Origin of the sequence: Roseomonas marmotae (assembly GCF_017654485.1) — a bacterium.
GTDB lineage: Bacteria > Pseudomonadota > Alphaproteobacteria > Acetobacterales > Acetobacteraceae > Pseudoroseomonas > Pseudoroseomonas marmotae.
The window spans coordinates 2,052,501-2,108,369 of the sequence record NZ_CP061091.1 but is presented as its reverse complement, the minus strand read 5'-3'; the positions used below and the strand labels follow the sequence as shown (position 1 = coordinate 2,108,369).

Annotated in this window: 52 protein-coding genes, 1 tRNA gene and 2 rRNA genes (2 of these 55 running past the window's edge); 22 read left to right on the top strand and 33 right to left on the bottom strand. The window is 68.0% G+C overall.

What is annotated here, in order from left to right; translation table 11 throughout:
• Nucleotides 1–922: the 3' portion of a YeiH family protein gene (locus IAI58_RS09970; protein ID WP_207445893.1), read on the top strand. 125 nt of this gene lie to the left of the window's left edge; only the last 922 of its 1,047 coding nucleotides appear in the window; its start codon lies off the left edge, out of view; it ends in the stop codon at nt 920–922.
• Between the two features lie 55 nt (nt 923–977).
• Here IAI58_RS09970 and IAI58_RS09965 read toward each other — a convergent pair whose 3' ends face one another.
• Entirely contained in the window at nt 978–2,132 is a 1,155-nt protein-coding gene (locus IAI58_RS09965; RefSeq protein ID WP_207445892.1) for an amidohydrolase, read from the bottom strand.
• A gap of 25 nt (nt 2,133–2,157) precedes the next feature.
• On the opposite strand from IAI58_RS09965, the gene IAI58_RS09960 reads away from it, so the two are divergent.
• The 4 genes from IAI58_RS09960 (at nt 2,158) to IAI58_RS09945 (ending at nt 8,645) form a co-directional block, all read left to right on the top strand.
• On the top strand, nt 2,158–4,032 hold the full coding sequence (locus IAI58_RS09960) for an autotransporter assembly complex protein TamA (protein ID WP_207445891.1): 1,875 nt from the start codon (nt 2,158–2,160) through the stop codon (nt 4,030–4,032).
• Complete coding sequence (locus IAI58_RS09955) at nt 4,032–7,817, top strand: translocation/assembly module TamB domain-containing protein (RefSeq protein ID WP_207445890.1); 3,786 nt, start codon at nt 4,032–4,034, stop codon at nt 7,815–7,817. Before IAI58_RS09960 ends, IAI58_RS09955 begins: the two co-directional genes overlap by 1 nt.
• A gap of 191 nt (nt 7,818–8,008) precedes the next feature.
• Nucleotides 8,009–8,197: a hypothetical protein gene (locus tag IAI58_RS09950; protein WP_207445889.1), complete on the top strand. Its 189-nt coding sequence runs from the start codon at nt 8,009–8,011 to the stop codon at nt 8,195–8,197.
• A 118-nt stretch (nt 8,198–8,315) separates the two neighbouring features.
• On the top strand, nt 8,316–8,645 hold the full coding sequence (locus tag IAI58_RS09945; protein ID WP_207445888.1) for a hypothetical protein: 330 nt from the start codon (nt 8,316–8,318) through the stop codon (nt 8,643–8,645).
• Nucleotides 8,646–8,648: 3 nt separating this feature from the next.
• Here the strand turns inward: IAI58_RS09945 and minE are convergent, their stop codons facing one another.
• The 3 genes from minE to minC are packed head-to-tail and all read right to left on the bottom strand — an operon-like array spanning nt 8,649 to nt 10,552.
• Entirely contained in the window at nt 8,649–8,936 is a 288-nt protein-coding gene (gene minE / locus IAI58_RS09940; RefSeq protein ID WP_207445887.1) for a cell division topological specificity factor MinE, read from the bottom strand.
• Nucleotides 8,933–9,751: a septum site-determining protein MinD gene (gene minD / locus IAI58_RS09935; protein ID WP_207445886.1), complete on the bottom strand. Its 819-nt coding sequence runs from the start codon at nt 9,749–9,751 to the stop codon at nt 8,933–8,935. The genes minE and minD overlap by 4 nt, the downstream gene beginning before the upstream one ends.
• Nucleotides 9,752–9,787: 36 nt before the next feature.
• The gene (gene minC, locus IAI58_RS09930) at nt 9,788–10,552 is read right to left on the bottom strand and encodes a septum site-determining protein MinC (RefSeq protein WP_207445885.1); all 765 of its coding nucleotides are present in this window, start codon (nt 10,550–10,552) and stop codon (nt 9,788–9,790) included.
• A 223-nt stretch (nt 10,553–10,775) separates the two neighbouring features.
• Between minC and IAI58_RS09925 the strand changes: the two genes are divergently transcribed.
• On the top strand, nt 10,776–11,222 hold the full coding sequence (locus IAI58_RS09925; protein ID WP_207445884.1) for an acyl-CoA thioesterase: 447 nt from the start codon (nt 10,776–10,778) through the stop codon (nt 11,220–11,222).
• Between the two features lie 60 nt (nt 11,223–11,282).
• On the opposite strand, the gene gloA is transcribed toward IAI58_RS09925, so the two are convergent.
• The 22 genes from gloA to IAI58_RS09820 all read right to left on the bottom strand — a co-directional run bounded on the left by gloA (nt 11,283) and on the right by IAI58_RS09820 (nt 33,906).
• Entirely contained in the window at nt 11,283–11,678 is a 396-nt protein-coding gene (gene gloA, locus IAI58_RS09920; protein WP_207445883.1) for a lactoylglutathione lyase, read from the bottom strand.
• Nucleotides 11,675–12,589 carry an LpxI family protein gene (locus tag IAI58_RS09915; RefSeq protein WP_207445882.1) on the bottom strand — a complete coding sequence of 305 codons (915 nt, stop codon included), beginning with the start codon at nt 12,587–12,589 and terminating at the stop codon, nt 11,675–11,677. The genes gloA and IAI58_RS09915 overlap by 4 nt, the downstream gene beginning before the upstream one ends.
• A gap of 4 nt (nt 12,590–12,593) precedes the next feature.
• Nucleotides 12,594–13,460, bottom strand: a complete 867-nt coding sequence (gene lpxA, locus IAI58_RS09910; RefSeq protein ID WP_207445881.1) for an acyl-ACP--UDP-N-acetylglucosamine O-acyltransferase — start codon at nt 13,458–13,460, stop codon at nt 12,594–12,596.
• A gap of 3 nt (nt 13,461–13,463) precedes the next feature.
• Nucleotides 13,464–13,952, bottom strand: coding sequence for a 3-hydroxyacyl-ACP dehydratase FabZ (gene fabZ / locus IAI58_RS09905; protein ID WP_207445880.1), 489 nt, complete (start codon nt 13,950–13,952; stop codon nt 13,464–13,466).
• 5 nt (nt 13,953–13,957) lie between these two features.
• Complete coding sequence (gene lpxD / locus IAI58_RS09900) at nt 13,958–15,025, bottom strand: UDP-3-O-(3-hydroxymyristoyl)glucosamine N-acyltransferase (RefSeq protein WP_207445879.1); 1,068 nt, start codon at nt 15,023–15,025, stop codon at nt 13,958–13,960.
• Between the two features lie 8 nt (nt 15,026–15,033).
• Nucleotides 15,034–15,807: an OmpH/Skp family outer membrane protein gene (locus IAI58_RS09895; protein WP_207445878.1), complete on the bottom strand. Its 774-nt coding sequence runs from the start codon at nt 15,805–15,807 to the stop codon at nt 15,034–15,036.
• 125 nt (nt 15,808–15,932) lie between these two features.
• Nucleotides 15,933–18,275 (bottom strand): outer membrane protein assembly factor BamA, encoded by a 2,343-nt coding sequence (bamA, locus tag IAI58_RS09890; RefSeq protein ID WP_207445877.1) that lies wholly within the window; start codon nt 18,273–18,275, stop codon nt 15,933–15,935.
• A 153-nt stretch (nt 18,276–18,428) separates the two neighbouring features.
• Nucleotides 18,429–19,535: an RIP metalloprotease RseP gene (gene rseP / locus IAI58_RS09885; protein ID WP_207445876.1), complete on the bottom strand. Its 1,107-nt coding sequence runs from the start codon at nt 19,533–19,535 to the stop codon at nt 18,429–18,431.
• Between the two features lie 34 nt (nt 19,536–19,569).
• Entirely contained in the window at nt 19,570–20,733 is a 1,164-nt protein-coding gene (dxr, locus tag IAI58_RS09880) for a 1-deoxy-D-xylulose-5-phosphate reductoisomerase (RefSeq protein ID WP_207445875.1), read from the bottom strand.
• Nucleotides 20,733–21,593, bottom strand: coding sequence for a phosphatidate cytidylyltransferase (locus tag IAI58_RS09875; RefSeq protein ID WP_207445874.1), 861 nt, complete (start codon nt 21,591–21,593; stop codon nt 20,733–20,735). The genes dxr and IAI58_RS09875 overlap by 1 nt, the downstream gene beginning before the upstream one ends.
• A 5-nt stretch (nt 21,594–21,598) precedes the next feature.
• Nucleotides 21,599–22,345, bottom strand: coding sequence for a polyprenyl diphosphate synthase (gene uppS / locus IAI58_RS09870; protein ID WP_207445873.1), 747 nt, complete (start codon nt 22,343–22,345; stop codon nt 21,599–21,601).
• A gap of 46 nt (nt 22,346–22,391) precedes the next feature.
• On the bottom strand, nt 22,392–22,964 hold the full coding sequence (frr, locus tag IAI58_RS09865; protein WP_207445872.1) for a ribosome recycling factor: 573 nt from the start codon (nt 22,962–22,964) through the stop codon (nt 22,392–22,394).
• A 27-nt stretch (nt 22,965–22,991) separates the two neighbouring features.
• Nucleotides 22,992–23,711: a UMP kinase gene (pyrH, locus tag IAI58_RS09860; RefSeq protein WP_207445871.1), complete on the bottom strand. Its 720-nt coding sequence runs from the start codon at nt 23,709–23,711 to the stop codon at nt 22,992–22,994.
• 177 nt (nt 23,712–23,888) lie between these two features.
• Nucleotides 23,889–24,800: a translation elongation factor Ts gene (tsf, locus tag IAI58_RS09855; RefSeq protein WP_207445870.1), complete on the bottom strand. Its 912-nt coding sequence runs from the start codon at nt 24,798–24,800 to the stop codon at nt 23,889–23,891.
• A gap of 27 nt (nt 24,801–24,827) precedes the next feature.
• Complete coding sequence (gene rpsB / locus IAI58_RS09850) at nt 24,828–25,679, bottom strand: 30S ribosomal protein S2 (RefSeq protein WP_207445869.1); 852 nt, start codon at nt 25,677–25,679, stop codon at nt 24,828–24,830.
• A gap of 197 nt (nt 25,680–25,876) precedes the next feature.
• Nucleotides 25,877–26,005, bottom strand: coding sequence for a hypothetical protein (locus tag IAI58_RS23280; protein ID WP_272874802.1), 129 nt, complete (start codon nt 26,003–26,005; stop codon nt 25,877–25,879).
• An 18-nt stretch (nt 26,006–26,023) separates the two neighbouring features.
• Nucleotides 26,024–26,533: a DsbA family protein gene (locus IAI58_RS09845; RefSeq protein ID WP_207445868.1), complete on the bottom strand. Its 510-nt coding sequence runs from the start codon at nt 26,531–26,533 to the stop codon at nt 26,024–26,026.
• 1 nt (nt 26,534) lies between these two features.
• A complete protein-coding gene (gene dnaE / locus IAI58_RS09840; protein WP_207445867.1) occupies nt 26,535–29,960 on the bottom strand; it encodes a DNA polymerase III subunit alpha in 3,426 nt (1,141 codons plus the stop codon).
• A 39-nt stretch (nt 29,961–29,999) separates the two neighbouring features.
• Nucleotides 30,000–30,683 (bottom strand): ABC transporter ATP-binding protein, encoded by a 684-nt coding sequence (locus IAI58_RS09835; RefSeq protein WP_207445866.1) that lies wholly within the window; start codon nt 30,681–30,683, stop codon nt 30,000–30,002.
• Nucleotides 30,676–31,929, bottom strand: a complete 1,254-nt coding sequence (locus IAI58_RS09830) for a lipoprotein-releasing ABC transporter permease subunit (protein WP_207445865.1) — start codon at nt 31,927–31,929, stop codon at nt 30,676–30,678. Before IAI58_RS09830 ends, IAI58_RS09835 begins: the two co-directional genes overlap by 8 nt.
• Nucleotides 31,930–31,937: 8 nt before the next feature.
• Complete coding sequence (gene proS, locus IAI58_RS09825) at nt 31,938–33,254, bottom strand: proline--tRNA ligase (RefSeq protein WP_207445864.1); 1,317 nt, start codon at nt 33,252–33,254, stop codon at nt 31,938–31,940.
• 388 nt (nt 33,255–33,642) lie between these two features.
• On the bottom strand, nt 33,643–33,906 hold the full coding sequence (locus IAI58_RS09820) for a DUF1467 family protein (RefSeq protein WP_207445863.1): 264 nt from the start codon (nt 33,904–33,906) through the stop codon (nt 33,643–33,645).
• Between the two features lie 119 nt (nt 33,907–34,025).
• Between IAI58_RS09820 and IAI58_RS09815 the strand changes: the two genes are divergently transcribed.
• The 6 genes from IAI58_RS09815 to IAI58_RS09790 all read left to right on the top strand — a co-directional run bounded on the left by IAI58_RS09815 (nt 34,026) and on the right by IAI58_RS09790 (nt 40,595).
• Complete coding sequence (locus IAI58_RS09815; protein ID WP_207445862.1) at nt 34,026–34,277, top strand: hypothetical protein; 252 nt, start codon at nt 34,026–34,028, stop codon at nt 34,275–34,277.
• A gap of 288 nt (nt 34,278–34,565) precedes the next feature.
• Complete coding sequence (locus tag IAI58_RS09810) at nt 34,566–37,013, top strand: ligase-associated DNA damage response DEXH box helicase (protein WP_237182292.1); 2,448 nt, start codon at nt 34,566–34,568, stop codon at nt 37,011–37,013.
• A 45-nt stretch (nt 37,014–37,058) separates the two neighbouring features.
• On the top strand, nt 37,059–37,613 hold the full coding sequence (locus tag IAI58_RS09805) for a DUF1003 domain-containing protein (RefSeq protein WP_207445860.1): 555 nt from the start codon (nt 37,059–37,061) through the stop codon (nt 37,611–37,613).
• Nucleotides 37,614–37,687: 74 nt separating this feature from the next.
• On the top strand, nt 37,688–38,410 hold the full coding sequence (gene pdeM / locus IAI58_RS09800; protein WP_207445859.1) for a ligase-associated DNA damage response endonuclease PdeM: 723 nt from the start codon (nt 37,688–37,690) through the stop codon (nt 38,408–38,410).
• Nucleotides 38,407–39,849 carry a cryptochrome/photolyase family protein gene (locus tag IAI58_RS09795; RefSeq protein WP_207445858.1) on the top strand — a complete coding sequence of 481 codons (1,443 nt, stop codon included), beginning with the start codon at nt 38,407–38,409 and terminating at the stop codon, nt 39,847–39,849. Before pdeM ends, IAI58_RS09795 begins: the two co-directional genes overlap by 4 nt.
• Nucleotides 39,846–40,595, top strand: coding sequence for a metallophosphoesterase (locus tag IAI58_RS09790; protein WP_207445857.1), 750 nt, complete (start codon nt 39,846–39,848; stop codon nt 40,593–40,595). Before IAI58_RS09795 ends, IAI58_RS09790 begins: the two co-directional genes overlap by 4 nt.
• A gap of 7 nt (nt 40,596–40,602) precedes the next feature.
• On the opposite strand, the gene IAI58_RS09785 is transcribed toward IAI58_RS09790, so the two are convergent.
• Nucleotides 40,603–41,373 (bottom strand): FadR/GntR family transcriptional regulator, encoded by a 771-nt coding sequence (locus tag IAI58_RS09785; protein ID WP_207445856.1) that lies wholly within the window; start codon nt 41,371–41,373, stop codon nt 40,603–40,605.
• A gap of 82 nt (nt 41,374–41,455) precedes the next feature.
• Here IAI58_RS09785 and IAI58_RS09780 point away from each other — a divergent pair, with 82 nt between their 5' ends.
• The 7 genes from IAI58_RS09780 to IAI58_RS09750 all read left to right on the top strand — a co-directional run bounded on the left by IAI58_RS09780 (nt 41,456) and on the right by IAI58_RS09750 (nt 48,194).
• On the top strand, nt 41,456–42,652 hold the full coding sequence (locus IAI58_RS09780) for an alpha-hydroxy acid oxidase (protein WP_207445855.1): 1,197 nt from the start codon (nt 41,456–41,458) through the stop codon (nt 42,650–42,652).
• Nucleotides 42,653–42,737: 85 nt separating this feature from the next.
• A complete protein-coding gene (locus IAI58_RS09775; RefSeq protein ID WP_207445854.1) occupies nt 42,738–43,274 on the top strand; it encodes a SixA phosphatase family protein in 537 nt (178 codons plus the stop codon).
• Between the two features lie 10 nt (nt 43,275–43,284).
• The gene (locus IAI58_RS09770; protein ID WP_207445853.1) at nt 43,285–44,820 is read left to right on the top strand and encodes a CYTH and CHAD domain-containing protein; all 1,536 of its coding nucleotides are present in this window, start codon (nt 43,285–43,287) and stop codon (nt 44,818–44,820) included.
• Nucleotides 44,821–44,940: 120 nt separating this feature from the next.
• Entirely contained in the window at nt 44,941–45,441 is a 501-nt protein-coding gene (locus IAI58_RS09765; protein WP_207445852.1) for a thermonuclease family protein, read from the top strand.
• A gap of 154 nt (nt 45,442–45,595) precedes the next feature.
• Entirely contained in the window at nt 45,596–46,894 is a 1,299-nt protein-coding gene (gltA, locus tag IAI58_RS09760) for a citrate synthase (protein ID WP_207445851.1), read from the top strand.
• 285 nt (nt 46,895–47,179) lie between these two features.
• Complete coding sequence (locus tag IAI58_RS09755; RefSeq protein WP_207445850.1) at nt 47,180–47,851, top strand: hypothetical protein; 672 nt, start codon at nt 47,180–47,182, stop codon at nt 47,849–47,851.
• Nucleotides 47,852–47,957: 106 nt separating this feature from the next.
• Nucleotides 47,958–48,194 (top strand): hypothetical protein, encoded by a 237-nt coding sequence (locus tag IAI58_RS09750; RefSeq protein WP_207445849.1) that lies wholly within the window; start codon nt 47,958–47,960, stop codon nt 48,192–48,194.
• 135 nt (nt 48,195–48,329) lie between these two features.
• On the opposite strand, the gene IAI58_RS09745 is transcribed toward IAI58_RS09750, so the two are convergent.
• Nucleotides 48,330–49,274, bottom strand: coding sequence for a ring-cleaving dioxygenase (locus IAI58_RS09745; RefSeq protein WP_208775924.1), 945 nt, complete (start codon nt 49,272–49,274; stop codon nt 48,330–48,332).
• Between the two features lie 39 nt (nt 49,275–49,313).
• Nucleotides 49,314–49,928, bottom strand: coding sequence for an NAD(P)H:quinone oxidoreductase (wrbA, locus tag IAI58_RS09740; RefSeq protein WP_207445847.1), 615 nt, complete (start codon nt 49,926–49,928; stop codon nt 49,314–49,316).
• A 100-nt stretch (nt 49,929–50,028) separates the two neighbouring features.
• Between wrbA and IAI58_RS09735 the strand changes: the two genes are divergently transcribed.
• From IAI58_RS09735 to IAI58_RS09725, 3 genes are all read left to right on the top strand, one after another.
• A complete protein-coding gene (locus IAI58_RS09735; protein WP_207445846.1) occupies nt 50,029–50,985 on the top strand; it encodes a LysR family transcriptional regulator in 957 nt (318 codons plus the stop codon).
• A gap of 33 nt (nt 50,986–51,018) precedes the next feature.
• Complete coding sequence (locus tag IAI58_RS09730) at nt 51,019–51,612, top strand: hypothetical protein (protein WP_208775923.1); 594 nt, start codon at nt 51,019–51,021, stop codon at nt 51,610–51,612.
• 66 nt (nt 51,613–51,678) lie between these two features.
• Nucleotides 51,679–52,383 carry an EI24 domain-containing protein gene (locus IAI58_RS09725; RefSeq protein WP_207445844.1) on the top strand — a complete coding sequence of 235 codons (705 nt, stop codon included), beginning with the start codon at nt 51,679–51,681 and terminating at the stop codon, nt 52,381–52,383.
• On the opposite strand, the gene IAI58_RS09720 is transcribed toward IAI58_RS09725, so the two are convergent.
• The 4 genes from IAI58_RS09720 to IAI58_RS09705 form a co-directional block, all read right to left on the bottom strand.
• Nucleotides 52,380–53,270: an alpha/beta fold hydrolase gene (locus IAI58_RS09720; protein ID WP_207445843.1), complete on the bottom strand. Its 891-nt coding sequence runs from the start codon at nt 53,268–53,270 to the stop codon at nt 52,380–52,382. The genes IAI58_RS09725 and IAI58_RS09720 overlap by 4 nt on opposite strands.
• A 310-nt stretch (nt 53,271–53,580) precedes the next feature.
• Nucleotides 53,581–53,657, bottom strand: a tRNA-Met gene (locus tag IAI58_RS09715).
• 49 nt (nt 53,658–53,706) lie between these two features.
• Nucleotides 53,707–53,821: ribosomal RNA gene (gene rrf, locus IAI58_RS09710) — 5S ribosomal RNA — on the bottom strand.
• A 138-nt stretch (nt 53,822–53,959) separates the two neighbouring features.
• Nucleotides 53,960–55,869 (bottom strand): 23S ribosomal RNA (locus IAI58_RS09705) (it continues 829 nt past the right edge of the window).

Below are 55,869 nucleotides of genomic sequence, written 5' to 3'. Positions count from 1 at the left end.
CGAGGTCGCGCTTTTCGGCCGGGCCTGGCTGGAGAGCCTGGTGCTGGCCATCCTGATCGGCACGCTGGTGCGGAGCGTCTGGACACCGCCCAGATACTTCAACGACGGGATCGCCTTCAGCGCCAAGATGCTGCTGGAAGTGGCGGTGATGCTGCTGGGCGCCTCGCTCAGCCTGCAGGCCATTCTGGCGGCGGGCCCGGTGCTGCTGGTCGGGATCGCGGTGGTGGTCGCGCTGTCCCTCGCCTTCGGCTACGGCATCGGGCGCGCGCTGGGCCTGCCGCCGAAGATGTCGGTGCTGGTGGCTTGCGGTAATTCGATCTGCGGCAATTCCGCCATCGCCGCCGCCGCGCCCGTGATTGGCGCCGGCGCCAAGGATGTCGCCTCCTCCATCGCCTTCACCGCCGTGCTGGGCGTGGCCGTGGTGCTGCTGCTGCCGCTGCTGATACCGCTGCTGGGGCTGACCGACTTGCAGTATGGCGTGCTGGCCGGGCTGACGGTCTATGCCGTGCCACAGGTCCTGGCCGCCACCGCCCCTGTCGCGGCGCTCAGCGTCCAGGTGGGCACCCTGGTGAAGCTGGTGCGGGTGTTGATGCTGGGGCCGATCGTGCTGGGCCTGTCCCTGGTCGCGGGGCGCGTGGGGGGCAAGAAGCCGCCGCTCTCCCGCCTCGTGCCCTGGTTCATCCTGGGCTTCCTGGCGCTGGCCGTCCTGCGCGCCATGGGCGCGGTGCCGGAATTCGCGCTGGGTCCGATCTCCACCGTCGCAGGGATCCTGACGGTGGTGGCCATGGCGGCCCTGGGCCTGGGCGTCGATGTGCGGATGGTGGCCAGTGCCGGCGCCCGCGTGACAGCGACGGTGGTGCTCTCCCTGCTGGCGCTCGGACTGGCGGCCCTCGGGCTGATCCAGCTGCTGCCGGAGACCTGAAAGGGTTGCCGCCCGCCGGGTATGCGGGGCCTGCGCCGGCCCCGCACAGGCGCCCTCAGTCCTCCTTCGCCAGGGCCCGCCGCGCGACCTCGGCCAGGAAGCCGCTGGCCGCCGGCAGCACGGCGTCGTTGAAGTCGTAATGGGGATTGTGCAGCTCACGCCCGCCATCGGCCGGGCCATTGCCGATCCAGACGAAGGCGCCGGGCACGTGATGCAGGAAGTGGGAGAAATCCTCGCCCGTCATGGCCGGCGGGATGTCGCGCCGCACCGCCGTCACCGCGCCCGCCGCTTCCGCCGCCATGTCGGCCTCCGCCTTGTGGTTCACGGTCACGGGCACGCCGCCCTGGAGGATGGCTTGCGCCTTCACGCCAAAGGTGGCGGTGACGCCTTCCGCGATGCGCTGCAGCCCCTGGAAGATCTGGTCGCCCACTTCCTTCCGCAGATAGCGCATGCTGCCCTTGATCTCGACGCGGGCGGCGATCTGGTTCTGTGCCTCGCCGCCATGCACCGTGGTCAGGCTGACCACGCCGGTATCCAGCGGGTCCAGCGTACGGGCGACGATGGACTGGCAGGCGACGATGACATGCCCGGCCGCCACGATCGGGTCGCGCGCCAGATGCGGCAGAGCGGCGTGGCCGGCATGCCCCTCGATATCGATCTTGAAGCGGTTGCCGGCGGCCATCACCGGGCCGTCATGCACCGCGACCGTGCCGGCCGCGAGGCCGGGCCAGTTGTGCCAGCCGAAGATGCGGTCCATCGGGAAGCGCTGGAACAGCCCGTCCCGGATCATGGCCTCGGCGCCACCGCCGCCCTCCTCGGCGGGCTGGAATACCAGCCGCACGGTGCCGGTCCAGTCAGGGTCGCGCATCAGCACGGCGGCGGCGCCCAGCAGCGCCGTGGTATGGCCGTCATGGCCGCAGGCATGCATCACGCCCGGGACAGTGCTGCGCCATGGCAGGTCGGCGGCGGCTTCCTCGATCGGCAGCGCGTCCATGTCGCCGCGCAGGCCGACGCTGCGGTTGCTGCCCGGACGCTGGAGCGTGGCCACGACGCCGTGGCCGCCGACGCCCTCCGTGATATCGGTAACACCGAGTTCCCGAAGTTTTTCAACGACGAAGGCTGCGGTCGCGCCCTCGTTCAAGGTCAGACCTGGGTTGGCGTGGAGATGCCTGCGCCAACGCGTCAGTGTTTCGGCAAGTATAGGTTCCATGTGCTAGGGCATAACCCGTAAGCACATGCGCCTCAAATACACCCTCCTCCTCCTTGGCCTCACGGCACCGGTTTTCACCAGTTTCTCCGGCCCCGCGCCGGGGCAGGAGACGCCGGCCGCCACGCCTGCCGCATCGACCGAGGAGGCGGTACGCAGCTACGAGGTCAGTATCCCCGACACCGGCTCCGAGGCGCTGGACGAGGCGCTGCGCCGCGCCTCCGCCCTGGAGAACCTGCGGGAGAGCGTGCCCGTCGATGCCGATGGCCTGATCGCCCGCGCCATCGGCGATGCCGGGAACCTGCGGGACGCCCTGCGGTCCGAGGGCTATTACAGCGGCACCAGCAGCGTCACCCTGGCCGGCGAGGCACCGGACACCCCGGGCCTGGCGCAGCGGCTGGCTGCCATGCCAGGGCCGGTGCCCGTGGTCATCCGGGTGGACAAGGGGCCGCTGTACCACCTGGCCCCCGTGATCGTGCGGGCGGAGCCCCCAGGTGCCTCGCTGGAAGATGCTGGCACCGTGGAGCTGAAGGCGGGCGAGCCCGCCCGCGCGCAGCCCATCATCGATGCCCAGGACGCCCTGGTCGACCGGCTCCGCGATACCGGACATCCCTTCGCCGCCGCCACCCGGCGAGTGGTGGTGGATCATGACACGCGGCTGATGGAGGTGACCTTCCGCGTCACCCCCGGTCCGGTCGCCCGCTTCGGCATGCCGGTGGTCACGGGGCAGGAAGGGGTGAATGACGAATTGCTGGCCAATGTCGTCCGCCCGCTGCGCGGCGAGATCTATAGCCAGGAGGAGATGGACAGGACGCGGCGGAATCTGGCCGCCCTGGGCGTCTTCGGCACCGTGCGCGCCCGCGCTGGGGACCGGCTGGACGAAGCCGGCACCCTGCCCGTTACCTTCACCGTCAGCGGTCGGCCCCGCCACGCCATCGGTTTCAGTGCCGCTTACGAGACGCGCTACGGCCCGACCTTCAGCACCTATTGGGAGCACCGCAACCTCTTCGGCGCCGCCGAGAGGCTGCGGGTCGAGGCGGAGATCAACCGCCTGGGCACCGGCAGCGGCACGAACAATGCCGGCGGCAGGCTGGGGGTGAACCTGAGGCAGCCCTGGTTCCTGGGCGTGAACCAGACCATGACCTATGATGTGGCGGCGCTGCGGGAAAGGCTGAAGGCCTATGACCGCGATGCAGTCACCGCCAGCATCCTGCTGGAACGGCCGATCTCCGACCGCCTGAGCATCGGTGCCGGCCCCCTGGCCGAGATCAGCCGCGTGACCCAGGATGACGTGACCACCAACTATCAGCTGCTCGGCGTACTCGGGCAGGTGCGGTGGGAGGATGTGGACAGCGTGCTGAACCCGAGCCGCGGGCTGCGCGTCGCGGCGCTGGCCAGCCCCATCTACAATTTCACGGATAGCGATCTGTTCACCCGCACCCGCCTGCAGGCCAGCACCTATCTCGACCTGTCCGGCAACAAGCACACCGTCCTGGCGCTGCGCGGCGTGGTGGGCAGCATCCTGGGTGCCGGCACCGGGGATGTCCCGCCGGACAAGCGCTTCTATGCCGGCGGCGGCGGCTCCGTACGCGGCTATGGCTATCAGTCCATCGGCCCCCGCACGCGGAGCGGCGAGCCGCGTGGCGGCCGCTCCTTGGTCGAGGCCAGCGTTGAACTGCGGCAGCATATCACCGGCGCATGGGGCATGGCGGCCTTCGTGGACGCCGGCTCCGTGGGCACCGATTCCAAGCCGAATGTCAGCAACCTCAAATACGGCGCCGGCCTCGGTGTCCGCTACCTGACGGCCATCGGGCCCCTGCGCGCCGATATCGCCGTCCCCCTGAACAAGGAGCCGGGGGATAGCGGCTTCGGCCTCTATGTCGGCATCGGGCAGGCTTTCTGATGCGGCGGGCTTTGAAGTGGGTGGGCGGCATCCTGGCCGTCCTGATCCTGTTGCCGTTGCTGCTGGTGGGCGGTCTCCTGCTCGGCGCCAATACCGGGCCGGGGCAGCGGGCCATCGAGCGCCTGGCCACGCGTCTCGTGCCGGGCCTGACCATCGAGGGGCTGCGCGGCCCCATTCCCGGCTCTCCGGGATTCTCCCGCCTCACCATGGCCGATTCCAAAGGCCCGTGGCTGCTGGTGGAACATGGCCGGATCGACCTGGGCCTTGGCGCGCTGCTGAACCGCGAGCTGCTGATCGAGCGTGTCGCCGCCGATCGCGTCGCGCTGCTGCGCCTGCCGGAATCTTCGCCGGACGAGCCGGAGCCGCAGCCCGAAGAGCAGGGCCCGCTGATCCCCACCCTGCCTGAGTTGCCGGTCGCCATCCGCCTGCGGCAGCTCGACATCGCGCGGATCGAGATCCCCCGTGAACTGGTGGCCGCAACGCAGGAGGAGGCCGCTCCTGGCGGCGACTTCGCGCTTTCCGCCCAGGGCGATGCCAGCTTCGTCGCGGCGGCGCTGGAGGCGCAGTTGCAGTTGCACCGCCTGGGCCAGCCGGGCGAGCTGACGCTGGAGGCCGGGCTGGACCCTAAATCCGCCCTGAAGCTGAACCTTCGGGTGCAGGAGCCGGCGGGCGGCGTGCTTGCCACCGCTATCGGCGCGCCGGACAACCCCGCCGACCTCTCGTTGAGCCTGGACGGCCCGGCCAGCGGCGCCGCGCTGCGCGCCCAGGGCAGCATCGGTGAGGCCGCGCGCTTCGCCGCGCAAGGCACCGTGGCGATGAACCCCGATCGTTCCGCGCGGATCGCCCTGGAAGGGGATGCCGCAGTACCCACCCTGCTGCCGCCACCGGCCGCGAGGCTGGAATTCGCGATCGACGCCAGCCAGGGCACGGCCGGGGATCTGCGGCTGGCGCGGCTCTGGCTGCGCGCGCCGGGCGGCGAGATCTCGGCCGAGGGCAGCATGGAGCTGCTGACGGTCCAGGGACGCGTCGCCGCTTCCACCGCCCTGGCTCCGCTGGTGCCGGAGGTGGTGGGCTGGGAGTCCATCGCGCTGGATGGCAGCATCGCCAATGGCCAGGACTTCCGGCTGCGGCTGACCCCTGACGGGCTGCGCCTCCCCGCTCCCGCCGACGCGGCGCTGGGCCCCGCGCCCGTGGTGGAATATGCCGGCACCATCTCCCGCATCGACAGCCTGACCGTCGATGGCGCCGCCACGCGGCTGGAAGGCTCCGGCACCTTCGGCGAGCAGCTGGACCTCACGCTGCATCTCTCGGCGCCCGAGGTTTCCCGCATCTCGCCACAGGTGGCCGGGCCGCTGGACCTGCGCGCCACGGTGCGCGGCCCCGCCGCCAATCCGGCGGTGACGGCGCATCTCTCCAGCCCCGGCCTCACCGTCTCCGGCCGCCGGCTGGAGGCGCCGGAACTGGAAGTGGAGACGCCCGCCGTCATGGGGCTGGCCGGCAACGCGCGGTTGACCGCCCAGGCGGAGGGCCTGCCGGTCAGCCTGTCCCTGCGCGCCGCCGCCGAAGGCGATCTGGTGCGGCTGGCCGAGGCGCAGGGCCAGTTCGGCCCCATCGACGTCACCGCCGATGGCAGCTTCAACACCACCACCAGCCTTTTCGACGGACATGCCCGCCTGAAATCCGAGAACCTGGCGCCGTTGAGCGCGCTGGCCGGGCAGCCCGTGGCGGGGCGGCTGGAGCTGAACGCCACCCTTACGCCGCAGGAGGAGCGCCAGGGCATCGATGCCCGCCTGCAGGTGCAGCAGTTGCAGGCCGCGGGCCAGACCATCGGCGCCGAACTGACCCTGCGCGGCACCGATGCGGCGCTGGATTTCGCCGCCAATGCGAAGCTGCCCATGGCCAGCGCCAACGGCCGCGGCCGCTTCTCGCGCGGCAACAACGGCATGCGCTTCGACCTCGCGGCGCTGGATGTCACGCAGGGGCAGTACGGCATCAGGCTGGCGGCGCCGGGCAGCATCCTGCTGCCGCCCAGCGGCGCCGTGGAGATCCCGGGCCTGCGGCTGACCGCACGGCCAGCCGGCAACATCACCCTCAGCGGCCGCTGGGGGCCGGAGCGCGCCGATCTGCGCCTTGCGCTGGCCGCCCTGCCCCTCTCCGTCGCCAATCTTTTCGTGCCTCAGCCGCAATTCGGCGGCACGGTGGTAGGCGAGGCGCGCATCACGGGCCCGACCTCGGCGCCGGAAGTGAAAGCGGTGATCAACGGCACCGGCCTCACCGTCACGGCCCCGTGGTCGCGTGGCTGGCCTGCCGCGACCCTGCGGATGGAAGCCACCCGCAACGGCGCCGGCGCCATCCGTGCCGATGCCAGCCTGCGCGCGGGCAATCTGGCCAACCTCACCGCCCAGGCCAGCCTGCCCCAGGGCCCCGCCACCGAGGCTCCACTCTCCGCCAGCGTGAAGGGCACGGTCGACCTCGCGCCGGCACTGGCGCCCACGCTGGGCGGTGGCGCCAATCAGGTGAATGGCCGCATCGTGCTGGATGCCAGCGCCGGCGGCACGCTTGGCGCACCCCAGCTGGGCGGCACGGTGGACCTGGCCAACGGCACCGTCCGCAACCCGCTCTATGGGCTGAGGCTGACCAATATCACGGGCAGGCTGCGCGCCCAGGGCCAGCAGATCCTGCTGGAACGGCTGAATGCCCGCGCAGGCCAGGGCAGCATCAACGCGCAAGGCTCCCTGGAGCCATTTGCCGCCGGCATTCCGATCGACATCACCGTCACCGCCCGCAACGCGCAGCCCCTGCAGAGCGAGCTGGTGACGCTGCTGACCGATGCCGACCTTCGCTTCACCGGCCCGTTGCAGGTGACGCCGGCACTGGGCGGCACCATTCTCCTGCGCCGCGCGGTCATCAACATTCCGCAGCAACTGCCCGGCGGCGGCGTGGTGACGCTGGGCGACGTGCAGGAACGCGGCGGCCCCAATACCCGCAGCACCCGCCCCACGCCCCGCCGCAACGCCGCGCCCCCGGCTCCCGCGCTGGAGGCCACGCCCGCGGCCCCGGTCGCACTGGACCTGCGGGTGGAGGCGCCACAATCCATCCTGGTGCGTGGCCGCGGCCTGGATGCCGAGATGGGCGGCAGCGTCCATATCGGCGGCACGGCGGCTAACCCGTCGCCGGACGGCACCTTCAAGCTCCGGCGCGGCACCTTCCAGCTCCTGGAACGCCGGCTGACCTTCAGCTATGGCGCCCTGGTCTTCGATGGCGCCGGCTTGCTGCCGAGCCTGGATTTCGCCGCCACCAGCACGGTCCAGGGGGTCATGATCACCGTCACCATCACCGGCCAGCCCAGTGCGCCGGTGATCAAGTTCACCTCCGACCCTGAACTGCCGCAGGACGAGGTGCTGGCACGGCTGCTCTTCGGCCGGTCGGTCGACAAGCTCTCGCCCTTCGAGATCGCGCAGCTCGCCGCAAGCGTCGCTGGCACGGCGGGCGTGCTGCCGGGTAGCGGCGGCGGCGGCTTCTTCAGCCGGCTGGCGGAGCGGCTGGGGCTGGACCGGCTGGGTATCGGCAGTACCGATGACAATGGCACCGGCAGTGCCTCAAACTCGACGCTGGAGGCCGGCGGCTATATCGGCCAGGGCGTCTATGTCGGGGTCGAGCAGGGCCTGGAAGGCGGGCCCCGCGTGGAGGTGGATGTGGAACTGACGCCCCGGCTGAAGCTGGAAAGCAGCACCGGTGGCGAGGCTGGGCAGAAGGTCGGCCTCTCCTACGAAGTCGAGTACTGAACTGGCCTCGACTTCCGCCGGCATCTGGCCGATACCGGTTGAGGCGGGCCTGAGCCATGCTTCCAGGCCGCTGCCGGCCTGACGCTGGCCGGCCCGCCGCCTTGCTCCCCCGGCCCATTGCCTTGCCCGCCGCCCCGCGCGCGCGGCGGCGATGCTGCGGCCGGGTTTGAACCTTTAAGGATCCCAGTGTCATGCGTGCCTTCGACGGCCAGATGTCCGGCAACCGCCCAATCCAACGCTCCCTGGAGGAGAAGAAGAAGCAGCTCCGTGACTTAAAGGAAGCGCTGGCGGCCCTGAAGCCGCACGCGGCCGCCAGTCTGCGCGAGTCCCTGACGGCCAAGATCAAGGCCCTGGAAACCGAACTGACTTCGCGTCGCTGACGCAAGGCTCCGGCTGCGCTGCCCGCCGCCCCTCTCCTCGCCGCCTGTTCGTCGCGCGGCACGGTATCCTGGGGTGGCGGTGTGCGGCGGGCCGGAGCGGATACCTGACTGCTTGGCCATGTGGAGCAGCATGGCGCCGCCGGGAATGGCCGGCACATGGGCCCGGATGTTTCCGGGCCTTCTTCTTCTGTCCAGGTTCTGGCGCGCCGGGCGCTTCGCTCTGGGAATCCGCTGCGGTGAAGCTCTCGCGCTGTGCCGCCGGCATGGTCGCCTTCATGCCGCCACCGCGGGCGCTGGCCAGCGTATCGCCTATGGCGCGGCCGCGTCGGTTTCCGGCGGCCGTTCGGGTCTCGGGCAGAACCGTAACCGGGCGCTGATGCCGGTTTCCGGCCGTCAGGGCTCTGGCCCAGGCAAGGTCATCCGGGCCGACAGGATTGCCGGCCGGTGACCTTCAGGATGCCGCCTGCCGGCGGGGCTCCACCTTGGGGCCCGGCAGTTCCACTTCTATCGCGAGCGTGGACATGTCGCCCCCGCGGTCGAGGGAGACATTCACAGCCTTGGCATCGATCGCCACATACTTGGAGATCACCTCCAGCAGGTCCTTCTGCAGCTTGGGCAGAAAGTCCTCTCCCGTCCGGCTGATGCGCTCATGCGCCAGGACAATCTGCAGGCGCTCCTTGGCGGCGCCGGCGGAGGCTGGTGGCTTGCGATTGCCTCTGAAGATGTCGATCCAACTCATGCCGCCCTCCCCCCAAACAGCCGGGAGAGGAAGCTCTTCTTCTCCGGCTCGATGAAGCGGTGGGGACGATCCTCACCGAGGAAGCGTGCCACCGCATCCGAATATGCACTGCCGGCGTTCGAACCCTCGTCCAGGATGACGGGGTTGCCGGTATTGGAAGCCTTGAGCACGCTCTCGCTCTCCGGAATCACGCCCAGCAGGGGGATGGCCAGGATCTCGCGGATATCCTCCAGCTTCAGCATCTCTCCCCTCTCGACGCGGGCGGCGTCGTAGCGGGTGACCAGCAGATGCTCCTTCACCGGCTCCTTCTTTTCCTCGGCGCGCCTCGACTTGGACTGCAGCACGCCCAGGATACGGTCGGAGTCGCGGACCGAGGAAACCTCGGGATTCGTCACGATCACGGCCTGATCCGCGAAGTAGAGCGACAGCAGCGCGCCCTTCTCGATGCCGGCGGGACTGTCGCACAGGATGTAGTCGAAATCCTGGGACAGTTCATCGATGATGGTCTTGACGCCTTCCTTGGTCAGGGCGTCCTTGTCCCGCGTCTGGCTGGCGGGAAGGATGGAGAGGGTGTCCACCCGCTTGTCACGGATCAGCGCCTGGTTCAGCCGCGCCTCGCCGTTGATCACATTGACGATGTCGAACACCACGCGGCGTTCCACACCCATGATCAGGTCCAGGTTGCGCAGGCCCACGTCGAAGTCGATGACGACAGTCTTCTTGCCGCTCTGGGCAAGACCGGTGGCGAAGGCGGCCGAGGTGGTCGTCTTGCCCACGCCCCCCTTGCCCGATGTCACCACGATCACTTGCGCCATAGGGTCACTCTCCTCTCTGCCGGACAGTTCGCCCGGTCAGCCCAGCTTGTCGAAACGCATACTCTCGCCGATCAGCCGCACCTGGACAGGCTTGCCGATCGGCGCTTCGGTCAACCCTTCCCGCACCGCGTAGTAGCCCGCGATGGAGACGAGTTCGGGATCGAAATGCAGCGCGAAGACGCGTGCTTCCATGTTGTCCGCTCCCCCCGCGATAGCCCGGCCACGCAGCGCGCCATAGACGTGAAGATTGCCATCAGCGATCACCTCGGCGCCAGCATTGACCGTGCCGGTCACGATCAGGTCGGCGCCCTGGGCCCAGATGCGCTGGCCGGCGCGCACGGCGGTATCCACCACCATGGTCGGGCGCGTCATGCCAGGCGGCGGCGGCGGCTCGGGCGGCGGCTCGGCCGGGGCAGGAGGCGGCGGGGCGGCCTGGGCCTGCTGCGACACGTCTTCCTGGGCGGCGCCGCCGGCGGCGCGCAGGGGCGGCAGGCCGGCCGACTGGGCCAGGGCCTTCATCTCCGGCGTGCCGCCGGTGGTGCCGATCGGCATGATCTGGATGGCGCGCAACTCCGCCACCAGCCGGGCGAAATCGACCTCATGCTGGGGCGAGGTCAGGTCGTCCAGCCCGATCACGATGGGGGCGAAGCGCAGGAAGCCGGGCGCGCGGCGGAACTGGTCCCCCAGCGCCGGGACGATCACCTCGGGCCGCGCATCCAGCAGCCGCAGCACCAGCAGGTTGAAATTAGCGCCCCGCAGCCGGAAGGGCTCGAAGCGGGGCTGGGCGGCGGGTGCTGACATCGGCTGCGGGGCGTATCCTGGCTGAAGGTGCACATGGCCAGCGCCGTGTGCTCCGGCCGGATGCCGAACACGCCGTTGCCACCATGTCTTCACCTATACAGGGACGCGCGTCCATGGCGAAGCCCGGCTGAAGGAATGCCTGCGATTTCCCTGGTTTTTCCCGATGCTGTGGCCGAATCGGCCCCGGCCCCCTACCCTGCCGCCCCCAGTGCAGGATGCCGCCATGCCGAAGCAGATCCCCCGCCGCGAGGATTACCGCCATTTCATCAGCGTCCCGACACGCTGGGCCGACCAGGACGCCCTGCAGCACGTCAACAACGCTGTCTACTACATGTATTTCGATACGGCGGTGGCCAGCTTCCTGTACGGCACGGGCATCCTGGACGACCATGACTCGCCCGTGACGGCGGTGGTAGTGGAGACCTGCTGCCGCCATCATTCCCCCGCCTTCTTCCCGGAAGTGCTGAGCGTCGGGCTGCGGGTGGCGCATATCGGCACCTCCTCCGTCCGCTACGAGATCGGCATCTTCCGGCCGGAGCAGGAGACTGCTTGCGCCGAGGGACACTTCATCCATGTCCATGTCGACCGGCGGGAGATGAGCCAGACCAGGCCGGTACCCGAGGCGCTCCGGGTCGCGCTGGCACCGCTGATGGTCTCGCCGGCGGGCTGACCGCCGGCCCGGTGGCAGCCTGCCCGGTACCCCGGGACAGGCTGCGCCGGATGCGGTGCGTCAGCCCGGCTTCCGCTCGATCAACTCGATCTTGTAGCCGTCCGGATCCTCGACGAAGGCGATGACGGTGGTGCCGAACTTCACGGGGCCCGGCTCGCGCGTGATCTTCACGCCTTCGGCGCGGAGCTTGTCACAGGTGGCGTAGATGTCCGGGACACCGATGGCGAGGTGGCCGAAGGCGGTGCCCATCTCGTATTTCTCGACACCGTAGTTGTAAGTCAGCTCAATCACGCCGGCGCCAGTGCTCTCCGGCGCGAAGCCGACGAAGGCAAGGGTATACTTGCCGTCGGGCACGTCGTTGCGGCGCAATTCCTTCATGCCCAGCAGGCGCGTGTAGAAATCCACGCTGCGGTCCAGATTGCCGACGCGAATCATGGTGTGCAGGAAGCTGCTCATACCGGACTCTCCTCTTGCTGTATGGGCGCCCATTCCGGGGCGAACGGGTCCAGCGCCAACAGGAACATCCCGGCCGCCTCGGCGGCGGCGACGGTCGCGGCACGGTCGATGACGATGGTGCCATCCGCCTGGATGGCGATGCCGCGCAGCCCGGCCGCGGCGGCGGCGGCCACGGTATCCGGGCCGATGGTCGGGAGGTCCGCCCGGCGATCCTGCCCGGGCTTCATCACCTTGACGAAGACGCCGCCGGGGCCCTCCCGCCGCAGCGTCCCGGCGCGGGCGAGCATGGCGTCGGTGCCCTCGATGGCCTCCACCGCCAGCACCAGCCCCTGCTGCACCACGCAGCCCTGCCCGATATCGGCGGCGCCAATCACGCGCAACACATGCAGACCGCGCCGGATGTCCAGCGCAGCCTGCTCATCCGGCCGCGCCACGGTCAGCACGCCTGGCCTGTCGACCATCACCTCGGCGAGCACCTGGCGGGCCTCCAGCGGGTTGAAGCCCTCTTCCCGCAATACCTGCACCACGGCGGTCAGCAGCGAATCGTCGCCGCCGAAGGCCTTCATGCCGACGCGCGGCAGCAGCCGCGCCGCGCCGGCATCGGGCCGCAGGGAGAGGAAGCTGGGGCGCCGTACCGCGCCGGCCAGGATGAGGTCTTTCACCCCCGCCGCGCGCAGCCAGTCCAGCATGCGCCCTGCGGCGCCCATACGGCAGACGATATGGGGATAGGCGGCGTAATCGGCCGGGTTGGCGAAGCCTTCCAGCACCACGACATGCACTGGCCGGCCGGCAGCCGCGGCCGAAGCCGCAGCGCGCTGCGGCAGCAGCCCGCTGCCCGCCACGATACCCAGAGGTCCGCCGACCGGCTCCCGCCCTCCCAGCCTGGCCAGGATCTGAGCCGAGCTGGCCATGGCCTCAGCTGGCCTCCGCCGTGTCCTCGTCTTCCACGACTTCCCGCCCGGCCCTGCAGAGGCCACGGTGGCTGTCGGCACGGACGAAGGCCAGGATCTCCTGCACCACCGGGTCGGCGCCATGTTGCGCCTCGACGCCGGCCACGCGGTCATCGAAGACGCCGGGGGAGCGGAACAGGGCGCGGTAGGCGGCGCGCAGCGTATTGATCTGGCTGCGCGGGAAGCCGCGGCGCTTCAGGCCGATCAGGTTCAGGCCGGTCAGTCGCGCGCGGTTGCCCATGACGGCACCGAAGGGAATGACATCCCCCTCCACGCCGCTCATGCCACCCACCACCACCTGGCGGCCGATACGCACGAACTGGTGGATCGCCGCGCCGCCGCCGACGAAGACGGTATCGCCGATCTGCACATGCCCGCCCAGCATGACGTTGTTGGCCAGGATCACATGGTGGTCGAGCACGCAGTCATGCCCGATATGGGCGACGCACATGATCAGGCAATCGGCGCCGACGCGCGTCACCCCATGGCCACCCACGCTGCCGCGATGGATGGTGGCATGCTCGCGGATGATGGTGCGGGGGCCGATCTCGACCCGCGTCGGCTCGCCCCGGTATTTCAGGTCCTGCGGCGGCAGGCCGATGCTGGCGAAGGACATGACCTGCACGCCGGCACCGAGATGCACCTGCCCGTCGATCACGACATGGGAGGTCAGGGTGACGCCTTCCTCCAGCACCGCATCGGAGCTGATGACGCACCAGGGGCCGATGCGGCAGCCCGGGCCGATGCGCGCGCCCTCGGCCACGACGGCGGTCGGATGAATGACGGCGCTGGGATCAATACCCTGCGAGAAGCTGGTCACCTGATCAGGCACCGTTCAGCGGTCCATGATCATGGCGGTAATGGTGGCCTCGGCCACTGCTACACCATCCACCCTGGCGACGCTGTTGAACTTCCAGACATTGCCCCGCTGCCGCTCTTTATTGACGTGGATGCGCAGCTGATCGCCCGGCACGACCGGCCGGCGGAACTTCGCGTTCTCGATACTCATGAAATAAACCAGCTTGCCGCGGGCCGAGGGGCCCAGCGTCTCCACCACCAGCACGCCGGAGGTCTGCGCCATGGCCTCCACGATCAGCACGCCCGGCATGACCGGGTGGGACGGGAAGTGGCCCTGGAAGAAATTCTCGTTGATGGTGACGTTCTTGATGCCGATGGCGCTCTCGCCCAGCACGACATCGACCATGCGGTCGACCAGCAGCAGCGGGTAGCGATGCGGGATCGCCGCCATGATACGGGCGATGTCGATCGCCTCGATCCGTGTTTCGCCCGCGCCTTCGGCGGCTGTCTGTTCTTGCTGGTCCATGCTCGTCAGTCCGTGTCTTCGGGCCGGTTGCGGCCGCTTTGCGCCGTCGCAGGCTTCCCCCCGCGGGCGCCGATCTTGCGTAGGTGAACAGAGGCGCGGAGGGAGTCGCGCAAGGGCATGGCGGGCGTGCCCATCATATCCATGCCGTCAGGCACATCGGACAGCACCCCCGCCTGGGCACCAATCCGTGCCCGGGAGCCGACCCTGATGTGACCGGCCAGACCGGCCTGCCCTGCCAGGGTGACATAGTCGCCCAGGGTGGTGGAGCCGGAGATGCCGACCTGCGACACGATCACACAGCCTCGTCCAGTCACCACGTTGTGGCCGATCTGCACAAGATTGTCGAGCCGCGTGCCCGGACCGATCACTGTATCGTCCATGGTACCACGGTCAATGCAGCTATTGGCGCCCACCTCCACATCATCACCCAGCAGCACCCGGCCAAGCTGGGGGATGGTGACGTAACGCCCCTCCGGCGTAGGCGTGAAACCGAAGCCCTCCTGCCCGACGCGCGAGCCCTGATGCAGCGTGACGCGGTTCCCGGCGAGGCAATGACTGACGCTGGCATGCGGAAACAGGCGGCAGTCGTCACCGAAGACGCAGCCAGGGCCGATCACGGCATGCGTGCCCACCCGGCATCGGGCGCCCAGCCGCACACCGGCACCGATGATGGCGTAAGGCCCGATCTCGCAGCCCTCGCCGATCTCGGCATCCCCCGCCACCACGGCGGTCGGGTGGATGCCCGGCACCAGGTCCGGGGCAGGATGGAACAGTGCCGCGATGCGGGCGAAAGCCAGATGCGGCATGGGCGTGACCAGGGCCGCGGCGCCCTCGGGAAGCGACGGCAGAAAAGCCTCGCTCAGCACAACGGCGCCGGCGCGGCTGGCCCGCAGGGCGGGCAGGTTGCGGCGTCCATCGAGGAAGGAAACCGCTTCCGGCTCCGCCGCGGCCAGCGGCGCAATGCCATGCAGCTGCCGCGACTCGTCACCCACCGCCCGGGCACCCGAGGCCTCGGCCAGGCGCGCCAGGCTGAAAGGCCCGGCGGCGGGATGAAAGCGCGGATCCACCAGCATGGGCGGCCTCAGTTCCGCCGGGGCTGCTGGTCCTGGGCCGGGGTGCGCTGGCCAGTGTTGCCGGCAGGCGCCGCGGCAGGCGGCGCATCCTCGGCGGCAATGGTCACACTCTTCAGCACCTTGTTGAGCTGAGCCGAAACCTCGGGCGTCAGATCGAAAGGTGGCTCGTTGTAGATGACCAGCGGGCGCGGCAGCACCAGGTTCACCTTACGGCTGGCGGCCACCTGACGGATCACCACCGCCAGCGCCTGCTCGATCTCCACCAGGCTGCCCTGCGCCGCCTGCTCGATGCTGCGGGAGCGGTCGCGGAAGATCCGCTGCGAGTCCTGCACGCGGTCCTGCAGGTCACGTTCCCTGGTCCGCAAATCCTCGGGCGAGAGGCTGGCACGCTGGGCGGCCAGAGCCTGCTGCTCGTCACGCCAGCGGGCCTGCTCCTTCTGCAGGTCGTCATTCAGCTTGGCCCGGCGCTTCTCGATCTCTTCCCGCACATGGTTGAAGGCGGAAGACTGGCGCTGAACCTCGGGCACATCGACAATACCGATGACAGCGGCCGGCGGCTGCTCGCCGGGCGGCAGGGGCGCCGGGTTGGGCTGCACGACACGCTGCTGCGGCCTCTGCTGCGCGGGGCGCGGAGGCTGCTGGGCCGGGCGCTGCTGCTGCGCGCCACCCTGCCCCTGGCCGGGCACGAACCAGTCCTGCTGCTGCTGAGCCATGGCGGCGCCGCCAGCCCAGGTGGTGGAAAGAAGAATCGCCGCCAGGGCGACCGTTGCGCGTCGCGCCATCGTCGGAACACTCCGTGCCGGCCGGGGATGGGGAGCATGGCTGGCGCCATGCGGCCCAGCCCCGGCATGGTGGGCGGGAGGCAGAGTCGTGCCTCCCGTTGGTGAAACAGGCAGCCGGGAAACGATCAGAACCGGGTGCCGAAGCCGAAGCGGAAGACCTGCGTCTCGTCGTAGGACTTCTTCACCACGGCCTGGGCCAGGTCGATGTTGATCAGGCCGAAGGGGCTGCGCCAGGAGATGCCGACACCCACGCCCACGCGGGGGCTGGAGTCATCCCGGACGCCAGGCCCGCCGTCGACGCCGCTCAGCGAGCCGACATCGACGAAGGCACGGCCGAGCAGGCCGATCTCGGAAGGCAGCGGCAGCGGGAAGCGCATCTCCGTGCTCTGCGTCCAGATCTTGGTGCCGCCTAGCGAATCGTTGGTGCCAAGGCTGAGGTCGCGCGGGCCGGCGCCGGCAACGGCGAAGCCGCGCAGGTTGTCGCCGCCCAGGAAGAAGCGGTCGACGATACGCTCCGGCTTATCGGCATAGCTCTTGATGATGCCCGCGCCGGCGGAGATGGACAGCACGTAATCCGGATCGCCCAGCCAACGCTCGAAGGGAATGAAGTAGTTGCCGTCCAGCCGGGCGCGCACGAAGGCCACATCGCCACCCAGGCCGGCCAGGTCGGTGCCGAGCCGGATGACATAGCCGCTGCGCGGATCGAGCCGCGAGTCGCGGGTATCGTAGGTCAACGTCTGGCCGACCTGCGACAGCCAGGTGACGCCAGCCTGCTCCCGGATGAAACGGCTGACGAGCGGATCGATGTTGAAGACGTTGCGGCGGGAAAGCGTATAGGCCCAGGACTGCCGCAGGCGCTCATTGAACTCATAACCGGCGCGGATCGCGCCACCGACGCGGCGCTCCTCGTAGCCCGAGTATTCGCGCTGGTCACGCACGACATAGAACAGGTCCGCGCCGACCGCGAGATTGCGGTCGAGGAAGGACGGATCGGTGACCGAGAGATCCACCTGGCTGCGGCGCTGCGCGATGGTGCTGTTGATGCGCGCGTCGATGCCGGTGCCGAGCAGGTTGCGCTCACGCAGGCCCACATCGGCCAGCGCGCCGGCATCGGTCGAATAGCCGCCGCCCAGCGTCAGCTCGCCGGTCGCCCGCTCCGTCACCGCGGTGTTCAGAACCACCTGGTCCGGCTGTGAGCCAGGGGTGCTGGTGATCTGCACATCCGGGCTGAAGTAGCCGAGGTCGCGGATGCGCTGGCGGGAGCGCTCCACCTGCGCCGCATTGAAGGCATCGCCTTCGGCCAGCCGCAGCTCGCGGCGGATCACGCGGTCCTGGGTACGGGTATTGCCGGTGATGTCGATGCGCTCGACATAGCTGCGCGGGCCTTCCTCCACATCGAAGACGATATCGACGGTGCCGGCCTCGGCGTTGCGCGTCACGCGCTCCGTCACCTGGACGAAGGGGGCGCCCTGCAGGTTCGCGCTGTCGGAGAGCGCCTGCACGGTGCGCTCAACCGCGTCGCCGTTATACCAGTCGCCGGAGTTCGGCTCGACCTGGTCGCGCAGCTGGGCGGCGGTGACGTTGCGGAGCGTAGAGTTCACCTCCACCGAGTCGACGCGGTACCGCGGGCCTTCCTTGATGGTGTAGGTGACGAAGAAGCCACTGCGGTCCGGCGCCAGTTCGGCCGTCGCGTTGGTCACCTCGATATCGGCGAATCCGTTGCGCTGATAGTAGCGGCGGATCAGCTCGCGGTCGAAGTTCAGCCGCTCCGGCTCATAGGTGTCGGAGGAGGAGAAGGGGCGGTACCAGGCCTGCTCGCGGGAGGTGACGACCTCCTTCAGGCGACTGTCGGAGAAGGTGTCGTTGCCGACGAAATTGATGCGGGAGATCAAGGCGGTATCGCCCTCGGTGATCTCGAAGACCACATCCACGCGGTCATTGCCGCGGTCGATCACCTTGGGCTCGATGCGCGTGGCGAAGCGGCCACGCCGGGCATAAAGCTCCAGCAGCCGGGTGCGGTCCGCCTGCGCCGCCGCATCGGTATAGACCGAGCGGGCGCGAAGCTGCGTCTCCGCGCGCAGGTTGTCGTCGGAAATCTTGCGATTTCCTTCATAGACAACCTGATTGACGATCGGGTTCTCCTGCACCGTCACCACGACGCTGTCGCCCTCGCGGCCGATCTGCACGTCGCGGAACAGCCCGGTGGCGAAAAGGGTCCGCAGGCTGCGGTCCTGGCGGTCGCCGTCGAAGCGGTCGCCGGGCTGCAGCAGCATGTAGGAGCGGATGGTCGAGGTCTCGATGCGCTGATTCCCGCGCACCTGGACGTCGCGGATCACCTCGCCCGCAGGCTGGGCCGCTGGCGCGGCACGCCTTGGCTGGTTGCGCTGCGGTTGTGCTTCCGCCGATAGCGGCAGCACGACCGGAACGAGGCAGGTGGCAGCGAGGAGAAGGGCGCGTGTGGCGTGCAAAGGCTTCGGTCCCAGGACCTGGAGAAAGAATCGAGGCCACTGCGGGCCGGGAGCGCGCCGGAGACTAGCGGGGAAGGACATCCCCCGCCAGCCCTCCGGAGCCGCTGCCGTTTACGCAGCCTTCACCTTCTATTGCAACCAGTTGCTGAGCGGTTACCCGAACAGGCGGGCGACCCAGCCGAAGATGGCCAGCCGGGTGATGTCGTTCCAGGTCGTGAAGACGAAGAGCGCCACCAGCACGGCGATGCCGGCACGGAAGCCGTATTCCATGGCCCGGGCCGGAAGCGGGCGCCCCCGCACGGCCTCAGCCGCGTAGAACAAGAGGTGGCCGCCATCCAGGACGGGGATGGGGAAGAGGTTGATCAGGCCCAGATTTACCGAGAGCACCGCGATGAAGGTGATCAGGCTGGGAATCCCCAGCTGCGCCACCTGGCCGGAAAGCTGGGCGATACGCAGCGGCCCGCCCAGATCCTCGGTCCCCCGGGAGCCGGTGATCATTTCCCAGATGCCGGCGATGGTCTGGGCGCCGATGTCCCAGGTCTGGACAACGCCCGCCGCCAGCGCGCTGAAGGGGTCGAGGCGCCGGAACTCCGGCGCGCCGCCGGTCACGCCAAGGATACCCACGGCACGCCCGTCCGATTCGCGGGCGGTGGGGGTGGCGGTCAGCCGCTGCTCGTCCCCGGCGCGATTGATGCGGAGCTCGACCGGCTGGCCGGGGCGCGCCTGGATATGGCGCTGCACATCCTCGAAGCGCGCCACCTCCTGGCCGTCCAGCGCCAGGATGCGGTCGCCGGGCTGCAGCCCGGCCTGGGCGGCTGCGCTGCCCTCCACCACCGCGCCCACGGTGGCGCTGGGCAGCGGCTGGCCCATGGTCATGTAGAGCCCGGCGAAGAGCAGCGCCGCCAGCAGGAAGTTGGCGATGGGCCCGGCCGCGACGACGATGGCGCGGTCCCGCACTGGCTTGTCGTGGAAGGTGCGGCCATGCAGCCAGCGCGCCTTCTGCTCGGGCGTGGCATCCAGCCCCTCCTGCCCGTGCAGCTTCACGAAGCCGCCCAGCGGCAGCCAGGAAAGGCGCCATTCCGTGCCGACCCGGTCCGTCCAGCTACGGATCACCTTGCCGAAGCCGATCGAGAAGACCTCGACATGCACGCCGCGCCAGCGCGCGGCGAGGTAGTGGCCCATCTCGTGCACGAAGACGAGCACGCCCAGCACCACGATGAAGGAGATGACCGTACGCAGGCCGTCTGAAAGGAAGTCCAAAGTCGTCTCTCCGCCCCCCGGCGGGGCAATGGGGTCAGGCCTTCAGGCTCGCTGCCCGGGCAGCGGCATCCTGCCGCGCCGCAGCGTCCAAAGCCAGCACGGCCGCGAGATCAGGCACCTCGGGCGAACCGAGGGCCGCCAGGCTTTCCTCGACCACCGCGGCAATCCCGAGGAAGCCAAGGCGCCGTTCCAGGAACAGCCCGACCGCAATCTCGTTAGCGGCATTCAGGATGGTGGTGGCGCCCGGCCCTGCCTGCAAGGCCTGCCGCGCCAACCGCAACGCAGGGAAGCTCTGCGTATCCGGGGCGTAAAACTCCAGCTTGGCCAGGGCCGCCAGGTCCAGGCGCGGCACGTCCACCGTCATCCGGCGAGGCCAGGCCAGGGCATGCGCGATGGGGGTCCGCATATCCGGCGTGCCCAGCTGCGCCAGAAGCGAGCCATCCGCATACTGCACGAGGCCATGCACCGCCGATTGCGGATGCACCAGCACCTCGATCCGCTCCTCCGGCACCGGGAAGATGCGGGCGGCCTCGATCAGCTCCAGCCCCTTGTTCATCATGGTGGCGGAGTCGACGCTGATCTTCGCGCCCATGGACCAGACGGGATGGCGTACCGCCTCCTCCGGCGTCACGCTGGCCATCCGCTCCAGGCTGGCCTGACGGAACGGGCCGCCGGAGGCGGTGAGGATGATCTTCTCCACCGCCGCCGGGTCGCGGCTGTCGAGCACTTGGAAGATGGCGTTGTGCTCGGAATCCACCGGCAGCAGCGTGGCGCCCGAGGCCCGCGCGGCGGCCAGCACCAGATGGCCTGCGCAGACCAGGGCTTCCTTATTGGCCAGGGCCAGGGTACCGCCACGCCCCAGCGCGGCCAGGGTCGGTTCCAGCCCGGCCGCGCCGACGATGGCGGCCATGGTCCAGCCGGCCTCCAGGGCCGCGGCGGCCAGCACCGCATCACGCCCGCAGCCTGTGGCGATGCCACTACCCGCCAGGGCGGCCTCCAGCGCCGGGCCGGCGGCCGGATCGGCCAGCACGGCGATGCGCGGCCGCAGCCGGCGGGCCTGTGCCGCCAGCGCCGCGGCGTCGCGGCCGGCGACCAGCGCCACAACTTCGAATTCACCGGGCGGCGCGGCTTCCAGAAGCGAAACGGTGCTGCGCCCGACCGAGCCCGTGCTGCCGAGAATGGTGACCGTGCGGGGCATCAGCGCCAGAGCACCACGCCATAGCCGACGCCGAAGGCCAGCAGCGCCGCAACCGGCGCGGCCGCCAGCAGCCCGTCCAGCCGGTCCAGCAAGCCGCCATGGCCGGGGATGAGGGCGGAACTGTCCTTGACGCCGAAGCGGCGCTTGAAGGCGCTCTCGAACAGGTCGCCCGCCTGCGTCGCCACGCCCAGCAGGGCAGCGATCACGGCGGCCTTGCCCATGTCGTCGGGATAGGGCGTGGTCCAGCCGGCGACGAGGGCGCCGATGACCATGGTGCAGACCAGCCCGCCAATGGCCCCAGACCAGGTCTTGCCGGGGGAGATGGAAGGCGCCAGCTTCGGCCCGCCCAGCATGCGGCCGAACATATAGGCGCCGATGTCGCTGGCCCAGACGACCGCGATCAGGAAGAGGACATTGTCGCGGCCGGCCTCATTGTCGTGCCGAAGCTCGATCAGGCTGATGCCGGCGATACCGATATAGAGCACGCCGAAGGCCAGCCAGCCCGCGGGAGCCGGCCGCCCGTCCCGCCGCCGCAGCCAGCCGGCACCGGCCCAGGTCGCCACGAAGCCCAGCGCCAGCAGCACCAGCGCCGGCACGGTCATGCCGAAGACCGCGAGGGCACAGGCCACGAAAACCGCCGCTGGAACCGCCGCTCCGGGAAGCGCCCGGTTGCGGAGCCCGCAGAGATGCACCCATTCCCAGACCAGCCCGGCGATGGCCACGGCCATGAGCGCCGTCCAGGGCAGCGCCCCCAGCCAGATGCAGAGCAAGGCGCCCGGCCCCAGCACAGCGGCGGAAATGGCGCGCTTCTTCAGGTCCCGCCAGCGTTTGGTCTGCGCCTCGGCCTCCGTGGTCGACATCCCGCTCAACCCGCGCCGTAGCGCCGCTCCCGGCGCGCATAACAGGCCACGGCCTCGGCCAGCTGGGCCGCGCCGAAGTCAGGCCAGAGCGTCTCGGTGAACCACAGTTCGGCATAGGCCGCCTGCCAGAGCAGGAAATTGGAGAGCCGCTGCTCGCCCGAGGTGCGGATGATCAGGTCGGGGTCCGGCATGCCGTGGGTGGAGAGGCAGCGCTCCAGCATCTCCTCGTCCACCGCGTCCGGCGCCAGCCGGCCGGCGGCGATCTCCTGCGCCAGGGTGCGGGTGGCCGTGACGATCTCGGCCCGGCTGCCATAGGAGAGGGCGACGGTGAGGTTCAGGCCCGTATTGCCGGCCGTCAGTGCCTCGGCCTCGCGGATCGCCGCCACCGTCTCGGGCCCGAAGCGGTTACGGTCACCGATCACGCGCAGCCGCACCTTGTTGCGGTGCAACGCGGCGATCTCGTGCCGGAGGTAGAAGCGCAGCAGGCCCGTCAGGTCCCGCACCTCCTCCTCCGACCTCTGCCAGTTCTCGGAGGAGAAGGCGAAGAGGGTCAGCCAGCCGATCCCGGACTTGGCCGCCGCCTCGACAGTGCGGCGCACGGCATCGGCGCCGGCCTTGTGGCCCAGTGCGGCGGGGAGGCCGCGCGCCCTTGCCCAGCGCCGGTTGCCGTCCATGATAATGCCGACATGCACAGGGACGCCCGAGGACGTGCCGTCATTGATCGCCGAGGCCGCTCCGGACGCCGCACACATTCGATTGCCGTTCCGCCTGTTTGGAGAAGAGATCGAGGGGAGGACGTCAGACGGTCTTGATGTCCTTTTCCTTCTCCACCAGCGCCTCATCGACCTTTTTGATCGTGGCGTCCGTCAGCTTCTGCACCTCATCGGACCAGCGCTTGGCGTCGTCCTTGGAGATCTCAGACTTGGTTTCCCAGCCCTTGATGGTCTCCATGCCGTCACGGCGCACGCCGCGCGCGGCCACCCTGGCGGATTCGGCATATTTATGCGCCTGCTTCGCCAGCTCGTTACGGCGCTCGGCGGTCAGCGGCGGAAGCGGCACGCGGATGGTCTGACCCTCGGCCTGCGGATTCAGGCCCAGGCCGGAGTCGCGGATGGCGATCTCGACAGCCTTGGTGGCCGAACGGTCCCAGACCTGCACCGAAAGCATCGAGGGGCCGGAGACGGAGATATTGGCCACCTGGGTCAGCGGCTGGTTGGCGCCATAGACCTCCACCCGGATCGGCTCCAGCAGCGCCGGGGAGGCACGGCCGGTACGCAGGCCGCTGAATTCCTTCTTCAACGACTCAACCGCGCCATCCATTCGGCGCTGCAGGTCCTGCTTCAGCTTCGGAAAGTCGGCGGGAGCGGCCATGGCGTGCGTCCTTCTTCTACTTAGCGCTTACTGGTCCACGACCGTCGTGAAACGGCCCTCACCCTGCATGACGGCAGTGAAGGCACCGGTCTCGTGGATGTTGAAGACAATGATCGGCAACTTGTTCTCACGCGCCAGGCTGATAGCGGCCGCGTCCATGACGGCCAGGTCACGGGCCAGCATGTCGAGATAGGTCAGCGTCACGTAACGTTCCGCCTGCGGATTCTTGCGCGGATCGGCGGAATAGACGCCATCCACCTGCGTGCCCTTGAACAACGCGTCACAGTTCATCTCGGCAGCGCGCAGCGCGGCGGCGGTATCGGTCGTGAAGAAGGGATTGCCCGAGCCGCCGGCGAAGATGACCACCCGCCCCTTCTCCATGTGCCGCTGGGCGCGGCGGCGGATGAAGGGCTCGCAGACGCTGCTCATCGGGATGGCGGATTGCACGCGGGTCGGGACGCCGATCTTCTCCAGCGCATTCTGCATGGCCAGGGCATTCATGACCGTGGCCAGCATGCCCATGTTGTCGGCCTGAGCGCGGTCCATGCCCGAGGAGGCCCCGGAGACGCCGCGGAAAATATTGCCCCCGCCCACGACGACGCAGACTTCGACGCCCAGCGCCACGGCACCCTTGATATCGTCGGCGATCGCCTTGACCGTGGCATTGTCGAGACCGTAGTCGCGGCCGCCCATCAACGCCTCCCCCGAGAGCTTGAGCAGGACGCGCTTATAGAGGGGGGCGGTCATTAGGACAGAACTCCGTGGGCAAGGCAGGATTCAAACAAGTGCGCGGAACGATAGGCAGACCACCCGGACGGGGCAAGGCTGGCCGGCGGGCGGGCCGGTAACGGGTCGGTAGCCAAGCAAGCAGACGGGGGCGCCGGCCCAGCCGACACCCCCGCCATCAGTCGTCAACCCGCCCGATCAGACCGTGCCGGCGGCGGCGGCCACTTCGGCGGCAAAGTCGCCGGACTGCTTCTCGATGCCCTCGCCCAGCTGGAAGCGGGCGAAGCCGGTCAGCTTGGCGCCGGCCTTCTGGACCACGGCCTTCACGCGGCTCTCGCCATCATGCACCCAGACCTGCTCCAGCAGCACCACTTCCTCGTAGTACTTGCGGACGCGGCCCTCGACCATCTTCTCGATGATGGCGTCCGGCTTGCCGGAAGCGCGGGCCTGCTCCGTCAGCACCGCCTTCTCACGCTCCAGCGCGGAGGGGTCCACCACGGAGACGTCCAGCGCCTCGGGGCGCGCGGCGGCGACATGCATGCCGATCTGGCGGCCCAGCGTCTCCAGCGCCTCGATCTCGGACGGGGCTTCCAGCGCGGCCAGCACGCCGATCTTGCCGAGGCCCGGCTTGACGGCGGAGTGCGTGTAGGTGGCGACCACGCCCGACGGCACCGTCAGGCGCTTGGCCCGGCGGATGGTCATGTTCTCGCCGATGGTGGCGATCAGGCGCGTCAGCTCCTCCTGCACCGAGTGGCCGGTGCCGGGGAAGGTATAAGCCTTGATCTGCTCCACGTCGTCGCCAGCCACCAGCACGATGCCGGCCACCTCGGAGACGAAGTTCTGGAACAGCTCGTTGCGGGCCACGAAGTCGGTCTCGGCATTCACCTCGACCATGCCGGCGACCTGCGGGCCGCTGGCCACGCCGATCAGGCCTTCGGCGGCCACGCGGCCGGACTTCTTGGCCGCGGCGGCCAGGCCCTTCTTACGCAGCCAGTCGATGGCGACCTCGATGTCGCCGTCGCTCTCAACCAGCGCCTTCTTGCAGTCCATCATGCCCGCGCCGGTCTTCTCGCGCAGGTCACGCACCATCAGGGCAGTGATCTCAGCCATGCTCGATTCTCCTCGCGCTGTTGCGGCTCAGACCTTGCCGGCCTGGTTGCCGTCGTCCTGGTTGTTCTGGACCATCGCCTCGACCGTCTCGGTGTCCAGGCCGACACCGGGGCTGGTCTGGGCGCCTTCCAGCACCGGCTCTTCCTCAAGCAGTTCCTCGGAGGCACCCAGATCGACGCCGGAGGCCTGCAGCTCGGCGGAGATGCCGTCGAACACGGCGCCGGCGATCAGGTCGCAGTACAGGTTAATGGCGCGGATGGCGTCATCGTTGCCCGGGATCGGATAGGCGATGCCCGAGGGATCAGCGTTGGAGTCGAGCACGGCGACAACCGGAATGCCAAGCTTGTTGGCCTCCTCGATCGCCAGCTTCTCCTTCACCACGTCGATGACGAAGATGATGTCCGGCAGGCCGCCCATGTCGCGGATGCCGCCGAGCGCGCGGTCGAGCTTCTCCTTCTCGCGCGTCAGCATCAGGACTTCCTTCTTGGTGAGGCCCTGGGTGTTGCCGCCGAGCTGCTCGTCCATCTGCTTCAGGCGCTTGATGGAGCCCGTGATGGTCTTCCAGTTGGTCAGCATGCCGCCGAGCCAACGATGGTTCACGTAGTACTGGCCGCAGCGGGTCGCGGCCTCGGCCACGTATTCGGCGGCGGACTTCTTGGTGCCCACGAAGAGCACGCGGCCGCCACCGGCCACCACGTCACGGACAGCGCGCAGGGCGCGGTCCAGCAGGGGGACGGTCTGCTGCAGGTCCAGGATGTGCACCTGGTTGCGCACGCCGAAGATGTACGGCGCCATCTTCGGGTTCCAGCGGCGGGTGTGGTGGCCAAAATGGACACCGGCCTCAAGCAGCTGACGCAGGGAAACTTCGGGCATCGCCATGGCGGCGGTCCTTCCTTCAGATCGTAGTCCGGTTGAGCCTCCGCGGCACTAAGCCCCCTCTCGGGGGACCGGACCCTGGCACCATGTGGGTGGAAGGGCGCGCCGCGTGCGGATTTGCCCGCCACGGGCTCATCCCAGGGCGAACGTGGCGGCATATGGCATACCCCGCGCGCCGGGGCAAGCTTGGCCTGGGGAGTTTAACGGATGTCCTCCCCGGCGTCTGGCCTCAGGCCCAGGCGCGTGGCGAGGGTCGCCGGATCCTCGAAGAGGATGCCGTTGGGCAGCGCGGCCTGCCGGCCCTCTTCCAGCCGTACCAGCGCGGGCACGCCGCGGATGCCCAGCCCCTAAATCAGCTTCTCCGCCATGGCGACACGGCTGGCCATGGCCTCCCCGATGCCGGGGTCGTCCGCCTCCAGCAGCGCCGCGGCCTCCTCCAGCCCGAGGTCACGCAGGACGGCCAGCAATTGCCCGGGGTCTGTGATGTCTCCGCCATCGACATAGCGCAGCTGCTGGATACGGTGCAGCGCCTCCAGTTCCTTCGCCGGCTCCGTCAGATGAACCGCCGTCACGGCCCGGGTGGCCGCCGTGGAATCGAAGCGCCCGGACGGGTCGCCCAGAACCTTCTCCCGGTAGGCGTCCGAAAAGACCTGCCCGGTCATCTGGCCGATACGCTGGTCATTGCGCCAGGCATAGGTGGCGAAATCCGGGGTCATGACACGGTCGCCGCCCGCGAAAAGCCCGGTCGCCAGCGGATGCAGCATCACCGAAGGCTCCAGCTCCAGCTTCGCCACTGCGGGCGCGGCGCCGTAACACCAGCCGCAGAGCGGGTCATAGAGATAGAAGAATTCGTGCATCTCACCCTGCCTCCACATGCGCGACGCCCGGGAACACCTTCATGGCCTGCGCCAGGCGGGGTGTGACGTTGAAGAAGCCGGGCAGCACGACCTCGATCTCCTGCCCCGGTCCGGTGCGGGGAATCAGCGCCACTGTGCCCTTGCCCGGCCCTACCCGCTCCAGCATGGCGCGGATCGGCTCGATGGCGGCCGTATCCTCGATGGTCAGGCGCAGCATCTGCCGCAGGTTGGCGGCAGCCTTGTCCAGCCCATCCAGATCCTGGGCCGTCAGGCGCAAGGTTTCCCCTTCCATCCGCGCCTCGCAGGTGATGAGGACGGCATTGCCTTCCTTCAACATCTCACGCGACCGCAGCAGCACCTCCGAGAACAGCGTCACCTCGGTGCTGCCGGAGGCATCGGAGATGCGCACCCAGGCCATGCGGCTGCCGGTGCGGGTGGTGCGCTCCTTGCTGTTCACGACCGTACCGGCCAGCTTCAGCCGGCCGACGCCGGCCTCCGCCCGTGCCTGCATCTGCGCGATGGGCGTGACGCCCAGCTTCCGCAGCGTCTCCCTGTAAGTATCCAGCGGATGGGCCGAGAGATGGAAGCCCACGGCCTCGGCCTCCTGGCTCAGCCGCTCCAACTCCGGCCAGTCCGGGATCTCGGGCAGGCGCAGCGGCTCCGGCCGCGCGTCGCCACCGCCGAACAGGCCGATCTGGCTGGAAGAGCGTTCCTCCGCCTTGGCCTGGGCGCGGCGCAGGATCACCTCGGCGCCGGTCATGACCCTGGCGCGGTTCTTCTCCAGCGTGTCGAAGGCACCGGCGCGGGCCAGGTTCTCCAGCTGCATCTTGTTCAGCAGCTTGGGGTCCACGCGCCCGGCGAAATCGGCGATGGATTCGAACGGCCGGCCGCGCGCGGCGACGAGGTCCTTCATCGCCTGCAGGCCAACGCGCTTGACCGCCGCCAGGGCGAAGCGGATGCATTCCTTGCCATCCTCGCGGATCTCCACGCGGAAATCGGCGGCGGAGCGGTTCACGTCCGGCGGCAGCACGGGAATGCCGAGGCGGGCGGCCTCCTGCATGTGGTTTGCGAGCTTCTCCGTCTTGTCCATGTCGAAGGTCATGGAGGCAGCGATGAAGGCCACCGGATGGTTCGCCTTCAGGTAGGCGGTCTGGTAGGCGACCAGCGCATAGGCCGCCGCGTGCGACTTGTTGAAGCCGTATTCGGCGAACTTCTCCATCAGGTCGAAGATCTCGCCGGCCTTGTCTTCCGGCACGCCGTTCCTCACCGCGCCGTCGACGAAGATCTTGCGCTGGGCTTCCATCTCCGAGCGGATCTTCTTGCCCATGGCGCGGCGCAGCAGGTCGGCGCCGCCGAGCGAATAGCCCGCGACATCCTGGCTGATCTGCATCACCTGCTCCTGGTAGACCAGGATGCCGTAGGTTTCCTCGACCAGATGGCGCATCGCGGGGTGCACCGGCTCCCAGGCCTCGCCATGCTTGCGGGCGCAATAGGCCGGGATATTGGCCATCGGCCCCGGACGATAGAGCGAGACGGCGGCGATCAGATCCTCGAAGCGGTCGGGCCGCATCATGCGAAGGCAGTCCCGCATGCCCTGGCCTTCGAACTGGAACACGCCGGCGGAATCGCCGCGCGCCAGCATGTCGTAGGTCTTCTTGTCGTCCAGAGGAATGCGCGTGAGATCGACCTTGATCCCCTGCTCGTCCAGGATCTCCACCGCGCGCTGCAAGACCGTCAGCGTCTTCAGGCCGAGGAAGTCGAACTTCACCAGGGACGCGTTTTCCACGTATTTCATGGAATACTGCGTCACCAGCATGTCTGAGCGCGGATCGCGATAGAGCGCGACCGTATCGATCAGCGGCTTGCGCCCGATCACCACGCCGGCCGCGTGGGTGGAGGCGTTGCGGTACAGCCCTTCCAGCACCAGGGCCGTTTCCATCAGCCGGTCCACCATTTCATCCGCGCGCATGTCCTGCAGGCGCGGCTCGCCGTCGAGCGCCTGCTGCAGCGTCACGGGCTTGGCGGGGTTGAAGGGGATCAGTTCCGCGATGCGGTTCACCTGGCCATAGGGCATGCCCATGACGCGGCCCACGTCGCGCACCACCGCCTTGGCCTGCAAGCGGCCGAAGGTAATGATCTGCGCTACGCGGTCCTCGCCATATTCGCGGCGGACGTATTGGATCACTTCGTCGCGCCGGTCCTGGCAGAAATCGATGTCGAAGTCAGGCATCGACACGCGCTCAGGGTTCAGGAAGCGTTCGAACAGCAAGCCGAAGCGCAGCGGGTCGAGGTCCGTGATCAGCAGCGCCCAGGCGGCCACCGAACCGGCGCCCGAGCCACGGCCGGGCCCCACGGGAATGCCCTGCTGCTTCGCCCACTGGATGAAGTCGGCCACGATCAGGAAGTAGCCGGAGAAGCCCATCTTCTCGATGACGTCGAGCTCGAATTCCAGCCGGTCCCGGTAGACCTGCCGCTCCGTCGTGCCCTGCGCGTCCAGCCGCGCCTCCAGGCCACGGCGGGCCATGTCGCGCACCGTCTCGGCCTCGGTCATGCCGGGCTGCACCTTCGGGCAGATCGGCAGCTCGGGCTTGCGGTTCTCCGCCATCACGTGGCAGCGGCGGGCGATGGCCAGGGTATTGTCGCAGGCCTCAGGCAGGTCCTTGAACAGTTCCCGCATGGCGGCAGCGGATTTGAAGTAATGCTCCGCCGTCAGGCGCCGCCGGTCGGTTTCCGCCAGGGTGCGGCCCTCCGCGATGCAAAGCAGCGCGTCATGCGCCTCATACATCTCGGGCCTGGCGAAATAAACGTCGTTGGTGGCGACCACGGGCAGCCCGGCCGCATCGGCCAGCGAGAGCATTGCGGGACCAAGCCCCCGCTCCACCGCCAGGCCGTGGCGGTGCAGCTCCACGGCCAGGCGGTCGGGGAAGCTCTCCTTCAGGGTATCCAGCAGATGCGCCGCCGCCTCCCGCCGCCCTTCCACCAGCAGCCGCCCCAGGGGCCCGTGGGTACCGCCGGTCAGCAGGAAGACGCCCTCGGAATGGCCGCGCAGCAGGTCCAGCGTGATGGCGGGCCTGCCGGAAGGATCGTCGCGCAGGAAGCCGTGGGACGAGAGGCGCTGCACATTCTCCAGCCCCTGCGCGTTCATCGCCAGGACCACGATGGGGTCCGGGTTCAGCCGGGCGATTTCAGGCCGGTCATCCATCGCGGCACGCGTCAGGTTAAGCTGGCAGCCGATGATCGGCTGCACACCTTTACCAGAGCAGTAATTCGAGAATTCCAGCGCGCCGAACATATTGGCGCTGTCGGTCAGCGCCAGGGCCGGCATGCCGGCCTCCCGGGCCAGCGCCGCCAGCTTATCCGCCTTGATGGCGCCCTCGGCGAGGGAATAGGCGGAATGGGTATGCAGATGAACGAAGGAACCGGACATGGGGAGGATATAGCACCTCCCCTGCCCGGCTTCACGCGTTCAGGCCGGAACGACGTGACCTTCGCGCAGCGTCACTACCCGGTCCATGCGGGCGGCGAGGTCGGGGTTATGCGTGGCGATCAGCGCCGCCACGCCGGCGTTGCGGACAGCCGCCAGCAACTCCCCGAAGACGAGGTCGGAAGTGCCGACATCGAGGTTGCCGGTGGGTTCATCCGCCAGCAGCAGCCCCGGGCGATTGGCCAGGGCACGGCTGATGGCGACGCGCTGCTGCTCGCCACCGGAAAGCCGGCCCGGCCGATGCGCCTCGCGCCCCTTCAGGCCGAAGGAGGCCAGCAACTCATGCGCCCGCGCCTCCGCGGGCGCGCGGGCTGCGCCGATGGCCATCTGCGGCAGAACCACATTCTCCAGCGCCGTGAATTCCGGCAGCAGGTGGTGGAACTGGTAGACGAAGCCGATGGAACGTCCGCGCAGGGCGGTGCGGGCCTTATCCGCCATGCCGGAGGTGTCCTGGCCATCGACGATGACCTTGCCGCCATCGGGCTTTTCCAGCAGCCCGGCCAGATGCAGCAGCGTGGACTTGCCGGTACCGGAAGGCGCCACCAGCGCGACGATCTCGCCCGCGTGGAGGTCGAGATCGGCGCCGCGCAGCACCGGCAATTCGCCGGCTTCCGTGCGGAAGGAACGTTTGACGCCGGAAAGGCGCAGGCGCGGCGTGTCACTCATTGCGCAGCGCCTCCACCGGGTCCGTCTTGGCCGCGCGCCAGGAGGGATAGAGCGTCGCCAGCAGCGACAGGCCCAGGCCCATCAGCACGACCTGCGTGACTTCGTTCGGGTCCACGATGGCGGGCAGGCGCGTCAGGAAATACACCTCCGGGCTGAAGAGCTGCGTGCCCGTGAGGGACTGCAGGACCTGCCGGATGTGTTCGATATTCAGGCAGAAAACCAGCCCGATGGCGAAGCCGATCAGCGTGCCCAGAACGCCGATGGACGCGCCGCAGAGCAGGAAGATCCGCATGATGGCGCCGGAGCTGGCGCCCATGGTGCGGAGGATAGCGATGTCGCGCCCCTTGTCCTTCACCAGCATGATGAGGGAGGAGATGATGTTGAAGGCCGCGACGACGATGATCAGGGTCAGGATCAGGAACATCACGTTCCGTTCCACCTGCACGGCGGCGAAGAAGCTGCTGTTGCTGGCCTGCCAGTCCAGCACCCGGAATGGCATGGGGGAGAGCGTCCGCACGATCTCCTGCGTCACCCGCCGTACCTGGTCCGGGTTCTGCACGAAGATCTCGATCTGCGATGCGGCATCCCGCAGCTGGAAATAGGTCTGCGCGGCCTGCAGCGGCATGAAGACATAGCCGCTGTCGTATTCATTCATGCCCGTGTCGAAAAGGGCCGCGATGGTATAGGCCTTCAGCCGCGGCACCATGCCGATGACGGTGGTACGCCCCTGGGGCGAAACCAGCGTCACCTTGTCGCCGACACCCAGCCGCAGCTTCTGCGCCAGGCGGGTGCCGATGATGATGCTGTCCTCGCCGCCGAACTGGTCCAGGCTGCCGGCGACGATATTGCCAGCCAGGATCGGCCGCGCCTTCAGGTCCTCCGGCCGGATGCCGCGGGCGAAGCCGCCGGTGGCGCCGCCGGATTCACTGGTCAGCAGCACCTGCCCTTCCACCACCGGCGCCGCCGAGGTGATGCCCGGCAGCCCCCGCACCCTGGCCAGGATGCTGTCGAAATCCCGCAGCCCCCCGCCATCGGCGGAATAAATGCCGAGATGCCCGTTCAGTCCGAGGATGCGGCCCAGCAGTTCCTGCCGGAAGCCGTTCATCACGGACATCACGATGATCAGCGTGGCCACGCCCAGCGCGATCCCCACCAGGGAGAAGGTGGCGATCACGGAGACGAAGCGTTCCCCCTTCCGCGCCCGCAGGTAGCGGAAGGCAACCATCCGTTCGAAGGCCCCGAACATCGGACGGCTCAGGCGCCGAGGATGCGGTGCAGGGCCTCTTCCAGCGAGACTTCTTCCCGCTCCCCGGTGGCGCGGCGCTTCAGCTCGATCTTGCCATTGGCGGCGCCGCGCGGGCCGATGATGGCCTGCCACGGATAGCCGGCGAGATCGGCGTCGTTGAACTTCACGCCCGCGCGCTCGGGACGGTCGTCATAGACGGCATCGCCCGGCAGGGAGGCGTAGAGCTTCTCGCAGAGCATGTCCGTCGCCAGGTCGCCCGGCTTCAGGTTGAGGATAGCGCAGCGGAAGGGCGCCACCGCATCCGGCCAGATGATTCCGGCCTCGTCATGGCTCGCCTCGATGATGGCGCCCAGCAGGCGGGAGACGCCGATGCCGTAGCTGCCCATCTGCGGAATGACAGGCTGGCCGTCAGGCCCGGTCACCGTCAGGCCCATCTTCTCGGAATACTTGGTGCCGAAGAAGAAGATGTGACCGACCTCGATGCCCTTGCCCTCGCGCTGGCGGTCCGCCGGCACCTTGGACCAGGCGGCCTCATCATGCATCTCGTCCGTCGCGGCATAGAGGCCGGTGACCTGGGTGAAGAAATTCTCCAGATCCTCCGGCTTCTCGTAGCTGTAGTCCTCGTGGGAGAGCTTCAGCTCCTCGAAGGCGGCGTCGTAGAAGACGGTGCTCTCGCCGGTCGGCGCCAGGATGATGAATTCGTGGCTGAGATTGCCGCCGATGGGGCCGGTATCAGCGCGCATCGGCACCGCGCGCAGGCCCATGCGCTGGAAGGTGCGCATATAGGCCAGCATCATGGCGCGGTACGAACGGGTCGCGCCCTCCACGTCCATGTCGAAGGAATAGGCGTCCTTCATCAGGAACTCACGGCCGCGCATCACGCCGAAGCGGGGGCGCACCTCGTCCCGGAACTTCCACTGGATGTGGTAGAGGTTGCGCGGCAGGTCGCGGTAGGACTTGGCGTAGCCCTTGAAGATGTCGGTGACCATTTCCTCGTTGGTCGGGCCGAAGAGCATCTCGCGGTCATGCCGGTCGCGGATGCGCAGCATCTCCTTGCCGTAGTCGTCGTAGCGGCCGGACTGGCGCCAGAGCTCCGCGCTCTGGATCGTCGGCATCAGGATTTCCTGGGCGCCGGCGGCGTCCTGTTCCTCCCGCACGATCTGCTCGACCTTCTTCAGCACGCGCAGGCCCAGTGGAAGCCAGGCATAGATGCCGGCGCTGGTCTGCCGGATCATGCCGGCACGCAGCATCAGCTTGTGGGAAGCAATCGCCGCCTCAGCGGGGATTTCTTTGAGAGTCGGCAGAAAGGCGCGGGAGAGGCGCAAGGGAAAGGCTCCGGTCCAAAACTTTGGCCGGGAACGTAAGGTGGAATGCGCCCGGATGCCAGCGAGCGCGGCCACAGGAGGCAGCCCGAATGCTGCGCCGCAATAAAAATACGCAATCAGTGCTGGAGCAGCAACTTTCTGCGATTTGGCTTGGCGGCCGACATCAGAAGGGATACAAAAAAAGGGCCGCACAAAGTGCGGCCCGAGTTTAGGGAGGAAACGCCAGTCACACGGCAGGAAGAGAACCAGCTCTCTTCCTGTGATTGACTGTGCCCAGTCACCACCCCCTCAGCAATGTAAAAGCCGAGCAGAAAAGCTGAAAAAATGGGCCATTCTCTGAGATGGGCCCAGAAAATGGGCGTATTTGGATTTTCTTGGTCAAATTTGCCTAATCGATAGGCATGGCGAGCCAGCCATGGCGGAAGCTGAGCCAGTCGCTGCTCGCGAGCAGAAAAATTCCAGCCCAGATCACGGTCGCCGCCACGGTCGTCCAGATGGCCTTGGTCAGCACGGCGGGCCGCTGCGGGGCGCCGCGCCAGCCCCCGGTCTGATGCGAGCCCTCGGGGTCAGGCTGCGTTCCAAACGGCAGCACGGCGAAGAGCACGGTCCACCAGACCAGGAAGTAAACCATGATCCCTGTTGCCCAACCCATCGCGCGCCCTCCTCTCCGCTGCGTGGCCACTTAGGCCCGGCACGCGCATCTGGCCAGGGGCAGGCATGATGGCACAGGAATGTCCATGCACCTTGATGATGTGGAAACCATGGGCTGCGATGTTCCGCCGTATGTTCATCGCACCCGTGCTCCGCCCCGCCGACCGCCTCCAGATGCTCTCCAGATCACGCCAGACGCCCGCCGCGGTCATCGCCCTCTTCGAGAGCGAGGAGATTGCTGACGCCGCTCTGCACGATCTGGGCACCGAGGTGCTGCAGCGGGCGAGCGCCGGCGTCCGCATGCTGACCCCGGCACCAGGGCTGCGGGAGATGCTTTACGCCGCTGGCGCCCTGCTGGTCGTGGCGGACTGAGCAGGGCCCGGACCCCGGCGTGGCGCCGATGCGGATGGAGCCGACGCGCATCTCCGTGCCGATCCGCTTCGCGCTGGGGCCCGCCGGATGACCAGCCCCGGCGCGAAGCGGCCATCCATCGGCGGCCCGGCGCCGCCAGTGCCATATTTCCTCGCATAACGGAGTTGCCGCCCTTCCGCTGGCGGCGGTCCCGCGCCATATCCGGCGCTGAGGATGCGAACATTACCGGAACCTTTCGCGGCCTGGTTCGCCGCGCGCGGCTGGCGGCCCCGGCCGCATCAGCTTGAGATGCTGGCCGCGGCCGAGGCAGGGGAAAGCGCGCTGCTGATCGCGCCGACGGGTGGCGGCAAGACCCTCGCCGGCTTTTTGCCCAGCCTGATCCAGCTGCACCGCAACCCCCGCCCCGGGTTGCACACGCTCTACGTCTCCCCGCTGAAGGCGCTGGCGGTCGATATTGCCCGCAACCTCACCATTCCCGCGCAGGAGATGGGGCTGGATATCCGCATCGAGACGCGCACCGGCGATACCCCCGCCAATCGCCGCAGCCGCCAGCGCGCGGACCCGCCTCAGATCCTGCTGACCACGCCGGAAAGCCTGACCCTGCTGCTCTCCCTGCCCGATGCGGCGGAGATGTTCGGCGGGCTGGAATGCGTGGTGATCGACGAGATCCATGCCCTGGCCGGCACCAGGCGGGGGGACCAGCTGGCGCTCTGCCTCTCCCGCCTCTCGGCGCTGGCGCCGCGCATGCGGCGGGTCGGGCTTTCCGCCACGGTCGCTCATCCCCGCGCCCTGGCCGCCTGGTGCGCCAGGAATGCCGACCCCGATGCCGTGCGACTGGTGCGGGTATCCGGCGGCGCGGCGCCGGAGCTTTCCATCCTGCTGCCGGCCGGACGGCTGCCCTGGGGCGGGCATATGGGCCTGACCAGCATGCCGGAGGTCTATGAGCACCTGCGGCAGGCCGGGGTCAGCATCGTCTTCACCAATACCCGCGCCCAGGCGGAGCTGTGCTTCCAGGCCCTCTGGCGGCTGAACGAGGACAATCTGCCCATCGCCCTGCACCACGGCTCGCTGACAGTGGAGCAGCGGCGCAAGGTGGAGGCCGCCATGGCGGCGGGGCGGTTGCGTGCCGTAGTCGCCACCGCCTCGCTCGACCTCGGCATCGACTGGGGCGCGGTGGATCAGGTTATCCAGGTAGGCGCGCCGAAGGGCGTGGCGCGGCTGTTGCAGCGTGTGGGCCGCGCCAATCACCGGATGGATGAGCCCTCCCGCGCCGTGCTGGTGCCGGCCAATCGCTTCGAGGTGGTGGAATGCCGCGCCGCCATCGATGCCGTGGCGGCCGGCGAGGTGGATGGCGAGCCGCCCCGGCCCGGCGGTCTGGACGTGCTGGCGCAGCACATCCTGGCCATGGCCTGCCACGGCCCCTTCTTCCCCGACGATCTCTTCGCCGAGATCCGCAGCGCCGCGCCCTATGCCGAACTCTCCCGCAAGGATTTCGAGGACACGCTGCGCTTCGTGGAGGACGGGGGCTATGCCCTCTCCGGCTATGAACGCTTCCGGCGGCTGTTCCGTGACTATGAGGGCCGGGTGCATGTCCGTGGCCCGCAGGTGGCGCGGCAGCTCCGCATGAATCTCGGCACGATCGTCGAGACGCCGCTGCTGAAGGTGCGGATGCGCGGCGGCCCGATACTGGGCGAGGTGGAGGAGTGGTTCGTCTCCACCCTGGAGCCCGGCGACAACTTCATCTTCGCCGGGCAGGTGCTGCGCTACGAGCGGCTGGACCCCACGGCCGTCATCGTCTCCCGCGGCGGCGAAGGGGAGCCGCGCGTGCCCGCCTATGCCGGCGCCCGCATGCCGCTGACCACCTGGCTGGCGCGGCGGGTGCGGGAGATCCTCTCCAATCCCCGCCGCTGGCGCGGCCTGCCGCCGTCGGTGCGGGAATGGCTGGCCATGCAGCGCCACCGCTCCGAGCTGCCGCCGCTGGACGGGCTGCTGGTCGAGGTCTTCCCGCGCGGCAACCGCTGGTTCCTGGTGGCCTACTGCTTCGAGGGGCGGCTGGCGCATCAGACGCTCGGCATGCTGGTCACGCGCCGGATGGAGCGGATGGGGCTGGGGCCGCTGGGCTTCCTCGGCACCGATTACGTCATGGCCGTCTGGTCCGCCTTCGAGCCCACGGATGTCGGGCACCTGTTCGAGGAGGATCTGCTGGGCGAGGAGCTGGAGGAATGGATCGCGGAAAGCTCCATGCTCCGCCGCACCTTCCGCAATATCGCCACCGTCGCCGGGCTGCTGGAGAAGAACCATCCGGGCCAGGAGAAATCCGGCCGGCAGATGACCATGTCGGCGGACCTGATCTACGACGTGCTCCGCAAGCATGAGCCCGACCATGTCCTGCTGCGGGCCACCAGGGCTGAGGCCGCCTTCGGCCTGACCGATGTCGCGCGTATCGGCACCCTGCTGGCCCGGGTCAGGGGGCGCATCCGCGTCCGCCGGCTGGAACAGGTCTCGCCGCTGGCGGTGCCGGCGCTGATCGAGGAAGGCCGGGAATGGGTCTCCGGCAGCGCCGAGGACGCCCTGCTGGCCGAAGCCGTGGCCCTGGTGGATGAGGCGACCGGTGGCGAGGAGAGCTTCACGGGCGATCTCGGCCTCGACGCCCTGCCCCCGGTGCCGCCACCGCCCCGCGAGGCCCGCCCACGCAAGGCCCGCTTCATCCGCCACATGCGCCGGAACACAGGGTAACGGTGGGCGTTATATTGCCTGCGGCAGCGCCAGGCAGAGGGTGGCATGGACCAGGACGTCGACCATCTCGCGAAGCAGCTTCTGGAGAATGGCTTCGACCGCTTCTCGCCACGGGAGAGGCGCGTCCTGATGCGGATCGCCAAGCGCCATCCCACCACCCGCAGCGTCAATCACGCCATGGCCGAGCAGGACAGCCTGGGCGACCGGATCGCGGACCGGGTGGCGCGGTTCGGCGGCTCCTGGGCCTTCATCATCAGTTTCATGGTGGTGATGATCTTCTGGGTGCTGTCCAATTCCTTCCTGCTTGCCCGCTACAACACGGCATACGACCCCTATCCCTTCATCTTCCTCAACCTGGTGCTGTCCATGGTGGCGGCCCTGCAGGCGCCGCTGATCATGATGTCGCAGAACCGGCAGGCGCAGCGGGACCGGGTGGCGGCGGCGCTGGACTATGAGGTCAATCTGAAGGCCGAACTGGAGATCATGGCCCTGCACGACAAGCTGGACCAACTGCGGCTGAACCAGCTGCGGGACATGCTGACGGCGCAGCAGCGGCAACTGCAACGGCTGACCGAACGCATCTGCCCGGAAGGGCCCTGATAGCCAAGCCTTCGCCGCCACGCCATTTTTGCACCTTCCCGCGCACCCCCGCCTCCGCTAACCCACTGTTGAACATGATCTCCGCACCCGTGCATCTGGCTGGCGAACGTCTGCTGCTCGACCCGTCCGGCGCCCTCTTCTGGCCCTCCCGTCAGCTCCTGGCGGTGTCCGATCTGCATCTCGAGAAAGGCAGCCATTTCGCCAGCGGCGGACGCTTCGTGCCGCCGTACGATACGCGGGAGACTCTCGCGCGGCTGGCGCCGCTGATGCGCCGCTACAGCCCGCAACGCATCGTCTTCCTGGGCGACAGCTTCCACGATGCCGGCGGTGCCGCGCGGATGCATGCCAGCGACCGCGCGACGCTGATGCATCTGCTGGGCAACCGTCTGGTCACCTGGGTGCTCGGCAACCATGACCCCCAGCCACCCGAGGGCCTGCCGGGCGAGTCGGTGGCGGAGTTCCGCGAAGGCCCCTTCACCTTCCGCCACCAGGGCCTGCCGGGGCGCGAAGCCGGCTTCGAATGCAGCGGTCATTTCCACCCCAAGGCCAGCCTGCCCACGCGCTGCGGGCCGGTGACGCGGCCCTGCTTCCTGGCCGATGCCCGGCGCGTGCTGCTGCCGGCCTTCGGCGCCTATACGGGCGGGTTGGAGATCACGGCGCAGCCCATCGCGGCGCTGTTTCCGCGCGGCGGGCGCGCCTTCCTGCTGGGACGGGACCGCCTCTACAGTGCCGCGGTCGGCCCCATGAAGCATCTGTCGGTGACCGGAAGGCCAGCTGAATCGTTACAGCCGGTATGAGCGGCTCACTCTCCCCCGCCATCCTCTGGTTCCGTGACGACCTCCGGCTGTCGGACAATCCCCCCCTGCATGCGGCGGCCGCGCAGCCGGTGCTCCCTGTCTATGTGCTGGATGACGACGGGGCGGGCACCTGGGCGGCGGGCGGCGCGCAGCGCTGGTGGCTGCATCACAGCCTCGCGGCCCTGACGGACTCCCTGCGCCAGCGGGGCGTGGAGCTCCTGCTGCTGCGTGGCCGGGCGGAGCGGCTGATCCCGGAGCTGGCCGCCCGCCTTGGGGCGCCGGCCGTGAATGCCACGGCCTCCGTCGCCCCCTGGGCCCGCCGGCGCGATGCCGCCGTGGCCGAGGCGCTAGGCCGCCAGGGCCGGGCGCTGCTGCTGCACAACCCCCTTCTTGCGGACCCGGACAGGCTTCGCACCGGCCAGGGCAAGCCCTACAGCGTCTATACGCCCTTCGCCCGTGCCGTGATGAATCTGGGGGAGCCGCCGCCGCCGATCCCTGCCCCGGATGCGCTGCGAGGCACCGGCCGCGACATCCAGGGACTGGCGCTGGACGAACTCGGCCTGCTGCCCCGCGCACCCAATCCCGACTGGGCCAGGGCGTTCCATGACCTCTGGCAGCCCGGCGAGGCGGGCGCCCGGGCACGGCTCGAAGCCTTCCTGGAGGACGCGCTAGGGGATTACCCGGAGGGCCGCAACCGCCCCGGAGAGGATGGCTCCTCCCGCCTCTCGGCCCATCTGCGCTGGGGGGAGATCTCGCCCCGGCAGGTCTGGCATGCGGCCCGCGATGCCGGGCTGCCCGCCACCGCCACCCAGGCCTTCCTGAAGGAGATCCTCTGGCGGGAGTTCGCCCAGCACATGCTCTGGCACCGGCCTGAGATGCCGGAGCAGCCGCTCCACGCCAGCTACGCCTACTTCCCCTACCGGCGGGACGCGGGGACGCAGCGCGCCTGGCGCCGGGGCATCACGGGCTACCCGCTGGTGGATGCGGGGATGCGCCAGCTCTGGCGCCTGGGCTGGATGCACAACCGCGTCCGCATGATCTGTGCCAGCTTCTTCATCAAGCACCTGTTGCAGCCCTGGCAGGATGGCGCCGCCTGGTTCTGGGACACGCTGGTCGATGCCGACCTGGCCAGCAACGCTTTCAACTGGCAGTGGGTGGCGGGCTGCGGTGCCGATGCCGCGCCCTTCTTCCGCGTCTTCAACCCTATCCTGCAGGGCGAGAGCTTCGACCCCCGTGGCGAATACGTCCGGCATTTCGTGCCGGAGCTGGCGCGGCTGCCGGACAAATGGCTGCACCGCCCCTGGGAAGCGCCCGCGGAGGTGCTGCGGACCGCCGGCCTGCGGCTGGGCGAGGATTACCCCTTGCCGGTCATCGACCACGCCACCGGCCGCGCCCGTGCCCTGGAGGCCCTGGCCGAGATGCGGAAGGCCGCCGCATGAACGTCGCCGGCACCGCCCACATCTGGCCCACGCTGGCGACGCTCCGCCCCGCCTTCAAGGGGTTGCGCGTGGTGGGGGATGTGCACGGCGATGCCCATGCCTTCAGCGCCGCCATCGCCGGCGCGCGGGAGAAGCGGCTTTTCACGATCCAGCTCGGCGACCTGACGGATCGTGGCCCGGACAGCGCCGCCACCCTCCGCATGGCGCTTGAGATGGTCGCGGAGCAGCAGGGCCTGTTCCTGCTCGGCAATCACGACCATAAGCTGCGCCGCGCCCTCTCCGGCGCCCTGGTGCGGCCGGACCCGGAAGGGCTGGGCGTGACGCTGGATCAGATCGGCGCCGCACCGGATGCCGATGCGCTGCGGCAGGGCGCGCTGGATGCGATCGGCCAGGCGCCGGCCTGGCTGCGGCTGGGCTCCTGGCTCTTCGTCCATGGCGGCTTCCACCCGCGCATGCTGCGGGAGCCGCCACCGCCCCATGCCGGCAGCAGCAAGCCGGAAGGGCTGGTACCCCGCGCGCTGTTCGGCCAGGTCACCAGCCGCACGCGCATCGATGGCTACCCCGAGCGGCTGCACAACTGGGTGCACCGCATCCCGTCCGGCATCACCGTCTATTGCGGGCACGAGACCCGCAGCGCCGACGGCAGGCCCTATGTCGCCGTATCGGCCGCAGGCGGGCGGGCCGTCTTCCTGGATACCGGTGCGGGCAAGGGCGGCCACCTCTCCTGGATCGACTTGCCCTGGTGAGGAGGGACTAACCCTCCCCCGCCACCAACCCCTGCCGGTCCCGCTTGCGGAGCGACGCGGAGATCCGCCCGGCCTCGGCCTGCAGGGCGCGGAAGGCTTCCTCGGTAAAGCCGATATGGGCCCGCATGGCGGATGCGGCGCTCTCCGCCTCCCCGGCCAGGATGGCGGCGCCGATGGCACGATGCTGCGCCAGGATCTCCCCGCGCAGGCTGTCCCGCTGCCAGTACTGCTCGTGGCTGAAGAGGATGCCCCGGCGCAGCAGACCGGAAAACACCCGCAGCACATGCAGCAGCACGAGGTTGTGGCTGGCCTCATGCACCAGCAGGTGCAGGCGGGTATCGGCCTCCGCCTCCTCCACCGGCCGGGCGCGGAGATGGGCGGCTTCCATATCCGCCAGGCATTCCTCCAGCGCCGCGCGCTCAGGCGGCGTGATGCGGGCGGCGGCCAGGGCGGCCGCCTGCGGCTCGATCAGCCGCCGGTATTCGAAATAGTCCTCCGCCATGCGTGGGCTGGTGCCGAAAAGCCCGGCCAGCGGCGCGGAGAGTGGCGCCAGGAAATCCGCCACCCGTGTGCCGGCACGGGAGGATTCCAGCAGCCCTTTTTCTTCCAGCGCCGCCAGCGCCTCCCGCAGCGAAGGGCGGGAGACCCCCAGGCGTTCCGCCATCTCCCGTTCCGGCGCCAGCCGGTCGCCGGGACGCAGCACGCCTTCCAGCACCAATGCTTCCAGATGCGCGGCGACGGCGCTGGCCAGCGGCGGGGGTCGGATCGGCTGGGTCATGGGGCATGAGAACTCCCTGGTCAAAACTCTTTACCAGACAGCTTCGGGCGGTCAAATTACCCCCGCAGTACAGGACCTTGCCATGCCGCCCGTGACCCATATCGAGGATCTGCGCCGGATCGCCCGCCGCCGCATCCCGCGTGCCATTTTCGACTATGCCGACCGTGGCTCCTATGACGAGGCGAGCCTGCGCGCCAACCGTGAGGACCTGGCGGCACTGAAGCTGCGGCAGCGCGTGATGATCGACGTCTCCGACCGGAACGTCGCCACCACCATGCTGGGCGAGCCTGTCACCATGCCCGTGGGAATCGCCCCCACGGGGCTGACCGGGCTGTTCCATGCGGATGGCGAGATCCTTGGCTGCCGCGCGGCGCAGGCCTTCGGCATCCCCTTCACCCTCTCCACCATGTCCATCTGCTCGATCGAGGATGTGGCGGGGGCGGTGGACAAGCCCTTCTGGTTCCAGCTCTACGTCATGCGTGACCGTGGCTTCAGCCGCTCGCTGGTGGAGCGCGCCATCGCCGCGAATTGCTCGGCGCTGGTGCTGACGCTGGACCTGCAGATCCAGGGCCAGCGGCACCAGGACATCAAGAACGGCCTGGCCGTGCCGCCGAAGCTGACCCTGAAGAACGCGCTGGACATCGCCACCAAGCCGGTCTGGGCGCTGAAGGTGCTGCGCGGCAAGCGCAAGACCTTCGGCAACCTGACCGAGGCGCCCGGCGCCAGGGACGGCATCAGCACGCTGGCGCAATGGACCGCCGGGCAGTTCGACCCATCCCTCTCCTGGAAGGATGTGGAATGGATCCGCTCGATCTGGCCGGGCAAGCTGATCCTGAAGGGCGTGCTGGATGTGGATGACGCCCGTATCGCCGCCAGCGTCGGCGCCGATGCCATGGTGGTTTCCAACCACGGCGGGCGGCAGCTGGATGGCGCCCCCTCCTCCATCTCCATCCTGCCCTCCATCGTCGAGGCGGTGGGCGACAAGACCGAGATCATGTTCGATGGCGGCGTGCGCTCCGGGCAGGATGTGCTGAAGGCCATGGCGCTGGGGGCGAAAAGCTGCCTGATCGGCAAGGCCTGGCTCTATGCCCTGGCAGCGGGCGGACAGCGGGGCGTGACCCAGGCGCTGGAGATCATCCGTAAGGAACTGGATGTCAGCATGGCCCTGACCGGCACGCGCGACGTGCGGAAGGTGACGGCCGAGGTTCTGCATGCCCCGCGCCGGGATGACGTGATCCGTCCGCCCGGCGGGCGTCCTGCCGTCGCCGCCGCCGAATAGGCTTCAAGCGCCGCCCGCGCAGTTGTCACGGCCGGGCGGCGCCTTCCCCCGTTACAGCGGCCGCTTGGCGTGCCACATTGGACGCATGCGTCAATTGCTTCTGCTCCGGCACGCCAAATCGTCCTGGGACGACCCGGCCCTGCCGGACCATGCCCGCCCGCTGAACGCGCGCGGCCGACGCGCGGCGGCCGTCATGGCAGCCGTGATGCGCGACCTGGAACTGGCGCCGGAGGTTGTGCTGGTCTCCTCCGCCCGCCGCACCCTGCAGACGCTGGAGGCACTGGCGCCCCTGGTCGGCAGCCCGATGGTGGAGCCGATGGACGATCTCTACCTCGCGTCCTGGCAGAGGATGCTGGAGGTATTGCGGAGCGTCCCGGAAACCGCGCGCAGCGTGCTGTTGATCGGCCATAACCCCGGCATGCATGACCTGGCCCTGGCCCTGGCCGGGCCGCAAGCGATGACGCATTGCCGCGCGCCCGGCACCCGCCGGCTGGCAGGGAGCTACCCCACCGCCGCGCTGGCCGAGTTCAACCTCGCCGGCCCCTGGCAGGCGTTGACCCAGGGCGAGGCGCGGCTGATCCGGTTCATCGCACCGAACGACCTGCCGGAGATGGCGGTATGAGGCCCGTGGCATGAGCGACCCGGCCGCCATACCCGAAATGCCCGCCCCCGCAGCCCCGCAACCACCGGCCCCGCCGCCAGAGCCATCACCAGAACCGCCACTGGAACTGGAACTGGAGCTGCCGCCGGAGGTTCTGCCGCAGCTCCTCCGCCATCCGGCCCTGGCGGACTGTCCGGGCCTGCGCGCACGCGGCACGGCCGGCGACTGCGTCTGGCTGGATAGCGCCGAAGGCCGCCTGGCGCGGCTGGGCCAGACGGTGGAAGCACCGGGCAAGGGACCGCGCAGGCATCTTCTGGTGCTTCCCCCGCCAGGCTTCTCCCCACCCGGCGCGGCGCCAGTGCTGCTGGCAGAGGATGTGGTAGGGGCGGCGCCGGGCTCGACGGATGGCGAGGTGCTGCTGCCGCTGGCCGCTTTCGAGGGCCGGCGGGTGGAGGCCGAATGCGGCGGGGTGCGGCTGGTGCTGCGCCATGGCAATCTGCGCTGCGTGGCGGCCGAAGCCCCCGTGGCGCGCCTGGTACTGAGTGGCCCGGCGGCGGAGGTACTCTCGCTGGGCAGCGCCCTGGCGCGGGACCTGCCGGTGCTGCCCGCCGTCGCCGGACTGGCGGAGACGGCCCGCGCCCTCTCCCGCCAGGAGCGCCCCCGCCCCCGCCGCCAGGGTCCGCCGGATCTCCACACGGCCGAGACGGTGGAGGAGGCGCTCAGCCTCGCCATCGCGCATCTGACCGAGGTGCTGCTGGCGCAGTCCAGCCGGCTGCTACCGGAGGACAGTCATGAAGGGGTGCACCAGTCCCGTGTCGCGACCCGCCGGCTGCGCTCCTGCCTGAAGCAGTTCCGTCCGGCGCTCGACGGCACGGCGCTGCGGGCGCTGGACGCCATGCTGCGCGACCTTGCCCAGGCCATGGGCGAGGCTCGCGACCTGGATGTCTTCCTGATGAACCTCGGTGCCGAGCTGGAGGCCGCCATCGGCCCTGATGACCGGCGGCTGGGGGCCCTGCTCCGCAAGGCCCGCGCCCGGCGTCAGGCCGCCTATGCGGCCCTGCGGGAGATGCTGACCGGACCCGGCTTCCGCCAGTTGATCTGGGCCGCTGCCCGGCTGTCCGTGTTGCGGGAATGGGGCAGCGACGCGCCGCCCGACCACGACACGAAGCTGCGCCCCTTCGCGGCCGCCACCCTTTCGCGCCGCTGGCGGCGGCTGCGCCGGCGCGGCGAGAAAATCGAGTCGCTGGATGCGGAGGGCCTGCACGAACTGCGGCTGGAGGCGAAGCGTCTTCGTTATGCCGCCGAGCTTTTCGCCCCGCTCTGGCCGGGCAAGACGAGTCGGCGCTTCATCAAGCGGCTCTCCGCCGTGCAGGAGGCCCTGGGGCTGGCGAATGACACGCATGTCGCCCGCGCTCTGGTCGCGGGGTTGGCGGGGCGACACGGCGCGGGCTCCTGGGCCATCGGCTTGGCGGAAGGCTTTGCCCTGGCCAAAGGGGCAGGTGCGCGTTCCAAGGCACTGGCGGCATGGGGCCGGATGCAGGGCATTTCGCGGTTTTGGGACAGCTGAGGCTCAACCTTACAACTCCCTGCTTGAACAGCCTCCGGCCCTGGTCTAACGCTCCGCAGCGTGTTGCACCGTCGTCGAATTTTTCGTTCTGCGTATTCTCCCCCCAGCCGATGGAGGGCCGTGCTGATTGGCGCCGCCGTCTCTTTCGCCGGCCTCGCGCTGGTCGGTCTGGGGCTTCCCACCAACCTCTTCGGCTCTGCCCCCGCCGAGCAGGACTGGACCGTTCCGGCCGCCAGTGTGCGCGTGGTGGATGGCGACACCCTCCGGCTGGACGACCGCGTGATACGCCTTTCCGGCCTGCTTTCCCCTGAGCGGGGACAGACCTGCCGGACCGCCCAGGGCGCCGGTTTCGACTGCGGCGCCATGGCGGCGCAGGCGCTGGCGCGGCTGGTGCAGGGGCGTGACCTGACCTGCCATCTGCGCGGGCGCGACCGCTTCGGCCGGGCCACGGGCATCTGTCAGACGGGTGATGTGACGCTCAACGCTGCGCTGGTTTCCTCCGGCTGGGCTCTTGCGGAGAATGAAACACTGGCGCCGCTGGAAGCAGCCGCGCGGCAAGGTGGCCAGGGCCTGTGGTCAAACCTGTCGGGTGCGCCGGAGGCCTGGCGACAAAGGCGCTGAATTTGGCACCTCAAGCGCTGCCCGGCCACGCCGCGCCCGGACCACTATTCCGAGCCTCCGGGCCGGATTTACAATCCCATGAAGCGTTGCCTATCTTGCGCTGCATCATAGCGGCGTCGCCCTACGCGGCACCGCCCCCCCAGAGGAAGACGCCATGAGCAACTCGGCAAAAGGCACCGTCACAGTCACCCTAGATGGATCCGGCAAAAGCACGACCCTTCCGCTGATCCACGGGACCATCGGCCCGGATGTCTTCGACATCCGCAAGCTCTACAGCGATCTCGGCGTCTTCACCTTCGATCCCGGCTACGGCGGCACGGCGGCCTGCGAAAGCAACATCACCTATATCGATGGTGACGAAGGTGTTCTGCTCTATCGCGGCTACCCGATCGAGCAGCTGGCCGAGAAAAGCAACTTCCTCGAGGTTTCCTACCTGCTGCTCAACGGCGAGTTGCCGACGCCGGAGCAGATGAAGGTATTCCAGCACGGCGTCACCATGCACACCATGGTGCATGAGCAGCTGCGCCGCTTCTTCGACGGCTTCCGCCGCGACGCACACCCGATGGCGATCCTCTGCGGTGTCGTCGGCGCCCTGTCGGCTTTCTACCATGACAGCCTGGACATCAACGACCCGGCGCAGCGCGAGATCAGCGCCTTCCGCCTGATCGCCAAGGTGCCGACCATCGCCGCCTGGGCCTACAAGTATTCTATCGGCCAGCCCTTCATGTACCCGCGGAACGATCTCAGCTACGCTGAGAACTTCCTGTACATGCTGAACGCCGTGCCGGCGGAGGAATGGAAGCCGAACCCCGTCCTCTCCCGCGCCATGGACCGCATCCTGGTCCTGCATGCGGACCACGAGCAGAATGCCTCCACCTCCACGGTGCGCCTGGCGGGCTCGACCGGCGCCAATCCCTTCGCCTGCGTCGCCGCCGGCATCGCCGCGCTCTGGGGTCCCGCGCATGGCGGCGCCAATGAGGCGGTGCTGAAGATGCTTGGCGAAATCGGCAGCGTCGACAACATCCCGGCCTTCATCGAGAAGGTGAAGGACAAGAACAGCGGCGTGAAGCTGATGGGCTTCGGGCACCGCGTCTACAAGAACTTCGACCCGCGCGCGAAGATCATGCAGGCGACCTGCCACGAGGTTCTGAGCGAGCTGGGCATCAAGGACGAGCCGCTGCTCGACCTCGCCATGGCGCTGGAGAAGATCGCGCTGGAGGACGATTATTTCGTCAGCCGCAAGCTCTACCCGAATGTGGACTTCTATTCCGGCATCATCCTGAAGGCGATGGGCATCCCGACCCACATGTTCACCGTGCTCTTCGCGGTGGCGCGCACCGTGGGCTGGGTGAGCCAGTGGAAGGAGATGATCGAGGACCCGTCCCAGCGCATCGGCCGCCCGCGCCAGATCTATCTGGGCGCCGAGGCGCGGGACTATCCCGCCTCCCGTTAAGGCCTCGCCGGCGGTTCGCAAGAACATCCCGGCTTTCGGACCCCGCCCGGCGCAAGCTTGGCGGGGTTTTATTTTCGGATCATCCTGATGATGGGACACTACCTTAGGAAAATAATACAAGTCTTTGTAAATACGTATGATACTGACTGATGAACGGAAGTTCTGATCCATCATCATGAGGCGCTCGATTACGTAGCCGCAAAAATTTGATTGAGCCCCCTTGATCACAAACACGCGATTATGTTCATGTCGTTAAAGTTATATTCTAGGGGCGATATTCATCCCATGGTTGAGATCGACAGGCCGGAACTCACCTATCGCTCGCTCGATGACCTCGTGCGCCGTCGTCTCCGCAACTGGCCCCAACGCCCGCCAGGTGCCCTCGATACGCCGAAGCAACGGGGTGTATGGCTGCGAGCCCGTCCGGGAGAGCCGGATTCCACCCTCCAGCCTTTCCTGCGCCTGCCTGGCTCGCACCGCCTGCGGACCATGCCGGACGGGCTCTGGTTACATTTCAGCCCCGACCCCGGCGACGCCTATTGCGACATCCTCTGCATCGAGGCCTGTTCAACACTGCAGAACCTGCTCGACAAACGCTCCCGCTTCGCGCCTTCCACCATATCGTTGCTGGCGGTCTGCCCGGTGCCCTGGCTCAACGCCACTGTCATGCCGGAGCAGGGAGGAGCAGGACGGGCGCTGCCCCGCTGGAAGATGATCCGGCTGCTCAAGGAGGAGCCACAGGCGCCGCTGGTCCTGCCGGTGCGGGACGTACGGGTGCTCTACGGCCTGAAGCCACGTCAGTATGACGGCTTCGCCCGGACACAGATGCCGCAGGCCCATGAATACTTCTGCCCCATGGACGCGCTGACGGATGAGTGCGGACACAGTAACCCGGATATGCGGGCGTTGATCTCCCGCGCCTCAGGGGCCGCCAATTTCATGCGCCTGCCCTGGTGATCACGAAGGCGAGGTGCCTCTTCCATGGCCTCGCCGGTCACCCCGGGCCATCCATGCCGCAACTCCTCCGTCCCCAGGCGGGTTTATGGAAGGAGGAGGACCACCCATGTCCAAAGACGCTACATATGAAGGCCTGAAGAACTGGGGCCGCGGCCCTTCCAGCGGCCGGCCGGACAGCGTCGGCTCGCACGACATTCTAGAGGATCAGAACGACCCGGATGCCAAGGGCCTTGATCCCAATAAGGACTACAAAGGCGGCGGCGCCGGCAATGGCCCCAATACTGGCCTGGGCGTGAACGGCGAGTCCACCAAGGGGCCCGTGAATATCGGGGTCAAGAAGTAGGACGGCGCGGCCGCTTCCACAGCCTCGGCCGCCAGGTTCCGGAGGGCGCGGCACCCGGCGACGCAGACATGCCCCGCCGGGTGCCGCCCCTTATTCACCCTGAGCGGAAATGCACGCCAGCCGGGCTGGCCGCGATCAAGCCTGGATAGGCTTCAGCCCCCGCTCGATCTCCGCCCGGCGCGGCTCCAGGAACGGCGGCAGGGCCAGACGCTCACCCAGCGCCTCCATCGGCTCGTCAGTCGCGAAGCCGGGCCCGTCCGTGGCGATCTCATAGAGGATGCCTGAGGGCTCCCGCACATACAGGCTGCGGAAATAATAGCGGTCCACGGGGCCGCTCGAACGCAGGCCCAGGGTTTCAAAGCGCCTGACCCAGTATTCGTATTCATCATCCCGCACGCGGAAGGCGACGTGGTGCACGCTGCCAGCGCCCGGCTGGTGGTGCGGCAGGCCGGGCTCGACGCGCATGTGCAACTCCGCGGCCGGACCGCCCTCCCCCATGGCATAGACGCGTGTCGTCACGCCATCGGCACCTTCGGCCACATGATCCAGCCGCATCGCCATGACCTTGGTGGCGAAAGCATCGGACTGCTCGGGCCGCGCGACACTCATGGTAATGGGGCCGAGGCCGCGAATCTGCCATTCGGCCGGCGCCGGGCTCCGCTCCCAGGGATGCGCCGGGCCGCTGCCGCCATCATCGATCAGGGCCAGCCGCTGCCCCTCGAAATCCTCGAAGGGCAGTTCCAGCCGGCCATCCACCTCGGCCACCGGGCCATGCGGTACCTGATGCTCCTCCAGGCGCCCGGCCCAGTATTCCAGGGCGCCGGCGCCATTCACCCGCAGCGCCGTGCGGGTGATGCTGTTGGTGCCGCGCCGCTCCGGCGAGGTCGGCCAGTCGAAGAAGGTCAGGTCGGTGCCGGGTGTCGCCTGCCCATCCGCGTAGAAGAGATGGTAGGCGCTGACATCGTCCTGGTTGACGCTTTTCTTCACCAGCCGCATGCCAAGGATGCGGGTGTAGAAATCGTGGTTGCCACGCGCGTCGGCCGAGATGGCCGTCAGGTGGTGAATGCCATGGAGCTGCATCGCTCTTCCTTTCGCGCCTTTCGGCCTCTGGCAGTTGGGTCAGGCCGCGCGGCCACGGACCAGCGCGGCGGTCACCTCTGCGACATGGCGGCCCTGGCTCTGCGCCATACCCAGTTCAGCCTCGGTTGGCAGCCGGGAGCCATCGCCATTCGCGATCGTGGAGGCGCCATAGGGCGTGCCGCCGGAGACGGCGGAGACATCCGTCAGGCGCTTATCGGTATAGGGCAGGCCCACGATGATCATGCCGAAATGCATCAGATTGACGATGGTGGAGAGGATGGTCGTTTCCTGCCCGCCGTGCTGGCTGGCGGTCGAGGTGAAGACCGAGCCGACCTTGCCCACCAGCTTGTCCTGGAACCAGAGCCCGCCGGTCTGGTCGAGGAAGTTGGCCATCTGGCTGGGCATACGGCCGTAGCGGGTGGGCGTACCGATGATGATGGCGTCGTAGTCGACCAGTTCATTGACCGTCGCGACCGGGGCGGGCTGGTCCAGCTTGAAATGGGCGTTCCTGGCCACCTCCTCCGGCACCAGCTCCGGCACACGCTTCACCACCAGCTCTACACCGGGCACGGTGAGCGCACCCTCGGCCACGGCGTTCGCCATGGTCTCGATATGGCCGTAGCTGGAATAATACAGGACAAGGATCTTGGGCATTTCGGGTTCTTTCGGGGTCTTGTGCTGTCGACAACCTCGCTGTTCCGGCGTTCGCCAACAAGCTCTTGAATGGGAACGCTCCGTTCTCTAATCACGAACGATGCGGCTCGATGCGGATGACCTCGCCACCTTTGTGCAAGTCGTGGATTGCGGCACCCTGACCGCCGCGGCACTGCGGCTGGGGCTGGCGAAGTCGGTCGTCAGCAAACGTGTGGCGGCGCTGGAGGCACAGTTGGGCGTCCGGCTGCTGCACCGCGCGCCCCGACGCATGACGGCGACCGAGGCCGGCGCTCTGCTGCATGCCCGCGCCCGCACCCTGCTGGCGCAGCTGGACAGCCTGGCGGAGGATATCTCGGCCCAGGCCGGCACGCTGCGCGGCAGCATCCGCATGGCCGGGCCCATGAGCTTCGGAACACGCTGCCTCGGCCCCGCCATCTCCAGCTTCATGTGCCGCTATGAGCAGATCGAGATTTCGCTGGACCTTGATGACCGGCATGTGGACCTGCTGGCCGGGGGCTACGACCTGGCGGTGCGGATCGGCCGGCTTGGCGATTCATCGTTACGGTCGCGCCGCCTGGGCACCAGCCACCGGGTGCTCTGCTGCTCGGCCGGCTATGCGGAGCGGGTGGGGCTGCCTCAGTCGCTGGAGGATCTCTCCACCCATGCCTGCCTGGGTTATGCCAATGTTCCCTCCGGCCATATCTGGCGCTTCATGCCAAAGGGTGGCGGCGAGCATCGCTCGGTCGTGGTCCGCGGGCGCTTGACGGTCAACACCGGGGAGGCGCTGCTGGACGCCGCGCGGGCGGGGCTGGGGCTGACCATGCTGCCCAGCTTCATGGTGGGACAAGAAGTGGCGGCGGGCCAGCTGATGCCTGTGTCGCTTCCCGGCTGGGTGCCGGTGCCCGACATCATCCATGTCGTCTATCCGGAAACCCCGATGCTGCCGCTGAAGCTGCGTGCCTTGATCGAGCATCTGGCGGGCGCAATCACCGAGCCTTTTCCATGGGACACCGCCCTTGCCCTGCAGGCGCTACCACCGCGCCCTCCAAAGCGTTAAGAGTATAGCGACGGCCTTTCAGGAAGTAATTCAATGCAGCTGACGGACGAACAAGTCGAGACGGCCGAAGCGCAGGGATGCCGCTTCATCCCGGCTACCGAGGCGCAGGTGCGGCAGTTCTCGATGCAACGCCGCGTCTTCCAGATCGGGGGCCAGCCTTATCTGGCGGCGCGTGCGGACGGCTTCTATGAAACGGCGGGCACGCTGATGGCGCTGATCGCCGAGGCGATGCAGCGGCGCGAGAAGATCGTGCCACCAGCACCAGCACCAACACCAGCCGCTGAGGCTGAGGCTGAGGCTGAGGCTGAGGCTGAGGCTGAGGCTGAGGCTGAGGCTGAGGCTGAGGCTGAGGCTGAGAAGGCTCCGCCTATTTCCGGGGAAGCGCCAGTGCTGGAAGCACCGGCTTCGGTCGCGGAGGAAGCTGCTCTGCCGCCCTCCCCCGCCGTTTCCGCTCCGCCGCCAGCCGCGCAGGCCGATGCTGCTTCGCGCCCGCCCCCGTCCGTCCTGCTCACAGCCATGGCCACCATTGCCGAGGGCTATATGCGCGGGCATCAGATGGATGCGGCACAGCTCTCCGCGCTGCTGTCCACGGTGCATCGTTCCCTGGCTGGACTGAACCAGCGCTGAGACGCTGCCACTGGCAGCGGGGCCTGGGCGGGACCATCTCTGCGGCATTCTGATGCCGGAGGTTCGATGCACGCCGTTTTCGCCAGCCTGTTGCTGCCGTTCCAGCAGATCGGCGATCCCGCCTTTCGCTGGCCATTGCTGAAAGGCATCGGCGGCGCTGTGCTAGCCTTCGCGGGGCTGGTTTGGCTCGCGGATTGGGGTGTGGCCTCTCTGGTGGGCGGTGGCGGGTGGCTCGCGGCAGTTGCGGGGCTTCTTGGTGGCCTTCTGGTTCTGATCTCCGCCATCTGGCTCTTTGTGCCCGTGGCGCTGGCGATCGCGGGGATCTTCCTGGATGAGGTGGCGGAAGCTGTGGAGCACCGCCATTATCCCGGCCTTCCACCAGCGGAGGGGTCTTCCCTGCACGGGCAGGTCTGGGCCGGTCTGATGCTGGGCCTGAAGATGCTGGGTGTAACCATCCTGGTACTGCCTGTGACGATCTTGATGCCGCCACTGGGAACACTGGCTTTCTGGGCCATTGCCACCGTCTCGCTCGGCTATGGCCTGTTCGATGGCGTGGCGCAGCGGCGCATGTCGGTGGAGCAGTCGCGCATCCTGCGCCGCGCATTGCGTTTCCCTGTGCTGGCCTTGGGCGGAGTGCTCGCGGCGCTGTCCCTGGTGCCGATCGTCAACCTGATGGTGCCGGTGCTCGGCACCGCGGCCATGACGCATCTGCTGCACCGCGCCAGCACCACGCCACGGACGCGCGCACCCACAAAGGCCCTGAAGGCTTAGGCTTCCAGGAATTCCAGCAAGAGGCGCAGCACATCCTCCGGCCGTTCCTCCTGCAGGGTATGTCCGCAGTCCAGAGCCTGCCCGCGCACATCCGTGGCCTTTTCCTGCCAGGTGGCGAGCACGTCATAGAGCTGGCCGACGGTTCCCTTGGCCCCCCAAAGCGCCAGGAGCGGCGCGGTCACGCGTCGTTCTGCGTCTGCGGCATCATGCTCCAGATCGATCGTGGCGGCCGCGCGATAATCCTCGCAGATGGCGTGTCTGGTCGCCGGATCGTTGTAGCAGCGGAGATACTCCGCGAAGACGGCCTCGCTTGTCGCGCCGGGGGTTTTGCTCTGCCCATCGATATGGGTACGCAGGAAGAACTCTGGGTCGGCGGCAATCAGACGCTCAGGCAGAGGTGCCGGCTGGATCAGGAAAAACCACCAGAAGTAGCGGGTGGCGAATTCCTTATCCGTGCGCGCGTACATGGTAGCCGTGGGGGCGATATCGAATACTGCCAGGCGCTGCACGGCCTGGGGATAGTCCAGGGCCATACGATGCGCGACACGGCCACCGCGATCATGCCCGACCACAACGAAGCGGTCGAAACCAAGCGCGGCCATCAACTCGACCTGATCCTGCGCCATGGCCCGTTTGCTATAATTCACATGACCTGGGCCGCCGGGTGGCTTCGAGGAATCGCCGTAGCCACGCAGGTCGGCAGCAACAACAGTGAAGCGTTCGGCCAGGCGTGGCGCGATCTTGCCCCAGGTGAGATGCGTCTGTGGATGGCCGTGCAGCAGCAGAAGCGGTGGCCCGTTACCCCCCATTGAAGCACGGATGCGCGCGCCACTGGTCTCCAGGTCGCGTTGCATGAAGCCTGGAATAAGGCTGGGCGGCAGGGTCATGGCGATTCCACCGAACCTAGAGGCTGTTATGAACCACTCATAACATGCTGGATCTGCTCGGCCTTCCGCAGGTAGGTCCGCTGGGGAAGGCCAGCAAAATCAGTTCTCTAGCACCAGGTTCATAACAGCCTCTAGATAGAGGAGTGCTCCACGATAGAGCATGCCTTCACATCATGCCCTGAGAACGTCAGGTAACCTGATCCCTCACGGTGCGCGTTCTGGTTCTGGTGGTTTGGCGGCCCATTGGACATGGCAAATCCGCCCTGTGCGTGATGCACTGGGGCGGTTTGGTATGTTTGTTATTTGATGTTGGATGCGGGGACAGGATTTGAACCTGTGACCTTCAGGTTATGAGCCTGACGAGCTACCGGGCTGCTCCACCCCGCGGTGGTGTGTGTATTTGTGCTGTTTGTTGGATGAACGGTCCGGCTTGGTGGCCCGGCGGCGACCTACTCTCCCGTGCCTTGAGACACAGTACCATGGGCGCTGGGGCGTTTCACGGCCGAGTTCGGGATGGGATCGGGTGTAGCAGCCTCGCGATGGCCACCGGGCCACCGAGCCGGATCGTTCTCCATTGGCAGCACAGATGCTGATGAATGGGAGTTGGTGATATCTGTATTGAGTGTTGAGTGAGTGTGTCGCGGTTGGATGCTGCGTGCGGTGTCGTGTTGCCACGACAGCGGTGCAGATGAATGAGATCGATCGGGCTATTAGGACCGCTCGGCTGAGGCCATTACTGACCTTTCACCTGCGGCCTATCGACGTGATGGTCTATCACGGCCCTTAGGGAGACCTCGTTTAGAGGCTGGTTTCCCGCTTAGATGCCTTCAGCGGTTATCCGTTCCATACTTAGCTACCCAGCGATGCCGCGGGCGCGACAACTGGTACACCAGAGGTATGTCCATCCCGGTCCTCTCGTACTAGGGACAGATCCTCGCAAGTCTCCTACACCCATGGCAGATAGGGACCGAACTGTCTCACGACGTTCTAAACCCAGCTCACGTACCGCTTTAATCGGCGAACAGCCGAACCCTTGGGACCTGCTCCAGCCCCGGGATGCGATGAGCCGACATCGAGGTGCCAAACCTCCCCGTCGATGTGGACTCTTGGGGGAGATCAGCCTGTTATCCCTAGAGTACCTTTTATCCGTTGAGCGATGGCCCTTCCACGCGGGACCACCGGATCACTAAGGCCGACTTTCGTCTCTGTTCGCGCTGTCGCGCTCACAGTCAGGCGGGCTTATGCCTTTGCACTCAACAGCCGATGTCCGACCGGCTTGAGCCCACCATCGCGCGCCTCCGTTACACTTTAGGAGGCGACCGCCCCAGTCAAACTGCCCGCCACGCAGGGTCCCGACCCCAGATAAATGGGGCTCGGTTAGATGCCAGAAAGGCGCAGGGTGGTATTTCAAGGATGGCTCCACCAAAGCTGGCGCCCCGGTTTCATAGCCTCCCACCTATCCTACACAGCCCCTTCCTGGCACCACTGCGAAGTTGCAGTAAAGGTTCATAGGGTCTTTCCGTCTGACCACGGGTACCCCGCATCTTCACGGGGAATTCAATTTCGCTGAGCCCATGCTGGAGACAGTGGGGAGGTCGTTACGCCATTCGTGCAGGTCGGAACTTACCCGACAAGGAATTTCGCTACCTTAGGACCGTTATAGTTACGGCCGCCGTTTACCGGGGCTTCGGTTCGATGCTTGCACATCTCCCCTTAACCTTCCGGCACCGGGCAGGCGTCAGACCCTATACGTCATCTCTCGATTTCGCAGAGCCCTGTGTTTTTACTAAACAGTCGCCACCCCCTGGTCTGTGCCACCCCACCCTGGTTGCCCAAGATGGGGTCTCGCTTATCCCGAAGTTACGCGAGTAATTTGCCTAGTTCCTTCAGCATGGTTCTCTCAAGCGCCTCGGTATACTCAACCAGTCCACCTGTGTCGGTTTCGGGTACGGACCATATGCTAGAGCTATTTCCTGGACCGATCCGGCAGCCCCTCCAATCCAATAAGGAGGAACAACGGTTCACGGCCGTCACTTCTAGCGGGCTCAGGAATATTCACCTGATTTCCATCGGCTACGGCTGTCGCCCTCGCCTTAGGGACCGGCTCACCCTGCGCGGATTGGCCTTGCGCAGGAACCCTTGGACTTTCGGCGAGAGGGGTTCTCACCCTCTTTGTCGCTACTCATGTCCGCATTCGCACTTCCGATACCTCCAGGAGCCCTCACGGGTCTCCCTTCGCAGGCTTACGGAACGCTCCGCTACCACGCATCATTGCTGATGCATCCACAGCTTCGGTAAGTGGCTTGAGCCCCGTTACATTTTCGCCGCAAAACAGCTATTAGACCAGTGAGCTATTACGCTTTCTTTAAAGGATGGCTGCTTCTAAGCCAACCTCCTGGTTGTTTTGGCCGTCTCACATGCTTTCCCACTTAGCCACTATTTGGGGACCTTAGCTGGTGGTCTGGGCTGTTTCCCTCTCGACAATGGACCTTAGCACCCACTGTCTGTCTGCCAGGTAGCACTCACCGGCATTCGGAGTTCGGTAGGGTTTGGTAGGACTTTGGGTCCCCCTAGCCCTTCCGGTGCTCTACCTCCGGCG

Excerpts from the sequence above, each read along its gene's own strand:
- IAI58_RS09775 (WP_207445854.1), top strand. The coding sequence starts at position 42,738 with ATGCGTCAATTGCTTCTGCTCCGGCACGCCAAATCGTCCTGGGACGAC.
- IAI58_RS09770 (WP_207445853.1), top strand. The coding sequence starts at position 43,285 with ATGAGCGACCCGGCCGCCATACCCGAAATGCCCGCCCCCGCAGCCCCG.
- IAI58_RS09735 (WP_207445846.1), top strand. The coding sequence starts at position 50,029 with ATGCGGCTCGATGCGGATGACCTCGCCACCTTTGTGCAAGTCGTGGAT.
- IAI58_RS09965 (WP_207445892.1), bottom strand. The coding sequence starts at position 2,132 with ATGGAACCTATACTTGCCGAAACACTGACGCGTTGGCGCAGGCATCTC.
- IAI58_RS09815 (WP_207445862.1), top strand. The coding sequence starts at position 34,026 with ATGTTCCGCCGTATGTTCATCGCACCCGTGCTCCGCCCCGCCGACCGC.
- IAI58_RS09745 (WP_208775924.1), bottom strand. The coding sequence starts at position 49,274 with ATGCAGCTCCATGGCATTCACCACCTGACGGCCATCTCGGCCGACGCG.
- rpsB (WP_207445869.1), bottom strand. The coding sequence starts at position 25,679 with ATGGCGATGCCCGAAGTTTCCCTGCGTCAGCTGCTTGAGGCCGGTGTC.
- IAI58_RS09720 (WP_207445843.1), bottom strand. The coding sequence starts at position 53,270 with ATGACCCTGCCGCCCAGCCTTATTCCAGGCTTCATGCAACGCGACCTG.
- IAI58_RS09960 (WP_207445891.1), top strand. The coding sequence starts at position 2,158 with ATGCGCCTCAAATACACCCTCCTCCTCCTTGGCCTCACGGCACCGGTT.
- minD (WP_207445886.1), bottom strand. The coding sequence starts at position 9,751 with ATGGCGCAAGTGATCGTGGTGACATCGGGCAAGGGGGGCGTGGGCAAG.
- IAI58_RS09945 (WP_207445888.1), top strand. The coding sequence starts at position 8,316 with ATGTGGAGCAGCATGGCGCCGCCGGGAATGGCCGGCACATGGGCCCGG.
- IAI58_RS09785 (WP_207445856.1), bottom strand. The coding sequence starts at position 41,373 with ATGACCCAGCCGATCCGACCCCCGCCGCTGGCCAGCGCCGTCGCCGCG.
- IAI58_RS09830 (WP_207445865.1), bottom strand. The coding sequence starts at position 31,929 with ATGTTCGGGGCCTTCGAACGGATGGTTGCCTTCCGCTACCTGCGGGCG.
- IAI58_RS09725 (WP_207445844.1), top strand. The coding sequence starts at position 51,679 with ATGCACGCCGTTTTCGCCAGCCTGTTGCTGCCGTTCCAGCAGATCGGC.
- IAI58_RS09730 (WP_208775923.1), top strand. The coding sequence starts at position 51,019 with ATGCAGCTGACGGACGAACAAGTCGAGACGGCCGAAGCGCAGGGATGC.
- IAI58_RS09750 (WP_207445849.1), top strand. The coding sequence starts at position 47,958 with ATGTCCAAAGACGCTACATATGAAGGCCTGAAGAACTGGGGCCGCGGC.
- IAI58_RS09805 (WP_207445860.1), top strand. The coding sequence starts at position 37,059 with ATGGACCAGGACGTCGACCATCTCGCGAAGCAGCTTCTGGAGAATGGC.
- fabZ (WP_207445880.1), bottom strand. The coding sequence starts at position 13,952 with ATGGACCAGCAAGAACAGACAGCCGCCGAAGGCGCGGGCGAAACACGG.
- IAI58_RS09955 (WP_207445890.1), top strand. The coding sequence starts at position 4,032 with ATGCGGCGGGCTTTGAAGTGGGTGGGCGGCATCCTGGCCGTCCTGATC.
- IAI58_RS09780 (WP_207445855.1), top strand. The coding sequence starts at position 41,456 with ATGCCGCCCGTGACCCATATCGAGGATCTGCGCCGGATCGCCCGCCGC.
- gltA (WP_207445851.1), top strand. The coding sequence starts at position 45,596 with ATGAGCAACTCGGCAAAAGGCACCGTCACAGTCACCCTAGATGGATCC.
- IAI58_RS09790 (WP_207445857.1), top strand. The coding sequence starts at position 39,846 with ATGAACGTCGCCGGCACCGCCCACATCTGGCCCACGCTGGCGACGCTC.
- pyrH (WP_207445871.1), bottom strand. The coding sequence starts at position 23,711 with ATGACCGCCCCCCTCTATAAGCGCGTCCTGCTCAAGCTCTCGGGGGAG.
- IAI58_RS09835 (WP_207445866.1), bottom strand. The coding sequence starts at position 30,683 with ATGAGTGACACGCCGCGCCTGCGCCTTTCCGGCGTCAAACGTTCCTTC.
- IAI58_RS09845 (WP_207445868.1), bottom strand. The coding sequence starts at position 26,533 with ATGCACGAATTCTTCTATCTCTATGACCCGCTCTGCGGCTGGTGTTAC.
- IAI58_RS09875 (WP_207445874.1), bottom strand. The coding sequence starts at position 21,593 with ATGTCGACCACGGAGGCCGAGGCGCAGACCAAACGCTGGCGGGACCTG.
- IAI58_RS09755 (WP_207445850.1), top strand. The coding sequence starts at position 47,180 with ATGGTTGAGATCGACAGGCCGGAACTCACCTATCGCTCGCTCGATGAC.
- dxr (WP_207445875.1), bottom strand. The coding sequence starts at position 20,733 with ATGCCCCGCACGGTCACCATTCTCGGCAGCACGGGCTCGGTCGGGCGC.
- tsf (WP_207445870.1), bottom strand. The coding sequence starts at position 24,800 with ATGGCTGAGATCACTGCCCTGATGGTGCGTGACCTGCGCGAGAAGACC.
- IAI58_RS09915 (WP_207445882.1), bottom strand. The coding sequence starts at position 12,589 with ATGGCCAGCTCGGCTCAGATCCTGGCCAGGCTGGGAGGGCGGGAGCCG.
- IAI58_RS09925 (WP_207445884.1), top strand. The coding sequence starts at position 10,776 with ATGCCGAAGCAGATCCCCCGCCGCGAGGATTACCGCCATTTCATCAGC.
- IAI58_RS09810 (WP_237182292.1), top strand. The coding sequence starts at position 34,566 with ATGCTGGCCGCGGCCGAGGCAGGGGAAAGCGCGCTGCTGATCGCGCCG.
- lpxD (WP_207445879.1), bottom strand. The coding sequence starts at position 15,025 with ATGCTGGTGGATCCGCGCTTTCATCCCGCCGCCGGGCCTTTCAGCCTG.
- pdeM (WP_207445859.1), top strand. The coding sequence starts at position 37,688 with ATGATCTCCGCACCCGTGCATCTGGCTGGCGAACGTCTGCTGCTCGAC.
- dnaE (WP_207445867.1), bottom strand. The coding sequence starts at position 29,960 with ATGTCCGGTTCCTTCGTTCATCTGCATACCCATTCCGCCTATTCCCTC.
- IAI58_RS09895 (WP_207445878.1), bottom strand. The coding sequence starts at position 15,807 with ATGGCGCGACGCGCAACGGTCGCCCTGGCGGCGATTCTTCTTTCCACC.
- IAI58_RS09820 (WP_207445863.1), bottom strand. The coding sequence starts at position 33,906 with ATGGGTTGGGCAACAGGGATCATGGTTTACTTCCTGGTCTGGTGGACC.
- frr (WP_207445872.1), bottom strand. The coding sequence starts at position 22,964 with ATGGCCGCTCCCGCCGACTTTCCGAAGCTGAAGCAGGACCTGCAGCGC.
- gloA (WP_207445883.1), bottom strand. The coding sequence starts at position 11,678 with ATGAGCAGCTTCCTGCACACCATGATTCGCGTCGGCAATCTGGACCGC.
- wrbA (WP_207445847.1), bottom strand. The coding sequence starts at position 49,928 with ATGCCCAAGATCCTTGTCCTGTATTATTCCAGCTACGGCCATATCGAG.
- IAI58_RS09795 (WP_207445858.1), top strand. The coding sequence starts at position 38,407 with ATGAGCGGCTCACTCTCCCCCGCCATCCTCTGGTTCCGTGACGACCTC.
- minC (WP_207445885.1), bottom strand. The coding sequence starts at position 10,552 with ATGTCAGCACCCGCCGCCCAGCCCCGCTTCGAGCCCTTCCGGCTGCGG.
- IAI58_RS09950 (WP_207445889.1), top strand. The coding sequence starts at position 8,009 with ATGCGTGCCTTCGACGGCCAGATGTCCGGCAACCGCCCAATCCAACGC.
- uppS (WP_207445873.1), bottom strand. The coding sequence starts at position 22,345 with ATGTGTGCGGCGTCCGGAGCGGCCTCGGCGATCAATGACGGCACGTCC.
- minE (WP_207445887.1), bottom strand. The coding sequence starts at position 8,936 with ATGAGTTGGATCGACATCTTCAGAGGCAATCGCAAGCCACCAGCCTCC.